This window comes from Draconibacterium sp. IB214405 (assembly GCF_033963885.1).
Lineage (GTDB): Bacteria > Bacteroidota > Bacteroidia > Bacteroidales > Prolixibacteraceae > Draconibacterium.
In genome coordinates this window covers 1-57,671 of sequence record NZ_JAXBMA010000007.1, presented here as the reverse complement: position 1 = coordinate 57,671, position 57,671 = coordinate 1, and the positions used below count along the sequence as shown (strand labels likewise).

Annotated in this window: 51 protein-coding genes (1 of these 51 running past the window's edge); 31 read left to right on the top strand and 20 right to left on the bottom strand. The window is 39.7% G+C overall.

Translation table 11 applies throughout. The annotated features are described in order from the left end of the window. A protein-coding gene (locus SLH46_RS20585) for a peptidylprolyl isomerase (RefSeq protein WP_320283112.1) crosses the window boundary here: on the top strand, positions 1–601 show its 3' portion. The gene continues 209 nt to the left of window position 1, outside the view; 601 of the gene's 810 nt are visible here — the last part of the coding sequence; the start codon falls outside the window, past its left edge; its stop codon occupies positions 599–601. Positions 602–605: 4 nt separating this feature from the next. After that, positions 606–1,943 carry a peptidylprolyl isomerase gene (locus SLH46_RS20580; RefSeq protein WP_320283111.1) on the top strand — a complete coding sequence of 446 codons (1,338 nt, stop codon included), beginning with the start codon at positions 606–608 and terminating at the stop codon, positions 1,941–1,943. On the opposite strand, the gene SLH46_RS20575 is transcribed toward SLH46_RS20580, so the two are convergent. Further along, entirely contained in the window at positions 1,935–2,558 is a 624-nt protein-coding gene (locus tag SLH46_RS20575) for an HAD family hydrolase (RefSeq protein ID WP_320283110.1), read from the bottom strand. The genes SLH46_RS20580 and SLH46_RS20575 overlap by 9 nt on opposite strands. A gap of 91 nt (positions 2,559–2,649) precedes the next feature. Between SLH46_RS20575 and mtnA the strand changes: the two genes are divergently transcribed. Next, positions 2,650–3,756, top strand: coding sequence for an S-methyl-5-thioribose-1-phosphate isomerase (gene mtnA, locus SLH46_RS20570; protein WP_320283109.1), 1,107 nt, complete (start codon positions 2,650–2,652; stop codon positions 3,754–3,756). 4 nt (positions 3,757–3,760) lie between these two features. Beyond that, on the top strand, positions 3,761–4,513 hold the full coding sequence (mtnP, locus tag SLH46_RS20565) for an S-methyl-5'-thioadenosine phosphorylase (RefSeq protein ID WP_320283108.1): 753 nt from the start codon (positions 3,761–3,763) through the stop codon (positions 4,511–4,513). A 240-nt stretch (positions 4,514–4,753) separates the two neighbouring features. Here mtnP and SLH46_RS20560 read toward each other — a convergent pair whose 3' ends face one another. From SLH46_RS20560 to SLH46_RS20550, 3 genes are all read right to left on the bottom strand, one after another. Further along, a complete protein-coding gene (locus SLH46_RS20560) occupies positions 4,754–4,963 on the bottom strand; it encodes a dodecin family protein (protein ID WP_320283107.1) in 210 nt (69 codons plus the stop codon). Between the two features lie 136 nt (positions 4,964–5,099). Next, a complete protein-coding gene (locus tag SLH46_RS20555; protein WP_320283106.1) occupies positions 5,100–5,462 on the bottom strand; it encodes a DoxX family protein in 363 nt (120 codons plus the stop codon). 126 nt (positions 5,463–5,588) lie between these two features. Then, entirely contained in the window at positions 5,589–6,716 is a 1,128-nt protein-coding gene (locus tag SLH46_RS20550) for an SPOR domain-containing protein (protein WP_320283105.1), read from the bottom strand. A 149-nt stretch (positions 6,717–6,865) separates the two neighbouring features. On the opposite strand from SLH46_RS20550, the gene galE reads away from it, so the two are divergent. The 8 genes from galE (at position 6,866) to SLH46_RS20510 (ending at position 13,349) form a co-directional block, all read left to right on the top strand. After that, complete coding sequence (gene galE / locus SLH46_RS20545; RefSeq protein ID WP_320283104.1) at positions 6,866–7,894, top strand: UDP-glucose 4-epimerase GalE; 1,029 nt, start codon at positions 6,866–6,868, stop codon at positions 7,892–7,894. 42 nt (positions 7,895–7,936) lie between these two features. Then, positions 7,937–8,437, top strand: a complete 501-nt coding sequence (locus tag SLH46_RS20540; protein WP_320283103.1) for a hypothetical protein — start codon at positions 7,937–7,939, stop codon at positions 8,435–8,437. A 29-nt stretch (positions 8,438–8,466) separates the two neighbouring features. Then, a complete protein-coding gene (gene rfbB, locus SLH46_RS20535) occupies positions 8,467–9,522 on the top strand; it encodes a dTDP-glucose 4,6-dehydratase (protein ID WP_320283102.1) in 1,056 nt (351 codons plus the stop codon). A gap of 57 nt (positions 9,523–9,579) precedes the next feature. Continuing rightward, positions 9,580–9,987 carry a hypothetical protein gene (locus tag SLH46_RS20530; RefSeq protein WP_320283101.1) on the top strand — a complete coding sequence of 136 codons (408 nt, stop codon included), beginning with the start codon at positions 9,580–9,582 and terminating at the stop codon, positions 9,985–9,987. 154 nt (positions 9,988–10,141) lie between these two features. Beyond that, positions 10,142–10,612, top strand: a complete 471-nt coding sequence (locus tag SLH46_RS20525) for a lipocalin family protein (RefSeq protein WP_320283100.1) — start codon at positions 10,142–10,144, stop codon at positions 10,610–10,612. A gap of 10 nt (positions 10,613–10,622) precedes the next feature. Continuing rightward, entirely contained in the window at positions 10,623–11,309 is a 687-nt protein-coding gene (locus tag SLH46_RS20520; protein WP_320283099.1) for an OmpA family protein, read from the top strand. Between the two features lie 174 nt (positions 11,310–11,483). Further along, entirely contained in the window at positions 11,484–12,101 is a 618-nt protein-coding gene (locus SLH46_RS20515; protein WP_320283098.1) for a 30S ribosomal protein S16, read from the top strand. Positions 12,102–12,821: 720 nt separating this feature from the next. Beyond that, positions 12,822–13,349, top strand: a complete 528-nt coding sequence (locus SLH46_RS20510; protein ID WP_320283097.1) for a ribosome maturation factor RimM — start codon at positions 12,822–12,824, stop codon at positions 13,347–13,349. On the opposite strand, the gene SLH46_RS20505 is transcribed toward SLH46_RS20510, so the two are convergent. Next, positions 13,323–13,757 carry an acyl-CoA thioesterase gene (locus tag SLH46_RS20505; protein ID WP_320283096.1) on the bottom strand — a complete coding sequence of 145 codons (435 nt, stop codon included), beginning with the start codon at positions 13,755–13,757 and terminating at the stop codon, positions 13,323–13,325. The genes SLH46_RS20510 and SLH46_RS20505 overlap by 27 nt on opposite strands. 190 nt (positions 13,758–13,947) lie before the next feature. Here SLH46_RS20505 and SLH46_RS20500 point away from each other — a divergent pair, with 190 nt between their 5' ends. From SLH46_RS20500 to SLH46_RS20490, 3 genes are all read left to right on the top strand, one after another. Continuing rightward, the gene (locus tag SLH46_RS20500) at positions 13,948–14,652 is read left to right on the top strand and encodes a head GIN domain-containing protein (RefSeq protein ID WP_320283095.1); all 705 of its coding nucleotides are present in this window, start codon (positions 13,948–13,950) and stop codon (positions 14,650–14,652) included. Between the two features lie 349 nt (positions 14,653–15,001). Beyond that, on the top strand, positions 15,002–18,028 hold the full coding sequence (locus SLH46_RS20495; RefSeq protein ID WP_320283094.1) for an amidohydrolase family protein: 3,027 nt from the start codon (positions 15,002–15,004) through the stop codon (positions 18,026–18,028). Positions 18,029–18,044: 16 nt separating this feature from the next. Beyond that, the gene (locus SLH46_RS20490; RefSeq protein ID WP_320283093.1) at positions 18,045–19,349 is read left to right on the top strand and encodes an amidohydrolase family protein; all 1,305 of its coding nucleotides are present in this window, start codon (positions 18,045–18,047) and stop codon (positions 19,347–19,349) included. A gap of 56 nt (positions 19,350–19,405) precedes the next feature. On the opposite strand, the gene SLH46_RS20485 is transcribed toward SLH46_RS20490, so the two are convergent. From SLH46_RS20485 to SLH46_RS20470, 4 genes are all read right to left on the bottom strand, one after another. After that, on the bottom strand, positions 19,406–19,969 hold the full coding sequence (locus SLH46_RS20485; RefSeq protein ID WP_320283092.1) for an L-threonylcarbamoyladenylate synthase: 564 nt from the start codon (positions 19,967–19,969) through the stop codon (positions 19,406–19,408). A 107-nt stretch (positions 19,970–20,076) separates the two neighbouring features. Then, entirely contained in the window at positions 20,077–21,186 is a 1,110-nt protein-coding gene (locus SLH46_RS20480; protein ID WP_320283091.1) for a glycosyltransferase family 4 protein, read from the bottom strand. Between the two features lie 88 nt (positions 21,187–21,274). Further along, positions 21,275–22,534: a diaminopimelate decarboxylase family protein gene (locus tag SLH46_RS20475; RefSeq protein ID WP_320283090.1), complete on the bottom strand. Its 1,260-nt coding sequence runs from the start codon at positions 22,532–22,534 to the stop codon at positions 21,275–21,277. A 100-nt stretch (positions 22,535–22,634) separates the two neighbouring features. Further along, complete coding sequence (locus SLH46_RS20470) at positions 22,635–24,170, bottom strand: NAD(P)/FAD-dependent oxidoreductase (protein ID WP_320283089.1); 1,536 nt, start codon at positions 24,168–24,170, stop codon at positions 22,635–22,637. Positions 24,171–24,460: 290 nt separating this feature from the next. Here SLH46_RS20470 and SLH46_RS20465 point away from each other — a divergent pair, with 290 nt between their 5' ends. The 8 genes from SLH46_RS20465 (at position 24,461) to SLH46_RS20430 (ending at position 34,763) form a co-directional block, all read left to right on the top strand. Next, positions 24,461–25,186, top strand: coding sequence for an ABC transporter ATP-binding protein (locus tag SLH46_RS20465; protein ID WP_320283088.1), 726 nt, complete (start codon positions 24,461–24,463; stop codon positions 25,184–25,186). Positions 25,187–25,247: 61 nt separating this feature from the next. Further along, positions 25,248–26,510, top strand: coding sequence for an ABC transporter permease (locus SLH46_RS20460; protein WP_320283087.1), 1,263 nt, complete (start codon positions 25,248–25,250; stop codon positions 26,508–26,510). Between the two features lie 27 nt (positions 26,511–26,537). After that, positions 26,538–27,809, top strand: a complete 1,272-nt coding sequence (locus SLH46_RS20455; protein ID WP_320283086.1) for an ABC transporter permease — start codon at positions 26,538–26,540, stop codon at positions 27,807–27,809. Between the two features lie 159 nt (positions 27,810–27,968). After that, the gene (locus tag SLH46_RS20450) at positions 27,969–29,099 is read left to right on the top strand and encodes an efflux RND transporter periplasmic adaptor subunit (protein ID WP_320283085.1); all 1,131 of its coding nucleotides are present in this window, start codon (positions 27,969–27,971) and stop codon (positions 29,097–29,099) included. A 62-nt stretch (positions 29,100–29,161) separates the two neighbouring features. Continuing rightward, entirely contained in the window at positions 29,162–30,499 is a 1,338-nt protein-coding gene (locus tag SLH46_RS20445; protein ID WP_320283084.1) for a TolC family protein, read from the top strand. A gap of 163 nt (positions 30,500–30,662) precedes the next feature. Then, positions 30,663–32,837 carry a DUF5916 domain-containing protein gene (locus SLH46_RS20440; protein WP_320283083.1) on the top strand — a complete coding sequence of 725 codons (2,175 nt, stop codon included), beginning with the start codon at positions 30,663–30,665 and terminating at the stop codon, positions 32,835–32,837. A gap of 251 nt (positions 32,838–33,088) precedes the next feature. Continuing rightward, complete coding sequence (locus SLH46_RS20435) at positions 33,089–34,009, top strand: malate dehydrogenase (RefSeq protein WP_320283082.1); 921 nt, start codon at positions 33,089–33,091, stop codon at positions 34,007–34,009. A gap of 328 nt (positions 34,010–34,337) precedes the next feature. Continuing rightward, complete coding sequence (locus SLH46_RS20430; RefSeq protein WP_320283081.1) at positions 34,338–34,763, top strand: aspartyl protease family protein; 426 nt, start codon at positions 34,338–34,340, stop codon at positions 34,761–34,763. A gap of 20 nt (positions 34,764–34,783) precedes the next feature. On the opposite strand, the gene SLH46_RS20425 is transcribed toward SLH46_RS20430, so the two are convergent. The 3 genes from SLH46_RS20425 to SLH46_RS20415 form a co-directional block, all read right to left on the bottom strand. Next, positions 34,784–35,554: a DUF6090 family protein gene (locus tag SLH46_RS20425; protein ID WP_320283080.1), complete on the bottom strand. Its 771-nt coding sequence runs from the start codon at positions 35,552–35,554 to the stop codon at positions 34,784–34,786. A gap of 50 nt (positions 35,555–35,604) precedes the next feature. Beyond that, positions 35,605–37,119, bottom strand: coding sequence for a TolB family protein (locus SLH46_RS20420; protein WP_320283079.1), 1,515 nt, complete (start codon positions 37,117–37,119; stop codon positions 35,605–35,607). Positions 37,120–37,227: 108 nt separating this feature from the next. Then, on the bottom strand, positions 37,228–37,647 hold the full coding sequence (locus tag SLH46_RS20415) for a gamma-glutamylcyclotransferase family protein (RefSeq protein ID WP_320283078.1): 420 nt from the start codon (positions 37,645–37,647) through the stop codon (positions 37,228–37,230). 189 nt (positions 37,648–37,836) lie between these two features. On the opposite strand from SLH46_RS20415, the gene SLH46_RS20410 reads away from it, so the two are divergent. From SLH46_RS20410 to SLH46_RS20380, 7 genes are all read left to right on the top strand, one after another. Beyond that, complete coding sequence (locus SLH46_RS20410) at positions 37,837–38,238, top strand: hypothetical protein (RefSeq protein WP_320283077.1); 402 nt, start codon at positions 37,837–37,839, stop codon at positions 38,236–38,238. 104 nt (positions 38,239–38,342) lie between these two features. Continuing rightward, positions 38,343–41,345 (top strand): protein translocase subunit SecDF, encoded by a 3,003-nt coding sequence (secDF, locus tag SLH46_RS20405; protein ID WP_320283076.1) that lies wholly within the window; start codon positions 38,343–38,345, stop codon positions 41,343–41,345. Between the two features lie 212 nt (positions 41,346–41,557). Beyond that, positions 41,558–41,824 (top strand): twin-arginine translocase TatA/TatE family subunit, encoded by a 267-nt coding sequence (locus SLH46_RS20400; protein WP_163325008.1) that lies wholly within the window; start codon positions 41,558–41,560, stop codon positions 41,822–41,824. Positions 41,825–41,844: 20 nt separating this feature from the next. After that, complete coding sequence (locus SLH46_RS20395) at positions 41,845–42,894, top strand: calcium/sodium antiporter (RefSeq protein ID WP_320283075.1); 1,050 nt, start codon at positions 41,845–41,847, stop codon at positions 42,892–42,894. A 9-nt stretch (positions 42,895–42,903) separates the two neighbouring features. Further along, positions 42,904–43,554 (top strand): ABC transporter ATP-binding protein, encoded by a 651-nt coding sequence (locus SLH46_RS20390; RefSeq protein WP_320283074.1) that lies wholly within the window; start codon positions 42,904–42,906, stop codon positions 43,552–43,554. 5 nt (positions 43,555–43,559) lie between these two features. Then, positions 43,560–44,081: a DUF2400 family protein gene (locus tag SLH46_RS20385; RefSeq protein ID WP_320283073.1), complete on the top strand. Its 522-nt coding sequence runs from the start codon at positions 43,560–43,562 to the stop codon at positions 44,079–44,081. 71 nt (positions 44,082–44,152) lie between these two features. Next, positions 44,153–44,914, top strand: a complete 762-nt coding sequence (locus tag SLH46_RS20380) for a TIGR02757 family protein (RefSeq protein WP_320283072.1) — start codon at positions 44,153–44,155, stop codon at positions 44,912–44,914. Positions 44,915–44,997: 83 nt separating this feature from the next. Here SLH46_RS20380 and SLH46_RS20375 read toward each other — a convergent pair whose 3' ends face one another. The 8 genes from SLH46_RS20375 to SLH46_RS20340 all read right to left on the bottom strand — a co-directional run bounded on the left by SLH46_RS20375 (position 44,998) and on the right by SLH46_RS20340 (position 56,690). Further along, a complete protein-coding gene (locus SLH46_RS20375) occupies positions 44,998–46,377 on the bottom strand; it encodes a ThiF family adenylyltransferase (RefSeq protein ID WP_320283071.1) in 1,380 nt (459 codons plus the stop codon). After that, positions 46,364–47,491: a multiubiquitin domain-containing protein gene (locus SLH46_RS20370; protein ID WP_320283070.1), complete on the bottom strand. Its 1,128-nt coding sequence runs from the start codon at positions 47,489–47,491 to the stop codon at positions 46,364–46,366. The genes SLH46_RS20375 and SLH46_RS20370 overlap by 14 nt, the downstream gene beginning before the upstream one ends. Positions 47,492–47,733: 242 nt before the next feature. After that, complete coding sequence (locus SLH46_RS20365) at positions 47,734–48,753, bottom strand: type II toxin-antitoxin system antitoxin SocA domain-containing protein (RefSeq protein ID WP_320283069.1); 1,020 nt, start codon at positions 48,751–48,753, stop codon at positions 47,734–47,736. A gap of 40 nt (positions 48,754–48,793) precedes the next feature. Further along, a complete protein-coding gene (locus tag SLH46_RS20360; RefSeq protein ID WP_320283068.1) occupies positions 48,794–49,108 on the bottom strand; it encodes a hypothetical protein in 315 nt (104 codons plus the stop codon). 117 nt (positions 49,109–49,225) lie between these two features. Beyond that, positions 49,226–50,242: a hypothetical protein gene (locus tag SLH46_RS20355; RefSeq protein WP_320283067.1), complete on the bottom strand. Its 1,017-nt coding sequence runs from the start codon at positions 50,240–50,242 to the stop codon at positions 49,226–49,228. Between the two features lie 51 nt (positions 50,243–50,293). Then, complete coding sequence (locus SLH46_RS20350) at positions 50,294–53,278, bottom strand: DEAD/DEAH box helicase family protein (RefSeq protein ID WP_320283066.1); 2,985 nt, start codon at positions 53,276–53,278, stop codon at positions 50,294–50,296. Between the two features lie 2 nt (positions 53,279–53,280). Beyond that, positions 53,281–54,627 (bottom strand): restriction endonuclease subunit S, encoded by a 1,347-nt coding sequence (locus SLH46_RS20345; protein WP_320283065.1) that lies wholly within the window; start codon positions 54,625–54,627, stop codon positions 53,281–53,283. 2 nt (positions 54,628–54,629) lie between these two features. Continuing rightward, positions 54,630–56,690: a type I restriction-modification system subunit M gene (locus SLH46_RS20340; RefSeq protein ID WP_320283064.1), complete on the bottom strand. Its 2,061-nt coding sequence runs from the start codon at positions 56,688–56,690 to the stop codon at positions 54,630–54,632. A 229-nt stretch (positions 56,691–56,919) separates the two neighbouring features. Here SLH46_RS20340 and SLH46_RS20335 point away from each other — a divergent pair, with 229 nt between their 5' ends. Continuing rightward, complete coding sequence (locus SLH46_RS20335; protein WP_320283063.1) at positions 56,920–57,531, top strand: hypothetical protein; 612 nt, start codon at positions 56,920–56,922, stop codon at positions 57,529–57,531. The last annotated feature ends 140 nt before the right edge of the window (positions 57,532–57,671 follow it).

Genomic DNA, 57,671 nt, shown 5'->3' with positions numbered 1-57,671 from the left:
TCTGATTCAGGGAGGTTCAAAAAGTTCGCGAAATGCGCCTCCGGGAAAAAGAATTGGATATGGCGATCCGGATAAAACAGTCGACGACGAAATTCTGAAACATTATTTTCATAAAAAAGGATCGCTTTGTGCACCGCGTCAACCCGACGAGGTTAATCCTTTCAAACAATCCGATATTTCCCAGTTTTTTATTATCAAGGGGAGCGTTTATACCGAGGGCGCATTGGATACCATGGAAATGGCAGTGAATACTCCAATTCGCAACAAGATCGTTCAGAAATATATGACACCTGAAGTGCGGGCCCAATTGAAACAATTGAAGGAGGAGAAAAAGGTGCAAGAATTCAGGGAGTTGGCTTCCAAAATAAAAGATAATATTGAAACCGATTATAACCTAAACCGCGGTGTCCTTGAGTTTTCCGAAGCTCAGCGAGAAGCATACACTACAGTTGGCGGTTATCCTGAGTTAGACGGGAAATACACCATTTTTGGCGAGTGTATTTCGGGTTTTGATGTGATTGATAAAATTGCCGCTCTGAAAACAGACAGCAACGACAGGCCATTTAACGATGTGAAAATAACAGTGACGGTAATCAAATAGTGTTATGGTGAGACAATTTTCTTTCATATTACTTTTATTAGTTCTTCTAAGTGCCTGCGGAAACAAAGAAAAAAAGGTTGCTGAAGAGAAGATTGCTCCAACCGATAAACAGGAAACAAATGGCGGCGACGATTCGGAATTGTGGAACAAGTTGATGCCATCCATCACAAAAATCGATTCGTATGACGAAGGCCGGATTTTAGAATCGGGGCAGGGATTTTTTGTGGGGGAAGATCTGTTGGTTACAAAATATTCGCTGGTGAATCAGGCTACAGAAGTTGATGTGCAGCCCTTCGGCGAGGATAAAAAATATACGGCACACAGTTTTGTGGCGTTCGATCGTATCAACGATCTGATCATATTAAAAGTCGACAGCATTCGGCGTGAACCCATTGAATTGCAAAAAGACACCTTACCCAATTTTGCCAAATCGATGTACGTGGCACCAAAAACAGGGAAAACCTTGCAACTTTTTACCGGAAAAGTTTTAAATCTTACCAATATCAGGGGAACGAGGTTGTACCGTATTACCAACCTGATTCGGGCATCGCAGTTTGGAGCGCCCATTTTTGTGTCTACCGGGAAAGCAATTGGCGTAGCGTATTCCGGAACGGTTAATTTCGAAACGCAGAGTTTTGCTATTCCGTCGGAATTTATTTTGGATATGCTGCGAAAGAAAACCGAAACACCGGAGCCGCTGGAAATGCTAAAAAATACTTCGAACGAAAAAATAGCTGCCGAAAACCGTAAAATAAAAGGGCTGGTTTTGGAAACCGATTACGGAAACATAACCATAAAACTTTTTAATGAAACACCTGAGTATCGCGACAATTTTATCCGTTTGGCCAAAGAGCATTATTTCGATAGTTTGTTGATCCACCGTGTGATAAAAGATTTTGGGATTCAGAGTGGTGCCGCCGATACGCGATACGCCGTGCCCGGTGCAAACGTAGGTTGGAAAGGCCCGGGATATACGATTCCGGCGCATATTGTTCCCGGTTTGTATCATAAACGTGGTATGATTGGTTCGCCGCGAAAACCGGACACCAAAAATGAGCGGCGCAGATCTGATGGATCGCAGTTCTACATCGTTTCGGGGCGCACGTATTCTGATAAAGGGCTGGACGAATTGGAGGAAACCAACAACTACAAATTTTCGGCTGAACAGCGGCGTGCCTATAAAACAGTGGGCGGCTCACCCCACCTCGATGACAGTTATACCATTTTTGGGCAAGTGACTTCGGGAATGGATGTGGTAGATAAAATTGTTCAGGTAGAAACCGATCGGCGGTGGCGACCGGTAGAAGATATCCGCATAAAACGAGTGCGTATTTTAAAATAATTCAGTCATTTCCATTTCCTCTGTTAACCAGAGAGTTTTTAGTCCTGCTTTTTCGGCTGCAACGATATTTTTCTCCAGATCGTCCACAAAAAGTGTCTCTTCCGGATTAACTCCTGAAAGATTAATTACCTTCTCAAATGAACTAATCTCCGGTTTGCGGTCGTGAATTTCGTGCGAATAATAAACCGCATTAAACAGCGAGGGAAACTCAAATCCATATTGCTTTTTAAATTCAGCAAGTAACCTGTCGATGTGAATTTGATTGGTATTGCTAAATAAATAGATGTTGTAACGCGTGCTGAGTTCCTGTACTTTTTTTACTCTGTATTCCGGGATGTCCAAGATCATGGCGTACCAGGCATCGTCAATCTGTTTGTCGGTGAGCGCTGTGTCTTTTATTAGATTTCTTATTCCTGATCGAAATTCAGGGGGAGTTATTTTTCCAACTTCAAAGTTGTAAAATACCGGGTCGGCATAAGCATTTTTATGATCCAACACCTCGCCCTGACTTCCCAGTTTTTGAAACGCTTTTATTGATGCGTCAAAATCGAGGTTCAACAATACACGTCCCAGGTCGAAAATTATATTTTTTATGTTCGAAAGTTCTGCTTTCATTGCAAAAATTTAATTTCACGAAAATACGCATTTAGGGAAATCTTTTTTTAACTTCATATTAAACTTAAAACATTAGCAAGTTCGTTAGTCAATGAAAATTCAGGGGAAACATTATCATACTATTTGGGTCGATGAGCAGGATTCGACAATTATTCAGGTGATCGATCAGCGGAAATTGCCTTTTGTATTCGAGACCTTTGCACTTCGCACAGCCGATGATGCATATTTTGCTATAAAAGAAATGGTGGTTCGTGGGGCACCATTAATTGGAGTTACCGCAGCTTATGGCATGTACCTGGCACTTTTAATTTTATCGCAGAACAATTGGGAGAACGATTTAAAACAGGTTGCCGAGTATTTAAAATCCTCGAGGCCAACAGCGGTGAACCTGGCTTTTGCAGTGGATGAAATGCTGGATTTTATTTTGGAAAACAAAGAAAATGCGGACCTAAAAGAAAAAGTATTGGCAAAAGCCGCCGAGTTAAAACAGCTGGAAATTGATTACGGGAACAGCATTGGAGAGCACGGTCTGCAATTGATTGAAAAGATTTATGAAAAGAAAGGAGACACTGTGAATATCCTTACGCATTGTAATGCCGGCTGGTTGGCTTGTATCGACTGGGGAACGGCAACTGCACCTGTTTACAAAGCACATCTGAAGGGAATTCCGGTGCATGTTTGGGTAGATGAAACACGTCCGCGAAACCAGGGAGCCAGGCTCACGTCCTACGAACTGGGCGAGCAAGGAGTGCCGCACACTGTTATCCCCGACAATGCCGGTGGCCATTTAATGCAGCACGATATGGTGGATCTGGTAATTGTTGGCAGCGACCGAACGACTGTAACCGGCGATGTGGCCAATAAAATAGGAACCTACCTGAAAGCATTGGCTGCCCACGATAATCGGGTGCCGTTTTATGTAGCACTGCCTTCGAGTACATTTGATTGGGAAATGCACGACGGTGTGAAAGAAATTCCAATAGAGCAACGAAGTGCGGATGAGGTTGCCGAAATTGAAGGTTGGCACAATGATTTGATACAAACGGTTCGCCTTATTCCGAAGAACAGCCCGGTTGCAAATTATGGTTTCGATGTTACTCCGGCTCGTTTGGTGAGCGGTCTGATATCGGAACGTGGCATTTGTAAAGCTGATAAAACGAGTATTTTAAACTTATATCCTGAAAAGATAAACAGATAGAATCATGATAAAAATTGCAATAATAGGAGGCTCCGGCCTTGAAGATCCTGCCATTTTAAAAGAAGCAAAAGAAGTTGCAGTGGACACGCCTTACGGTGCACCTTCGTCAACTTTTAAATGTGGTAAAATTGGCGATGTTGATGTAGCTATTTTGTCACGACATGGTCGCGATCATTCCATTCCACCCACAAAAGTGAATAACCGAGCCAACATTTGGGCAATTCGCGAACTGGGATGTACGCATATTTTTGCCACCACTGCCTGCGGAAGTTTGCGTTTGGAGATCGGTCGCGGAGACATTGTTTTTCCGCATCAGTTTATCGATTTTACGCGTTTCAGGAAGAGTACTTTTGTTGAAGATTTTGAAGACGGGAATCTTGATCATCCCGCAATGCCGGAACCGTTTAGCTGGAACATGAGGCAGATGTTAATTGAACAGGCTAAAGAACTGAATCTGGGATATCATAAAACAGGAACAGTAATTACTATTGAAGGACCGCGCTTTTCGACACGTGCCGAATCGAATATGTTTCGGATTTGGGGAGCTGATATTATAAATATGTCAACTGCGCCTGAGTGTGCACTGGCCAACGAACTGCAAATTCCGTATGCAGCTATTGCTTTGAGTACCGATTACGATAGCTGGAATGTTGATGAAGCACCGGTTACCTGGGAGGAAGTGCTGAAAGTATTTAACGAAAATGTAGAAAATGTGATAAAGCTGTTGGAAAACACCATCGCGGAGTTTAATAAATAGCCAACTTTGAACGATTGAAATTGCTCTTTGGCATAGCATTTGTAAATAGAATTACAACTGCTTCAAAGCCATGAACCGCAGTTTTTTTAACCGTTCAGTAAGTTTAAATAATTCACGCCAACCTGGATGTTGGCTATTCAGTTTCCGGCGGCATCTCTCCACAAGAGACGCCGCTTTTGTTTTTATTCACCCGGAAATTCTTCAGGGGAAGTTCGATCTGTAATTTAAAAAAATGAGTGTCTAATCCTGGTATTTGAACGACACCTTCATTTTAATGCGGTAACATTCAATTTCGCCTTCGGTAATGTGCATATCCATTTGGCACACTTCGGCAATTCTCAGGTCGCGTAACGATTTCGATGCCATGGTTATGGCATTTTGAGCAGCTTTTTCCCACGATACGGGGCTGCTTCCCACGAGTTCAATAACTTTGTACACACTGTTCGGCATAACGTTTCAGTTTTATGGTTATAAAAAATTAGAAGTGTTTTGGTGTACGAAGTTTGCCCGAAATTAGTTCTGAGCTAAAAGGATTTTTCTGCAAAGCAATTAGCTGGGAGGGAGAGTTTTTGCAAGCAAGATCAGCTTACATTATAAACCGGCTTATACTTACCAAAAGTAGAAGAACAAAAAGGATGAGGTTCAGAATCATTTCATTCTGCTCAAACCGTTTGAGATGAACAATTGCAGCAAAAACCATCATTATTGCGAGTCCAAGCGCGGCCAACGGAATTAATATTTCAAAAACACCGTAAACACCCGGCAAGAAGAGACCCAATGCTCCCAGTACTTCAAACGAGCTAATTATTTTTACCTGTTGTTGCGAAAAGTCATCAATCCAGTTAAAAGATGTCGACAGTCTATCTTTGCTTAAGACCAGTTTTAAGGAGCCGGAGGTCAGAAATAAAGTGGCTAAAATAATTTGAATAATCCAGAGCGCGATGTTCATAAAAGCAGTTTTTGTATTAACGTTTCTAAACTGTTTTTGTTATTTCACAAGCGATTTAATTAGCTGTTATTCTTCGGTGTTATGCCGAAATATATTGTTGTTTGGCTTAAGACTGATTTTTGTAAACTATTTTCGGTAGACCCAAACCTCTGAGCCCGGGTTGTCTTCCATGTATTTTGTTTTGGCTGAATCCGCTTCACTAAATGTGTTATAACTTGCTATTCCAACAATAAAGAAGCGGCCTTTTTTACCCACATGAAATGCATCGTATCCTTTCTGCTGAAGTTCCTGCAGGTAAGTATCGGCATTTTCTTTTACCGAAAAACTTCCTCCAACAAGGTAGTATTTTACCGATGGTTCTGCAACTTCTTCTTCCTCTACCGGAATATTTTCAACAGAATCAGTAGCTAAAAGTGTATCAGCAACATTTATTTCCAATGAATCGGTGTTAATTGTATCCGGTATTATCTGCGCCGGTTCTTCAGTGATTTCCTGTTGCGTATATTCGGGTGTTATTAGCTCGGAATCGGCTTTATAATAACCCTTGTAAAAAATAAATCCGGCCACCGCTATCAACGGAATAAGAATAAGCAGCAACAACCAGGCTTTTGATTTCTTTTTCTCTTCTTCCTTAACCGGTGGAGGTGTTGGTTGCGATTCCTCTATTTTTGGTTCTTCGGTGGTTGTTTCCTCTTCCTTTATCTCTTCCTCTACGTGTTTTTCTTCCTCTTGTTGTGTTTCCTGTGGCTCTTCATTTAATTCAGCTGCTTCTGTGATCTCCGGTTCGACAACCGGTGCAGGTGCTTCTTCGGGTATTACTTCAGGCTCCGGTTCAGGTTCCGGCTCGCGCATCGACATGGGTTCAAGACCAAAAGAATCGAGAAGCATATTTTCTTCTTCAGAAGCCTGAAATTCGATTTTGCCCTCTTTATCGTATAAAAACGTACCTACGCCTTCAAATTCAACTTTTTGTCCTTTGTCGAGTTTAAACAAAATATCTTCCCGCTCTTTTTCTATTCGAACCAGGGCTTCAAAATGCGCGATATGGAGCTTTTCGGCAATATGACCAACCAACAATCCGTCGTTGTTCTTCAATTGCGGATTAAAAGAAACAGTTTTTGACGGTGGTTTTATTTCGTCGCTGTTTTCGCTAATTTCTGCAGGTTGGTATTCTGAAACAAAGGCACCCAAACCGGGAATAATTACAATATCGTGTTGTAACAGAAGTGTATATATTTCTTTTCCGAAGCTCACATCAATGAATTTAGATGGTAAAATTACAAAACATAAAGTAAACTGCAACTGCCCTAAAATTAAGTTTTTACAAAAGCCTGGCCGTCAAGTGTAGAAACTGTAGATTTCGACATCTAATTTTCCTACTTTTGCGACTCAAATCAAAAACTATGGCAAAAAAGATTTTAGTTACAGGCGGAACCGGATATATTGGTTCGCATACGGTTGTTGAATTACAGGCTTCGGGTTATGATGTTGTAATAGTAGACGACCTTTCAAATTCAAGTATCGATGTACTTGATAATATTGAGAAAATTTCAGGTAAAAAACCGGCATTCGAACAGTTTGATTTGGCGGATGCAACAAAAACCGACGAGTTTTTTAGCCGAAATTCTGATATTCAAGCAATCATTCATTTTGCAGCTTCGAAAGCGGTTGGCGAATCAGTTGAAAAACCATTGTTGTATTACCGAAACAACCTGGTTTCGCTGATGAATCTGTTGGATTGTCAACTTAAGTATGGGGTGGCGAACATCGTTTTCTCATCTTCGTGTACGGTTTACGGGCAGCCGGAAGTTTTACCGGTAACCGAAGATACACCGCGAAAAGATGCCGAGTCGCCATATGGAAATACCAAACGTGTTAACGAAGATATTTTAAGCGACAGCATTGCTGCTTTTCCTCAATTAAAGGGAATTGCTTTGCGCTATTTTAACCCGATTGGCGCACATCCAACTGCACTTATTGGCGAACTTCCGTTAGGAGTTCCTCAAAACTTGGTGCCGTTTATTACACAAACTGCCGCCGGTTTGCGCGACGAATTAAAAGTGTTTGGCGATGATTACGATACAGTGGATGGATCGGCAGTTCGCGATTATATTAACGTGGTTGATTTGGCGAAAGCGCACGTAGTTGCCATCGAGCGACTGCTGGAAGGCAAAAACAAAAAGAACTACGAAATCTTTAACCTGGGAACAGGAAACGGTTTGTCGGTACTGGAAATTGTAAACGGTTTCGAGAAAGCGACAGGTGTAAAACTGAATTACAAAATTGTTGGTCGTCGTGCCGGCGATATTGAAAAGATTTGGGCCGATACCACTTTTGCCAACGAAGAACTGGGCTGGAAAGCTGAAAAAGGAACAGAAGAAACCTTACTTTCGGCCTGGAACTGGGAGAAAAAGGTGCGTGGAATAAAATAATAATTATGATGGTTTTCTCGTTGTTAGAGAAAACCATCATAAATGTCCCGATTCATAACACTCCTCATTATTGTTCTTCCATTTTTATGCAATTGCCAGGAGAAGAAAAATTATCTTTCCATAGAAGGGGGAGGTGTTGGACTGGTTGCGTCGGCAAACGTTGGAAGAACTATTTTTACCCACGAACGCTTTAAAGTTATTTCGCAAATTGGTTTAGGATGGACCCCAAAAACCGCTCACTCAGACTGGCCTTTTAATGTGCCGTTTCAGCTTACCTGTAATTTTGGTAACCGCGATTTTTTTTTCGAAGCCGGATTTGGCACTACACTGGTTTTTAAATCGATGTTAGATTATCCGAATTCAGAAAATTATTGTACTGGTTTATACGCAAGCCCTGTTTTCGGTTTCAGACACGAGGGTGAAAAAGTTTTTACGAGGTTTTATGGCTGTTTGCCAATCAGTTTAAGCAGTCAGCATTTGAGTGATGATGTTACCGCTGATTTTATTAAATTTGGCATCGCTATAGGAACACGTTTTAAGTAAATAGAAGAAATTCATTGAACAGACACATTATGAACAAAACAATACTGATTACAGGAGGTGCGGGTTTTATCGGATCGCACGTGGTTCGTTTATTTGTAAATAACTACCCCGATTATAAAATTGTAAACCTCGACAAACTGACCTACGCCGGTAATCTCAATAATTTAAAAGATATTGAAGACAAGCCCAATTACGAGTTTGTAAAAGGCGATATTGTTGACAGCGAGTTTATCCAAAAACTGTTTGAAGAACGTCAGTTTGATGGAGTGATCCATTTGGCTGCCGAGTCGCATGTCGATCGTTCAATTTCGAATCCAACAGAGTTTGTGTTTACCAACGTAATTGGTACCGTTAATTTGCTAAACGCTGCAAAACACATCTGGAAAGACAATTTTGAAGGAAAACGTTTCTACCACATTTCAACCGATGAGGTTTATGGTTCGCTGGGCGAAGAGGGAATGTTTACCGAAGAAACTGCTTACGATCCGCACAGTCCGTATTCGGCATCAAAAGCCAGTTCCGATCATTTTGTACGTGCCTACAACGATACTTTTGGTGTGCCAACGGTAATTTCAAACTGCTCGAATAACTATGGTTCGTTCCAGTTTCCGGAGAAGTTAATTCCGTTGTTCATTCATAATATTAAAAACAATAAGCCGCTGCCGGTTTATGGTAAAGGCGAAAACGTTCGCGACTGGCTTTGGGTGGTAGATCATGCCCGTGCTATCGATGTAATTTATCACAAAGGCGAAACTGGCGAAACCTATAATATTGGCGGTTTTAACGAATGGACAAACATTGACCTGATTCGTGTGATGTGCCGTAAAATGGATGAAAAACTTGGACGTTCGGAAGGTGAGTCGGAAAAACTGATCACTTATGTGAAAGACCGTGCCGGTCACGATTTACGTTATGCGATTGATGCTACAAAAATTAAAAACGAACTGGGCTGGGAACCATCGTTGCAGTTTGAGGAAGGTATTGAAAAGACCATCGACTGGTACCTCGAAAATACCGATTGGCTCGAAAATGTAACCTCAGGCGATTACCAAAAATACTACGAACAACAGTACGTAAAAAGATAATTGATAAAAAGCAGATGCTCTTACTGAGAGGGCATCTGTAAATAACATACACACCAAATGAACGACTTGCCTCTGAATGAATTAATCGAACATTTTTTAGATGAAAGGAGAAATGGGAAGGATTACTCCGCTATTAGAAATGAGCTTAATAACAGGGGATTGGAAGAGTCTGTGGTGAAAAATATTTTGCGTGATATTGATCGACAAATTCTTCTGGAAGATCAAATAAAGGTTCAAAGAACGGGAACAAATGAAATGATCTGGATTGGCTTAGTGCTTATCGTAATTGGAATTGTAATAACAATTGGATCATTAGTTGGTATCTTCAATATTGGGAATTCAATTATTGTAAATTATGGGCCGGTTGTTGCCGGTGTCGGAATATTTTTAACGGGTATTAGAAGACGAAAACGGTTGGAGTTAGTGCAAGGTCGTTTCAAAAAGGGCTTATTCAAAAAGAGATAATAATATTTTCAGATAAGAACGAAAATATTCAGAAAAGGAGATACAACATTGTGTCTCCTTTTCTGTTTTAGTGTTTGACTAGAGGATTGATTGTTGTAACTTGTACAGACACAAAAGTTCGTTCTCAAAACATACAAAATTTAAAGGCATAAACATGAAACACAAATTTCTTTTGCTGGCGCTTGTAGCTTTATTTGCCGCGTGCAGCACTACAAAACAAGTGAGAAATTCGCAAAAAGGTTTGAAGGGCAACTGGACATTGTCGTCTATCACAACCGATCAGGGGAACAAGGTGGAAATTAAAGAGTTGTTTAACCAGGCATCGCCCGATTGTTTTCAGGGTAGTGAATGGAGCTTCGTAAGCAACAACAATTCAGGAACCTATTCTTTTATGGATGTGGCTTGCGTAAACTCTACACATTCGATTAAATGGTTTATGGAAGAAGATGGGACAGACATTTATTTCTTATGGAAGTTTATTCCCGATGGCGTGAAGCCAAAAGATGTAACGGCCGGTTATAAGCTGAAATTAATTTCGGAATCGGAAACCGAATTTGTTTTGTCCCAGGATGCCTCGTTCGAGGGGAGTATCATTTCAATTTATTATCAGTTCGTAAAAAATTAAGATCACAGTTATGAAGAATACAACATTAGTGGTTCTTGTCCTTTTTGTGGCAGGATTATTTTTAAATAGTTGCAGCTCGTTGCAAAATGCAAACAGCTCGCAAAAAGGTGCAGGAATTGGTGTAGCGGCGGGGGCGGCCTTGGGTGCGTTAATTGGCGGAAAAGATAACCGTGCAGCAGGCGCATTGGTTGGCGCTGCAGTTGGCGGAGGAGCAGGTGCAATCATCGGAAAACAAATGGATAAACAAGCCGAAGAAATTGAAACGACAATGCCCGGCGCCGAGGTAGTTCGAAGCGAAGAGGGAATACAGTTGATTCTCGATGAAAATGCCGATGTGCGTTTTGGTTTTGATAGTTCGGAGTTGACAGCTGATTCAAAGGCAAACATTGGTAAACTGGTGGAGATATTCAATAAATATCACGATACCGATATTTTGGTAATCGGTCATACCGACAGTGATGGCGCAGAAACGTACAATCAAACCTTATCCGAAAAACGTGCAGCATCGGTTGTTAGTTTCCTGAAATCAAACGGAATTACGGCCTCGCGTTTAAATTCGGTTGGAATGGGTGAAACACAGCCAAGGGCTACAAACGATACCAAAGAAGGTAAAGCTCAAAACCGCAGGGTTGAGTTTACTATTACGGCTAACGAAGACATGGTAAATGCTGCAAAAGTAGAGGCTGGCGAGAATTAATTTTGAAGAAAAAATACAGAGAATACGAAGCTATTTTTTTCGTTTTCTAAGTGATAAGGATGCCATCTTTTTGAAGAGATGGCATCCTTTTTTATAAATAAAGGAGTAAAAGTTTCAGAAACAGAAATTTATACTATCTTTGCGCCACATTTTTCAAAATTAAAAAATAGAATTATGCCAGTAAAAATGAGATTAGCGCGACACGGTCGCAAACGCTACGCATACTACCACATTGTAGTAGCTGATAGCAGGGCGCCACGAGATGGCAGGTACATTGAAAGAATTGGCACGTACAATCCTAACACTGATCCTGCTACTATCGATCTCGATTTTGACAAAGCTTACGACTGGCTTGTTAAAGGCGCACAACCAACCGACACTGTAAGAGCAATTTTGTCTTACAAAGGTGTTATGTACAAAAAACACCTGATGGGTGGAGTTAAAAAAGGAGCTTTCGATGAAGCTGAAGCTGAAAAGCGTTTAGAGAGCTGGATTGCAGAAAAAGAAGCTAAAATTCAGGCAAAAGTGGACCGTTTGGCCGGTGATGCCGCTGCAGAAGTTCAAAAACAACTGGAAGCTGAGAAGAAAATCAACGAAGAAAGAGCTGCCGCTATTGCTGCAAGAGAAGCAGAATTAGCTGCTGAAGCTCAAGCTGCTGTTGCTGAAGAAGAAGCAGAAGCCGCTGAAGAAGCTGCAGAAGAAGTAGCCGCTGAAGTTGAAGAAACTCCGGAAGCTGAAGCACCTACTGTTGAAGAGGAAGCTTCGGAAGAAGAAAAAGGTGCGGAATCTTAAGAAAGAGAACTCATCTTATTATAGAAAACCACTTGCCTTTCGGCAGGTGGTTTTTTTGTGTTTATACACTTCGTTTAACCTCTTTTGAATCACCTGCGAAATTGGTGGGTGACAATTTTGAGACAACAGTGAAACTGCTGTTGTTTTCTGCCTGCCGGCGGCCTTCATTTTTGTCTTGACACAAAAACGAAGCAAAAAGCTCAAGGCAGCTTTTGATCCTTCCCCTCCGTTATCATAAAACCCAAGTTCGGACGGGTGATCTCCTCGATCCCTCGGAGCTTCCCGCTCTCACTAAGGTTTTATTTCAACTTCGGGCAACGACCAAAAGAGGCCGTTCAGTTATGCGATGTCAGCTACATCGTCGCCTGGCCTCGGCCGGTGAACCGGAAAACAAGTGGTGACAGCGTTAAAAAATTACTGCTGCTGAGGAGGTACGACGAGTTCAGGAATTTTAGCTGGCATCGCGTAGCTTTTCAGAGTGAAGTGGGCGCAGCCTTGGGTTTTCTGTCTACTGTTTGGGCTAAGCCAAAGAGTAGAATCTGCCCGATAGGGCAAAAGGATATTTCCCACGTTTGTAGCTTATTTATTATTGAAGTATGGCATATTCTTCTCCTCCGAATTTTACGATTGATCCCTCTTTTCCAAAAAATTATGTTGCAATTTTTTGGAACTTTCTGCTTATAACTACCGTTTCAAGGGAAAATGCTTTACATTTGAAGTATGGAAACGATACCAAAAACCGATTGCCAAAAAGTTGGATTCTTCAGAAAAACGCATGGCGTTCATGGCGAAGTAGTCCTTGAGTTTGACGAACAGTTTGAATATTCGGTGGAAGAATGCGACCGCTTTTTTATTGAACTGGATGGTTTACTCGTTCCGTTTTTTGTAGAAAAGGATGGTTTCCGTTTCCGGTCATCGAAATCAGCCATTGTAAAGTTCGATTGGGTAGATGACGAAAAATACGCCAAGCGCCTGATCGGTGCCGGAGCTTATTTGTTTCACTCCGAAATTATCGACGAGCAGGAAGAGAGCGAATCGACGTTTGAAGGCCTGATGCTAATTGATAGTAAGTTGGGTGAGATTGGTGTTATCGATCAGGTTGATGATTATTCAGGAAATATTGTTTTTACAGTTTCGTATCGGGGCGAGGAGCTGTTAATTCCATTTCACGAAGAGATGCTGGTTTCGTACAGCGAGAACGAAGGCTCGATTACATTAAAACTACCCGACGGAATTATCGACGCTTAATTTAGGCTCAAACTCCATAAATTTCTTCCTCCAAACTTCCGGAATAGGTTCCGAAACTCTTGCTTTCATATCAAAACAAACCATTACCGATTTGCAAATCGCCACCGGCTCCTGACTATTTTGTTTGTATACAGCTTGTGTCATTTCAAGACTTTTATCGCCAAGCGACGAAACCACAGTCTCCACATGAATCTGATCCTCTAAAAAGGTGGGTTGCATGTAATCCACTTTTATCGAAGCAATAATCAATCCCTTGTGCGTCCAGCTAATCAGGTCGCCCAAAACAGTTCCGAAATATTTTAAACGCGCCAGATCAAAAAACTCCTGGTATTTGGCGTTGTACACATGGCCCATCAGGTCGATGTCGTTAAACCGAATCTGTACCGGTACAATATGTTCCTGTTTCATGAAATTCGTTGTTTATTGAAATAAAGGTGCAATTTTTTTTGCCCGGTGTGCAACTTTATGCAGGTTTACCCGTCATTAAAACGTTATAATAATATTGGCAAACCGGTGTTTCTGTAGAGAAGGAATAACGTGGTCGGCTGATATTTTTAAGACTGAAGAATTTAAAATCGAAAATTTAAATAGTAATTACATGAAAACTAGAGTTTTATTTTTGAGCCTGTTCGTTATGGGCTTATTTATTGCCTCAACAGTTCAGGCAGAAGAAGAAACACGCGATGTATCCAGTTTTTCGGAAATCAGTTTGCGCATTCCGGCTACCGTTCATCTCACGCAAGGTAGTCCGCAAAGCATCAGTATCGAAGCAAAACAGTCTACTCTTGAAGATATTATTACCGAAGTAAACGGCAATAAACTGGTGATCCGTTTTCCCGGGAAAAGTATTTTTCAACGCAATTACAATCCCGGCAAAATTGATATTTATATCACAGTGCCTGATGTTAGCGGATTGGGAATTTCAGGATCGGGCGATATTTTAGCCGACGAAATTAATGCACGAATTATTGATCTGGCTGTGAGTGGAAGCGGAAATATTGAAATTGAAAATCTCTCATCAAAGAAAGTAAAAGGTTCGATTTCTGGTTCGGGTAATATCCAAATTGAAGGCGACGGTGTTGCAGATGAACTTTCAGTTTCAATTTCGGGTTCAGGAAACTTTAAAGGTGCCGGATTTGAAGCCGAAGAAGTTACGGTTAACACATCAGGATCGGGTAATTCCGACGTGAAATCAAACGGTTCGGTAAAAGCACGAATCGCCGGTTCAGGAAGTGTTTATTATAAAGGAAATCCAAGTATCGATGCTTCGGTTGCCGGTTCGGGAAGAGTGAAGAGCATGTAAGCAGAATAAAATATTCACTATATCAAAAATACCATCCGTCGGCTGACGGATGGTATTTTTTTATGTATTCACTTCATTTAATGAGAAAAATCATGTTATAGCAAGGGTGTTGTCAAAGTGTTCAGGAATTGTGTGAAATTATTCGTGAAAGTATTGAAATAGATGTCCCCTGGTGTCAATAATTCGTATATTATGATAATTTTGTTTCATAATGTCAGAAGGATGATTGGTCAAGTGTGAAATTATCAACCGTTCTGACGAATCAACTTTATAAACCTAAGACCAAAATACGATTATCATTTCTAATCGAATGTTGTGAATTCTTAAGTTTCAAAAAAACATAATGTCAATGAAAAAAACTGTTAGTTTAATTTTTGCTGTACTCTTTTTTGTCAGCGCTCAGGCCCAGAGTCTATCGCCTGTTTTAGGTGTTGGCGACGAACGGGCAGAGGTTTATGCATTTACCAATGCAACGGTAGTTGCCGATTATCAAACGGTGATAAAAGATGCCGTGATGATTATTAAGAAGGGTAAAATTGTAGATGTTGGGAAGAATGTTTCGGTTCCAAAAGATGCGCTAGTGATCGATCTGGAAGGGAAGTACATTTATCCTTCGTTTATTGATTTGTTTACCGAATATGGAATTAGTAAAAAAGCCCAGTCGGCATCTGGACCGCGTTCCTATTTTATGCGGCCACAAAATTTTGAGTCGCCAAATGGTGGGCCATATTACTGGAACGATGCCATAAAATCTTATGTAAGTGCTGTTGAGTCGTTTCATGTAAACGATAAAGATGCCACCGATTTCCGCAAAGCCGGTTTTGGTACGGTACTTTCTCAAAAGCAGGATGGAATTATGCGGGGAGCTGCCACACTGGTTGCCCTGCTTGAAGGAAAAGAAACGCAGGCCGTTTTAAAAGGTAAAGCAGCCAGTGGTTATTCGTTCGATAAGGGAAGTTCGCAGATGAATTATCCAAGTTCGTTGATGGGATCGTTTGCCCTGTTACGTCAGACCTTTTATGATGCTGAATGGTATGCTTCAAACACCGATAAAAGTATTTATGATGCTTCGCTTGAAGCTGTAAACGAAAACCTCATGCTTCCTTCGGTTTTTCAGGTTCGCGATAAAATTAATTTGTTGGATGTGGCCAAACTCGGGACGGAGTTCGATATCGATTTTTGTATGAAAGGTAATGGCGACGAGTACCAATTGCTAGACGACGTAGCTGCAACCGGAGCATCGGTAATTGTGCCGCTAAATTTCCCGGAAGCACCTGATGTTACTGATCCTTATAAGGCTATTTTGGTTCCGCTGGAAGATTTAAAACACTGGGAACTGGCTCCATACAACGCAGGAAGATTGGCTGAAGCCGATGTAAATATTGCATTTACCACCGATGGCTTAAAGGATAAAAAACAATTCAGAACGAATTTGCTGAAAGCCATTGAATGTGGGTTGTCGAAGGAAGATGCTTTGAAAGCATTGACTGAAGCTCCGGCAAAAATGATCGGTTGCGACGACATGTTGGGATCGCTCGAAAGTGGTAAACTGGCAAATTTCTTGATTACTTCGGATGAAATCTTTTCTTCAGACTGTGTGATTTACGAAAACTGGGTGAAAGGGAAAAAATACATCATCGCAGATAGTAAGTTGCCCGAGTTAATCGGCGATTACACCCTGGCGCTGAGCAACGATGAAAGTTATACCATTTCAATTGAAGGAAAACCAACATCATATTCACTAAAAATAAAAAGCGGTGAAGACAAAAGTCAATCAGGAAAAATCAGTGTTACAGAGAATTTGATTTCATTGTCGTTTCCAAAAGATGAGGAATGGACAAGACTTTCGGGCTGGATAAAAGACGATGTTTTGGCTGGAACAGGAATTCTTCCAAACGGAAAAAACATTACCTGGAAAATGACGCTGGATAAAGCCGGTGAAGAGAACGCGGATAAAAAGAAAGACGAAGAAGTTGCTGTGCCCGGTAAAGTTATTTACCCGTTTGTGGCTTACGGAAACGAGGTGAAACCACAGTACAAGGATTATATAATCAAGAATGCCACTGTTTGGACGATGGAGGATGATGGTATTCTTGAAAATGCCGATGTGTTGGTGAAAGACGGAAAAATTGCCAAGGTTGGAAAAGATTTAAAAGCCGGCAATGTTTGGGAAATTGACGGAACAGGAATGCACGTAACTCCAGGAATTATTGACGAACACTCGCATATGGCGTTGAACGGAACCAACGAAGGATCGAATGCCATTACTTCGGAAGTTCAGATGCGCGATGTATTGAATCCGGAAGACCTGACTATTTATCGTCAGTTGGCAGGTGGAGTAACAACTTCGCATTTGCTGCACGGTTCGGCTAACCCAATCGGTGGACAGTCAGTACTGATCAAATTGCGCTGGGGAGCTACTTCAGATGAAATTGTGGTAAAAGATCAGGTTGGATTTTTGAAGCATGCTTTGGGCGAAAACGTAAAACAATCGCGGATGCCGGTTAGTAGTCGTTTCCCGCTTACCCGAATGGGAGTGGAGCAGTCGATTAAAGATGTTTATACCCGCGCAAAAGAATACCAGCAAAAATGGGATGCATACAACGCGCTTTCAGAAAGTGAAAAAGCATCGGCACAGGCGCCAAGAAAAGATTTACAGCTGGATGCCATTGTTGATGAGTTCACCGGAAAAAGTTTTATGGCTTGCCATACTTACGTGCAGAGCGAAACAAATATGATTATGAAACTGGCACAGGAATTTGGTATAAAACCACATACTTTAATTCACAATACAGAAGGCTATAAAGTGGCCGATAAAATGGCCGAGGCCGGTGCTGCCGGTAGTGTTTTTGCCGATTGGTGGATCTACAAATACGAGGTTTACGATGCCATTACATACAACGCCGCTCTTCAGCATAACGAGGGAGTGTTGGTTTGTATCAACTCCGACGACCAGGAAATGGGACGTCGCCTGAATCAGGAAGCTGCCAAAACGGTAAAATACGGAGGACTGTCTGAAATTGAAGCGATGGAGCTGGTAACAAAAAATCCTGCAAAAATCCTGCATCTCGACGACAGAATGGGAACGCTTAAACCGGGAAAAGATGCGGATATGGTGCTGTGGACGGATCATCCGCTTTCAGTTTATGCCATGCCTTCAAAAACCTTTGTTGACGGCATTCCATACTTCGACGGGGAGAAAGATAAGGAAATGTATCAGTCGATTCAGGAAGAACGTTCGCGTATTGTGAATAAGATATTAGCTAAAGGTGGCGGTACAAAGGGTGGTCCGGGAATGAAACGGGCGCCGATGCATGTTAACGACCAGTACCTGTATGACGATGAAGATATTACCGGTTTTACCATTGATGAATAATCAAAATACGACAAAAATGAAGACGATATTAAAAAATATAACTATCACAATTTTATTTGTGAGTGTGGCATTTGCAGGTTTTGCCCAGGTTCCGGCTCCGGCGCCTGCACAAGAAGAAGCCATTGTGTTGACAGGGGCAACTGCACATCTCGGAACTGGCGAAGTAATTGAAAATGCTGCCATCGCTTTTGATAAAGGCAAGCTGACTTTTGTAGGGAAAGCTTCCGATTTAGGGAGTGATTTTTCAGCCTATAAAACGATTGATGTTGCTGGAAAAGAAGTTTATCCGGGATTAATTTTAATGGCTTCGCAGATAGGTTTAGTCGAGATTGAAGGCGTGAAAGCAACAATGGATAATAACGAAACCGGAGAGCTAAATCCAAGTGTGAGATCGTGTGTTTCGTATAATACCGATTCTGAAGTTATTCCTGTTGTGCGTTCTAACGGAGTGTTGCTGACACAAGTAATTCCACAGGGTGGTATGTTGTGCGGTTTATCATCGGTGATGAATATGGATGCATGGAATTACGAAGATGCTCTGTATTCAGCAGATGAAGGAATGTGGCTTTCGTGGCCATCGTATTACCGCAGAAGAGGTTATGGAGGTAACGCCACCATGGAAGAAAATAAGAACTATGCCGAAAGTGTGGAAAAACTGAAAAGTATTTTCCAGGAAGCAAAAGTCTATACCCGTTCGCCCGTAAATTCGAAACTGGCAGCCATGCAGGGACTTTTCGATGGGTCCACCATTTTATACATTCAGGCCGGTTATGTGAAATCGGTAATCGAGAGTATCACTTTTGCAAAAAAGATGGGTGTTAAAAAGATCGTTTTGGCCGATGCCGATGAGGATGCGTTAATGGTGAAAGATTTTCTGAAAGAAAACGATATTCCGGTTATTTGTGCGCACATTCACCGTTTGCCAAAACGTAAAGATTCGTACACAAAAGCGCCTTATGAAATGGCTGCACGTTTTACCGAAGCAGGTATTTTGGCCGCTCTAACCTACGAAACTGAAGCCTACAGTATGAATCTTCCGTTTGTTGCCGGTCAGGGTGTTGCCTATGGTTTAAGCAAAGAAGAAGCGCTAAAAACCGTTACATTAAATGCCGCAAAGATATTGGGAATCGACGATAAAGCAGGTAGCCTGGAAGTAGGAAAAGATGCGCATATTGTGGTTTCCGACGGCGATTTGCTGGACATGAGAACCAATAAAGTTCGACTGGCCTACATCAATGGTCGCGAGATCAGTCAGGATAACCGTCACAAAAGATTATATAACAAGTTCGCCACGAAATACGGACAGGAAATTGTTGAGTAATTGTAGAAATTATTGTGAGAAATGATAAAAACTGTCTCTTAAGGGGGACAGTTTTTTTATTTTCTGAGAATATCGATTTGCCCGCTCGGTCCGAGTTTTATAACGCTCGACGGTTTCGCTGGTATACGATCATCTTGTCGGTATTCCACAATATAATCAACCCCGTCTTTTATTTCATCCGCAACGTCATCAAAACATGTCGGCGATTTTTCACCACTTATATTTGCTGAGGACGAAACGATGGGCCTGCGAAAACGTTGGAGCAACTTAGTCGTAAACTCTTCTTTTGTGAAACGGATACCGATGCTTCCATCTTCAGCGATTAAATTGGCCGCCAGGTTTTTTGCGCCCGGGTAAATAACCGTTAGCGGTGTTGTACTGATCTCAACCAGATCCCAGGCAACATCAGGAACTTCATCAACATAACGATCGAGCAGCGCAGGATTTTCCATTAAAATCAACATCCTTTTTGAGTCTTTCCGTTTTTTTATCTCGTAAATGCGTTTAACAGCTTCAACGTTTGTGGCATCGCAGCCAATGCCCCAAATGGTATCGGTTGGATAAAGAATAATTCCCCCGCTTTTTAAAACTTCAACTGCCTTTTTTAAATCGTCGTACATGAAATCAACTTTTTATTGTCAATTGCCCCCCTATCTTCGCTTCGTTTCGATTGTCCCCCAATGGGGGACAGGCGCTTTGAAGAAGCGTCAGGGGGGATTTTAATCCATTACTTTATCAAATCTGCGTACAAAGAAATCAATTTTTCAACATATTTTTTGGGTTGAAATTCATTGGCTCTAATTCGTCCTTTCATAATTAATTCTTTGCGGAAGTTCGTATCGTTAAGGATCTGCTCAATTTTGTTGCCCAGCTCTTCAATATTTTGTGGCGAACAGAGCACTGCAGCATCGCCGGCAGTTTCAGGCAAACACGAAGCATTGGATGTAATAACGGGGCAGCCGCAAGCCATCGACTCAATCACCGGTAATCCAAAACCTTCGAACACCGAAATGTAGATAGATAATTGTGCCAGCTGATAAATAGCAGCCAGGTCTTCTTCCGGAATATTTTTCAGGAAAATTACCTTGTTGTGCAATTGTTTTTCAGCAATGTATTTATGGATGTCGTTACAATACGATGTTGAATTTCCAACCAGAACCAGTGGCAAATTGATGTTTTTATCCACCAGTGCTTTAACTATTGAGAGCTGGTTCTTGCGTTCCTCAACCGTTCCAACAGCCAAAATAAATTCGTTGGGTAGTTTGTATTTTTCCTTGATTAATCCGGTGTTGGCATTTTCAAAAAACAGGGGTGAAATTGCCTGGTGGAGAATCTCTATTTTCTCCGGATCAACATCAATAAAATCGATAATATCGTCTTTGGTTTGCTGGCTGATGGCTAAAATTTTGGTAGCCGCGTTGCAGGCGTATTTTGTTTTGCGGAAATAAATGGCGCGGTCGAGTGTCTTGTAAAACTGCGGATAACGAATAAAGATGAGGTCGTGAATAGTCACCAAAGTTGGGATGGAGGTTTTGTGAATTCCTTTGGGAAGTTCGTTGCTCAATCCATGGAAAATATCAACGTTGATAACCTGAATTTCTTCACTCAATTGCATCGATCGCCAGATGGCTTTTTTTAATCCCGACTGCGTATTGTCGGGAGCAATTATCTCAAATTTATCCTGCTCTTCCAACATGGCAGCTTTTATCTCAGGGGTGAAAAGCGTGTAGTGATGATCGGGGTAATATTTCACAAGCGCATTCAAGGTATTCCGGCTGTAGTTGCCTAGTCCGGAGGTGTTGAGAAATGCCCGTTTAGCGTCGTATCCTATCTTCATTGTCTGCAGTTTTGTGTGCTTTTAAAAATACAAAAAAGGCCGGGTTTTGTTGCCCGGCCTCATTATTTTATTGTGAAGTATGTATTTTTTAAAAATCTTTCACACCATCGAAGTCGAGCGTTGCAAAATAATCCTCAAGCGTTTCTGCACGTCGGATTTCTGCCACATCTCCGTTCTCGCGAAGTAACAACTCGGCAGATTTTAGTTTTCCGTTGTAGTTAAATCCCATCGAGTGACCATGCGCTCCGGTGTCGTGGATAACAACAATGTCTTCCGGCTCAATTTCCGGCAACATGCGGTCGATGGCAAACTTATCGTTGTTTTCGCACAACGACCCGGTTACGTCGTATTTAACGTTCGCTTCGTCGTTTTCTTTTCCCATAACGGTAATGTGATGGTAAGCACCGTAAAGCGCAGGGCGCATAAGGTTTGTCATACAGGCATCCAGACCGGCATAGGTTTTATAAGTCTTTTTAATGTGGCGAACTTTGGTAACCAGGTATCCGTAAGGTCCGGTAATGGCACGGCCCGATTCGAAGAATAATTTCAGCGGAGCAAGTCCGGCATTAACGATTAATTCGTCGTAAAGTTTTTTCACTCCTGCACTAACAAATTCCAGGTCAACTGACTTTTCGCCCGGTTTGTAAGGAATTCCAATTCCTCCACCCAGGTTGGCAAATTCAATTTTAACACCTGTTTTTTCGTAAACCTCAACAATAAGTTTGAAAAGCAACTCGGCAGTTTCAACAAAGTAGCTCGGCTCAAGTTCGTTCGAAGCCACCATGGTGTGAACCCCAAAATGTTTAACACCTTTTTCTTTCAGAATACGGTAACCTTCAATCATTTGCTCGTGTGTAAAACCATATTTGGCTTCTTCAGGATGACCAATGATCAGGTTTCCTTCTTTCAGACTACCCGGGTTATAACGCATACAAATCGTTTCGGGCAAGCCAACATTTTTTTCAACGAAATCGATGTGCGAAATGTCGTCGAGGTTGATAACCGCTCCCAAATCTTTTGCCAGCTGAAATTCGTAAGCCGGCGTATCGTTCGATGTCAGCATAATTTCATCGCCACTCATTCCAACACGTTTTGCCAGTTCAAGCTCAGCAATCGAACTACAGTCGATTCCAAATCCTTCTTCGCGAAGAATTTTCATCAGGTAAGGATTTGGAGCTGCTTTAATGGCGTAGTACTCTTTAAATCCTTCGTTCCACGAAAAGGCGTTTTTGAAATAACGTGCATTTTCGCGAATCGCTTTTTCATCGTAAATATGAAATGGTGTGGGGTGGTTTTCAATTATGCTATCAAGCTGTTCTTTACTAAAAGGTAAATCTTTAACTGCCATGTTTTTTCGTATTATTTTAAGGACTACAAAATTAATGTTTTTTTTGATCTTGTAGAATCAATCTAAATAAAGGATATTCTAATTAACCGGAAGTTTACAATTATTGACATTCAATGTAATGCATCGCGGCTTTTATGCCATCGGCGGCACTTGAAATGATTCCGCCGGCATATCCGCTGCCTTCGCCAACAATGTATATATTTTCGAAGCCTTCGCATAAACCGTTCCTGTCGCGAATAACCTGAACGGGTGATGATGTTTTACTTTCGAAACCCAGCAAATTGCCGTTTTCAAAACTGCGCATTTTACGGATAAAATCCTGCAATCCAACCTGCATCGATTCAACAACCGGTTTGGGCAGCAAGTCCCATAGCGGAGCGGGTTTTAATCCCAGTGGGTAACTTGTTTCGAAATTTGTTCCTTTTCCTTTTTGTTTGAAAAAGTCACTAATTGAACAGGCCGGAGCAGCATAACCTTCGGCATATTTGTAAAAGCTTTCCTCCAGTTTTTGCAGGTTGTCAAGGGCTTCAATGGGTGAAATCGTTTTTCCTGCCAGCTCGTCGGGGTGAATGGCAGCCACACACGCAGCGTTGGCAAAATTGCCGTTGCGTTTGTAGTAGCTCATCCCGTTTACGATGTTGGTATTTTCGTAAGCAGCTGCCGGAACAACCATCCCGCCGGGGCACATACAAAACGAAAAAACCGAGTGTTTACCATCGGCTTGCGAAGTGAGGCGGTATTCGGCGGCTTTTACTCCCGGAAGTTGCGGTTTTCCCCATTGTGCACGATTTATCGTTTCCTGTTTGTGCTCCATCCGGCTGCCAATGGCAAAGTTTTTCGTGCGGAAAGGAATGCCTCTTCTGATCAGCATTTTATAGGTCTCGAAAGCAGAGTGGCCTGGTGCTACAAACAAAGCATCAGCAGGCAAGTTACCTTTCGAAGTAACAACTTCTTTCACTTTTGAATTGACGATTACCACATCTTCCAGCATTGTTTCAAAGAGGAATTTACCTCCATTATATTCAAAAGCATCGCGTAGATTTTGTACAATCTTGCGCAGGTTGTCGGTTCCCAAATGCGGGTGAGTCATATATAAAATCTCTTCGGGTGCACCTGCTTCCACGTAACTCGACAGGATAAATTGTTTTTCTTTCGAAATGCGTTTCGAGCGCGAAGTGAGTTTACCGTCGGAGAACGTTCCGGCGCCACCTTCGCCAAAAGCGTAATTGTTTTGAGCGTTAAAAGTTCCGGTTCGCTCAAAGGTGGAAATTGCTTTACCACGTGTTGTAACATCCGATCCGCGTTCGATAAGTGTAACATCGAAACCGGCTTTTTGCAGTACAAAAGCGTTAAAAAAGCCGGCAGGTCCGCTACCCACAACAACAATTTTTTTATCGCTTTTCCTGTACGGGATTTCCAGTTGCTCTTTCTCAACTTGTTCGTCACCTTTCAACTCAGGCGATGTTACAACAGCTTTAACCAACCAGTGAATATTCGACTTGTTTCGGGCATCAAGACTTTTAGTCTCCAGCTCGAAGGAAAAGTTCTTAATCCGCAGTGTTTTGCCGATCATACTCTGCAGCAATTCCTGACTGTAATTGGTGGGGAGTTTTAGTGAAACTGATTTTGTTCCCATGTATTGAAATATTACCGGACAAAAATACGGAAAGATTAAACGTTTCTGAAAAGCATTTCAAAAAAACGAAATTTCGTTGTAACGTATCAAACACTTGTGCGTCACATAAGCGAAAAAACAAGCAAGATTTAAAGTCATAGAAACAAAAAACGGGAGAAAATATTTTTTTACATGCCCAAACAGGGCGTTCGTCGAAAAAAGACCCCGGGTAAGCCTTTTTTTAATCAACTTTAAATCGAAAACAAAAATCAACGGCATTTAAAAGCCATAACAGAAAACAAGTTCAAGCCATGATTAGTCTAAACAATGTTCACAAATCGTATGTAACGGGTACCAACTCGTTGCATGTATTAAAAGGAATCGACCTCGAAATTAATGCAGGAGAGTTCGTCTCAATTATGGGGTCGTCGGGTTCCGGAAAATCAACCTTACTTAACATCCTTGGAATTTTGGATAATTACGATGAAGGATCGTATTATCTGAATGGATCGTTAGTTAAGGATATGTCGGAAAAGAAGGCAGCTAAACTCAGAAACGATTTGGTTGGTTTCGTGTTCCAGTCGTTCAACCTTATTTCGTTTAAAAATGCCATGGAAAATGTGGCGCTTCCACTTTATTACCAGGGAGTAAACCGTAAAAGACGTAACAAAATAGCCTTGGAATACCTGGAGAAAGTTGGATTACTGGATTGGGCAACACACTTGCCAAACGAAATGTCGGGAGGACAAAAACAGCGCGTTGCAATTGCACGTTCGCTTATTTCTCAGCCAAAAATAATTTTTGCCGATGAGCCAACCGGTGCGCTCGATACCAGCACTTCTTACGAGGTAATGGATATTCTGAAGGAAATAAATGATGACGGAATTACCGTTATTCTGGTAACGCACGAGCACGATATTGCCGCGATGACTCAAAAGATTGTGCGATTGAAAGATGGCCGCATTGATGAAATTATCAAAAACGGCGATTTGAAGCACTTTCAGCATCAGTATGCCAAAGAGTTGGAAACTGCCTAGTTCAGTTAACGATCTCAGTAAGCATTTTGCCTTTTACTCTTCACTAAAAACTTAAACTATCATGTTCGATATTGATAAATGGCAGGAGATCTTTGCCACCATCAAAAAAAATAAAATGCGCACTTTCCTGACCGGATTTAGCGTTGCCTGGGGAATTTTTATGTTAATGATCCTTTTGGGTGCCGGTAACGGATTAAGCAACGGTGTGTCGGAAAACTTTATGCGCGACGCCGTTAACGCTATGTGGTTGTGGAGTGGCCGCACCAGCATTCCTTATCAGGGAATGCAGGAAAACAGGGAAATCCGCTTTACCAATGCCGATTACGATATCCTGAAAGATTTGGAAGGAATTGAGCACACTTCAGGCCGTTATTACATTGGCGGAAACTTGTTTTCCTATGGAAGCGAATACGGCGAGTATACGGCAATAACCTGCCATCCCGATTTAAAAGATGTAGAATCGATTGAAATTGTTGACGGTCGTTTTGTGAACCAGGTTGACATTGATCAGACCCGAAAATCGGTGGTGTTGGGAAAAGATATTTACGATGCACTTTTTGATGGTAAAGAAGCCATTGGAGAATATGTTCGTGTAAATAATATTCCGTTTAAAGTGGTTGGAATTTGTAAGGAAGGCGGCGGTACTCGTCACCGAAATGCATATATTCCGGTAACCACAGGACAAAAAGTATTTAACGGATCGAACCGTCTGCACAACTTTGCTTTAACCATTAACGCCGAAACAATAGAAGAAAGTCAGGCCATTGAAAACCGTGTAAGAGAACGACTGGCTCGCAAACATAAATTCGACGCTACAGATGAATCGGCCATGGGATCGTACAGTAAGCTGGAGGATGTAATTCAAACCATGAAAATCTTCCAGGCCATCGATATTTTTATTTGGATTATTGGAATCGGAACTCTTATCGCAGGAGTGGTTGGAGTAAGCAACATCATGCTGATTGTAGTGAAAGAACGTACCAAAGAAATTGGTATCCGAAAAGCCATCGGAGCCAGTCCTTCATCGGTAATCGGATTGATTCTTTTAGAAGCTGTAATGATTACAACCATTGCCGGATACATAGGCCTTGTGCTCGGTACCGGATTGATGGAGGGATTGAATTTTATAGTAGAGAAACAATTTGAAGCTTCGGCGGCAACAAACGGAGGAAACGGAGAAACCTTGTTCCGCAATCCTACTGTTGATCTGGGAATTGCCATGTCGGCAACATTATTACTGGTTGTTGCCGGAGCTATTGCAGGCTATATTCCTGCAAAACGGGCAGCAAAAATTAAACCGATTGAGGCCTTACGCGACGAATAACAGAAACGAAAACAAAAGCAGAAAACAATGTTCGACTTAGACCTTTGGAAAGAAATATTAAGCGCTTTAAAGAAAAACCGGATGCGCAGTTTTATGACCGCTTTCGGTGTGTTCTGGGGAATATTTATGCTGATAGTAATGTCGGGAGCCGGCCGCGCCCTTGAAAACGGGGTGATGGATGGAATCAAGGCTTTTGCGTCAAACTCAGCATTCTTCTGGACCGAGCGCACCGGCAAACCCTATAAAGGATTTCAACGGGGACGACGCTGGAACTATAAAAACACAGATATTGAATACATAAAAGCCAACATCAGCGATATCGAATACCTGTCGCCTCGTTTGTTCGGACCGAGTAGCGGAGGTGGAGATAATGTAGTTCGCGGTAAAAAAACAGGAGCCTTTAATATTTATGGCGACTATCCTGAGTTTTTCAAAATCGATCCGTGGACACCGCTTCAGGGACGTTTGATCAATACGATCGATATTCAGCATTCACGTAAAGTTGTAAATATCGGCGAGCGTGTGGTGGAAGTGATGTTCGACAAGGATGAAGATCCGATTGGGCAGTACCTGAAAATTAATGGTGTTTACTTCCAGGTTGTGGGAGTGGTTAAAGGTGAAACCCGTGTAAATATTGGTGGAGGCCGAAAAAATGAAACCATAATCATGCCATTCACCACCATGCAAAAAACTTTTAACATGGGCGACGATGTTCATTTCTTCTCAGTAACGTCGCAACCCGGGATTCCGGTAAGTAAGGTGGAAGCCCGATTAAAGGAGCTCATGAAAGAACGTCACAGTGTTGCGCCCGACGATCAGCAGGCAGTGGGATCGTTTAATATCGAGGTGGAATGGAAAAAATACATGGGACTTTTCACCGGAATTCAGATTTTAACCTGGATTGTGGGAATTGGAACCTTGCTGGCCGGTGTAATTGGCGTGAGCAATATTATGCTGGTAATTATTAAAGAGCGCACCCAGGAAATTGGTATCCAGCGTGCGATTGGTGCCACACCGGGGAAAGTGATACTTCATATTGTTGCCGAAAGTGTATTCCTCACCGTAATTGCCGGCTACATTGGTTTGGCACTGGGGGTTGGATTGCTGGAGCTGCTGAATATGGTATTGGAAATGAATGCGGGCAGTGCTGACGATATATTCTTCCGTCACCCGGAGATTAGTTTCCGAATGGCCGTTGGAGCACTTTCAGTACTGGTAGTTTCCGGAATTTTTGCCGGGCTAATTCCGGCTCGACGTGCCGTAAGTATTAAACCTATTGATGCTTTGCGCGACGAGTAAATAGCGGGATTGGGAGTTACATCACCCCCTATCTCCACTGCGTTCCGATTGTCCCCCTGCAGGGGGACAGGAGCGACGAAGAAGCGACAGGGGGTAAAAGGGTAGAGTTTAAAAAAGAAAAATATAATTGAAACAAAAAACAATAAAAGCAAATTAGCCATGAAAAAAGTATTTAGAATTTTAGGAGTTGTAATTTTAGTTGCAATATTTGGAGGAACACTATTCTTCCTGTACAACAAATCGAAAAAGAAAACCGATTTTTTTGAGAACAAGAACCCGTTTTATAGCGAAGTAGTTATGAAAACGGTAGCTACCGGTTCGGTGGTGCCGCGTTTTGAAATTGAGATCGTTCCGCAGGTTTCAGGAATTATTGATGAATTATTTGTTGAAGCCGGTGATAAAATTACCAAAGGACAGGTGGTTGCACGTATCAAGATTATTCCTGACATGGTAACGCTGAACTCGGCCGAAACACGTGTAAACCGCGCAAAGATTAGTTATGAAGATGCACAGATTGATTACGATCGTCAACAGAAACTATTCGATAAAGAAGTGATTTCGTATGAAGAGTTTAAATCGGCAAAGGTGTCCTTCGATTCAGCAAAAGAAGAGTTGACTGCCGCCGAAAATAATTTGGAATTAATTAAAAACGGTGTAACAAAAAAGGCTGAAACAGCTACTAATACACTGGTTCGCTCAACCATTGACGGGATGGTGCTGGATGTTCCGGTTGAAGAAGGTAATTCTGTAATTCAGGCAAATACTTTTAATGCAGGAACTACCATCGCATCGGTTGCGGATATGAGCGATATGATCTTTGAAGGAAATGTGGATGAAACCGAGGTTGGAAAAATCCGTGAAGGAATGCCAATTGAGTTGGAAATCGGAGCGATAGAAAAAGAAAAATTCGCTGCTGTTCTCGAGTATATTTCACCAAAAGGAGTTGAGGAAAACGGAGCTATTCAGTTTGAAATAAAAGCCAATGTGCAACTAATGGAGGGCCAGTTTATCCGCGCTGGATACAGTGCAAATGCCAACATCGTTTTAGAACGTAAAGACAATGTGATGGTGATTCCTGAAGGTCTGCTTCAATTTGATAACGATTCATCGTTTGTTGAAGTAAATGTGGGTTCTGCTGAAGAACCAAACTACGAAAAACGTATGGTTAAAACCGGTCTGTCGGATGGTATTAATATTGAAATTACCGAAGGATTGAAAGCAGAGGATAAGGTGAAAGGCGAGAAGATCGATCCGAAGAAAGTTCAGGAAACACAAGCCAATAATGGGTAGAAGTAGGTAATTCACCACGCTTTATGTAAATTAGTAGCAAAACAAAAAACAATTATATCGACATGAAAAGTCTATTAACCTTATTTCTAGGAATATTACTAACCGCCGGTGTGCTGAATGTGCAGGCACAGAACGAATGGGATTTGCAAACCTGTTTCGATTATGCCATCGAGAATAACATTCAGATTAAAAGGCAGGAAGTAACTACACGTTACAACGAAACACTTGTTAAGCAGGCAAAAGATGATAAGCTGCCGAACCTGAATGGCCAGGTAAGCAATGATTTTAGCTTCGGACGCTCGCTTACTTACGACAATACTTACGATAATATAAACTCGGCAAGTGTTGCCGGAGGTTTAAGCACCAGCATGACGCTGTACAACGGTTTAACATTAAGTAATACCGTTAAAATGCGCGAGCTTGATTTGCAGGCTACTATGGCCGATTTGCAAAAAACGAAAGACGATATTATGCTTTCTATTTCGGCAGAATACTTGGAAATTCTTTTTGCCGAAGAGTTGGAATTGGTAGCCGAAGCAACTATTGAAGTTACCAAACAACAAATTGAGCGTACCAAACAATTGGTTGATGCCGGAAGTGAAGCAAGAGGTGCTTTACTCGAAATTGAAGCTCAGCTTGCACGTGAGGAACTTGATCTGGTAAATGCCCAGAACAGGGTTCAGTTGGCATACCTTAATTTGTATCAGTATTTGGAATTGCCGATGGCCGAAAGTTTTAAAATTGAAAAGCCGGTGCTTCCAGAAATTCAGGCAAATCTTACCATGATAAATGCTTACGACGTATTCAGTACTGCAATTAATGTGCGCCCTGAGATTAAGGCAGCACAATTACGTGTTGAAAGCGCATCGAAGCAGCTGGCGATTGCAAAAGGTAATCGTTACCCGAGTTTGAGTTTTGGCGCCAATTATTACAACCAGTACAATAACCAGTATAAAGATATTTATGGCGATAAAATTGATTTGGGAGAACAACTGAAAAACAACAGCCGTTCCAGCCTTGGTTTAACACTGAGTGTTCCAATCTTTAATCGTTTCCAGGCAAAGAACAATATTACCACCTCAGAGTTGCAAATTGCCGATTACGAATATCAATTACAACAATCGCGCAACGTTTTGCGTAGAGACATTGAGCAGGTGTACACCAATGCACTGGCGGCGTTAAATCGTTACCTTTCTTCCGAAAAAGCGGTTGCGTCAATGAAAGAGGCTTTCCGTTACACCGAAGAAAAATTTAATGTGGGTATGATTAATTCGGTAGAATATAACCAGAGTAAAACAAATCTTACCAATGCACAGTCGGATCTTGTGCAGGCAAAATACGAATATATTTTCCGTACGAAAATACTTGATTTCTACAATGGTGTTCCAATCACCTTGTAGCAAATCTTGCTTGAACATTGTTTTTTGTGCCTCCGGCTGAAAAGTCGGAGGCTTTTTGTTGACATAACTTTCCGGAAGATGATATTTCGCACTTTGTAGTTCATACAATTTGATATATTTGCTGGCAGTTTATTTATTTACCTAAATCAATTAAAGCTCTTGTATGAAGTTGTCTTTACTCTCCTTATTATGTTTGTTTTTCTATGCGACAGTTGTTGCCAATGGTCTTGATTTAAAGTCCGATTCTACTGTCAATACCTTTAATAAAGACTATATCTATCACGTAAAAAAACTACAAGCTGAGATAAATATTGATGGTGTAATCGACGAAATCGACTGGGAACGAGCGCAAAAAGCAGATAAATTTTATCGTGTGCTGCCCATCGATACAGGATTTGCAACACAACCATCAACAATGATGATGGCCTACGATGACAAAGCTTTGTACGTTGCACAGATATTTTACGATTATATTCCCGGCGATCGTATAATGGAGTCTTTCCGTCGCGACTTTAGTTTTGGAAACAACGACAACCTGCTTATATTTTTCGATACATTTTTAGACCAGACAAACGGTTTTTCTTTTGGGGTTTCAGCATCGGGAGCCAAGTGGGACGGAACCATGAGCAATGGAAGCAGTATTTCGCTCGATTGGGATTGTAAATGGGAAATGGAAACCAAACATTATGACGACCGCTGGGTAAGCGAAATGCGTATTCCTTTTAAATCGGTTCGTTATCCAAAGGGCAGCGACGAGTGGAACGTAAACTTCAGCCGTCTGGATTTGAAAGCCAATGAAAAGTCGGCGTGGGCACCGGTTCCCCGACAGTTTCCCACAGCATCGCTGGCTTACACAGGTCGTATGAAATTTGAAGAGCCGCTTCCAAAATCGAAAATGCAGTTTTCTGTAATTCCTTATATTTTGGGTAGTGCTGCGAAAGATTTCGAAGCCGGAACAAGTACCGATTATCGTAGCGATGTTGGTTTTGATGCCAAAGTTGGTATTTCTTCTTCAATGACGCTCGACCTTACTTATAATCCCGATTTTGCCCAGGTTGAAGTTGATCAGCAAGTAACAAATATCGATCGTTTTGAACTGTTTTTCCCTGAAAAACGGCAGTTCTTTCTCGAGAACAGCGACCTGTTTTCGAGTTACGGTTACTCACGTACACTGACTCCGTTCTTCTCGCGTAGAATTGGATTGGATGCTCCTGTTTTGGCCGGAGCACGTTTAAGCGGAAAGATTGGAAAAGACTGGCGTGTTGGTTTTATGAATATGGCCACCGAAGAAACCGGCGATCTGCTGGCTCGTAATTTTACGGTGGCGTCTATCCAGAAAAAGGTGTTCACACGATCGAATTTCGGAATAATTGCTGTTAACAAAGAATACCTCGATGTGCCTTCGGACACCAGCATGTACAACCGGGTAATTGGGTTCGATTATAACCTTGCGAGTAAGGACAATGCCTGGGGCGGTAAATTTTTCTATCACCGCTCATTTCAGCCCGACAGTCCCGACAAACAATATGCGCAGGGCGCGATGTTAAAATACAGTACTGCTCATTTTAATATTGGTATTTACGAAACTTCGGTGGGTGAGAATTACCGGGCCGAAGCGGGTTATGTGCGCAGAACCGGTTATAATTTTTTGGGAGGAAATATTGGATACACTTTTGTGCCGAACAAAAAAGTGGTAAATCACGGGCCGAAAATTAAGATTGACAATTATTTTAATCCTGATAACGACCTGATTGAGCATGAGTATGAATTCGAATACGAGCTTACTTTTGAAAACCGGGCAGAACTGAATTTTGGTTATACCGATCAGTTTGTCAAGCTGCGGAACGATTTTAATCCTACACAGGATCCTGAAAATTATTTACCAGAAGGATCGGAGTACGATTTTGGTCTGTTTTCTGTGTCGTATCAATCTACCCGCAAATCGTTGTTTACCTGGGAAGCTGAAGCCGTAAAAGGCAGTTTTTATAGTGGCGATATTCAATACTTTGAAGGAGAGATAGGTTACCGTTTTCAACCTTACGTAAATCTGACCATGAATTTTAACTACACCGATATGGATTTGGGTGGGGCGTTCAATCGCGAAAAATTCTGGTTAGTGGGTCCGAAAATGGACATCACTTTTACGGATAAAATCTTCTGGTCGACTTTTGTACAGTACAACGAGCAAATCGATAACCTGAATATTAACTCACGTTTTCAATGGCGTTACCAACCTGTTTCAGACATATACCTGGTATACACCGACAACTATTTTACCGGAAACTGGAACTCAAGAAACAGGGCGGTGGTTTTAAAAATGACCTATTGGTTTAATTAGGCGAATCAACTGGTTTTTATCAAAGGCCGAACCATTCTAATTCATATTCGTAAAAATCATGAATAAGTGACCAAAATCACTTCTGATTGGGGCGATAAATTGTATGTTTTACCAATTTGTTAAACCGATTTTGGGGACTTCAAATTATTTCGATCATCGCGAAAAAAAATTAACTTTGCGTGCCTTAAAACAATTTGACAGACAATTGTTTAAGATAACACGATTTTATAATAATAAAACTCACTAGTAAAATGAAAGTAACAGTAGTTGGAGCAGGTGCAGTAGGTGCAAGTTGTGCCGAGTATATTGCAATTAAAGATTTTGCAGACGAAATTGTATTGATCGACATCAAAGAAGGTTTTGCTGAAGGTAAAGCAATGGATTTGATGCAAACTGCTTCGTTAAATGGTTTTGACTCAACTATCGTTGGTAGCACTAACGATTACACTAAAACAGCTGGTAGCGATGTTGCAGTAATTACAAGTGGTATTCCACGTAAACCGGGAATGACTCGCGAAGAGTTGATCGGTATTAATGCAGGTATTGTTAAAGACGTTGCTGAGAAATTAATTGCAGAGTCACCAAACGTAATCATTATTGTGGTTAGTAACCCAATGGATACAATGGCTTACCTGGCTCACAAAGCTACAGGTCTTCCAAAAAACAGAATCATCGGTATGGGCGGTGCTTTGGATAGCGCACGTTTCAAATACAGATTGGCCGAAGCTATCGATTGTCCACAGTCAGACATCGACGCAATGGTAATCGGTGGTCACAGCGACACAGGTATGGTTCCATTAATTGGTAAAGCTGTTCGTAACAGTGTTCCTGTTGCTGAGTTCTTAAGCGAAGAAAAACAAGCTGAAGTAGTTGAAGCAACTAAAGTTGGTGGTGCTACTTTAACTAAACTTCTGGGAACAAGTGCTTGGTATGCTCCGGGTGCAGCAGTATCAGAATTGGTACGTGCTATTGCATTGGATTCTAAAAAAATGTTCCCTTGTTCAGCTTTACTTGAAGGTGAGTACGGTTTAAGCGACATTTCAATCGGTGTTCCTTGTATCATCGGTAAAAACGGTATCGAGAAAATCGTAGAAATCGAACTTTCAGATGCAGAAAAAGAAAAACTTACTGCAAGTGCAGAAGGTGTTTCAGCAGTGAACGCTTTACTATAATTCGAAAGAATAATTACAGCATATTAAGGCTCGCATTTTTTGCGGGCCTTTTTTATTTCCATCCTGAAAATTCATTAGCCTAAAACTTAATCTATCCACATATGGAAGCTGTTTTCCCTTTGAAAGGGAAAATGTCGATAGACAAAAGGGTAAGGCAAGCAATGGTTGGTTATATATTCCTTTACCCCTCACCCTGTCGGGAGCTCCCCTCAAGCAGGGAGCCTACATTTGGCTGCTTTTGCATTCCAAAGTTAGTTCTGTTCTATCTCTGTTCTCAATTCTCGGTAATCCAGAATATTTTGTCCTAATTTATTTTAAATTTGAAACCATGCGAACAAAAATACCTATCGACATTATTGAGCTTGAATCCTCGAACTACCACTTAATTCTGCCATCGCAACTTGAAGGCGGCGAAAATGGGTATTGGGTAATTGATACAGGTGCTTCAAAATCAGTATTCGATAAAAACCTGGATAACTTTATTGCAATTGTTGAAGAAGGTACGGACGAACTGCATGCTGCTAATATGAGCGAGGAACCTTTAACAACGTCATTAGGTATTTTAAAACCATTGCTTTTTGGCAAGCTAAAAGTCGACAATATGAAAGTTGCCTTGCTCGATATGAACCATATAAACGAACTGTACCAAAAAGTTACCGACTATAAAATCTGCGGTTTATTGGGAAGCGATTTTCTGCTTGAATACAATGCTGTTATCGATTATAAACGACGGGTGCTTAAATTGTCGGAGTAAGGATCTCGATCAGGAAGAGACTAGTCTTTTGTCTCCATTTCAATTAGATCCAGAATCGCATCTATATTTTCCATAAGCGGCTCGTAATGTGCCGTTTCGGTTGCTTCGCTCGATAAAATAAACAGAAGTAGTTTGTTTTCAAACTCTGTTGAGCTCAATAAGTTAAGATTGCTGACGTTGTTTTTGCGGGGCTCGATATCGAGTCCGCTTTTCGTAACCCCCGACAGATCAAAAATAGTTCTGATACTTTGTTCGTTTCCCTGAAACATATCAACGATCAATTCACGTTGCTCACCCAAATCCTCTTCCTGTTTGGCAATATCATCCAGTGTCGAAATCCAGTTGGTCAGATAAATCCGAAGGTCCGGATTTGAGATGTCTTTCAGACTGCCGGAATTGACCATCTCGTTAAGTAGTGAATTGTTGGGATTAAATGAAATGTCGAAAACAAGGGTTTTATACAGCAATTCGGAAAATTCCTTTTCCCCAGGCTGTATATCGCTGTTTGAAATGTATGCGATTATTTGTCGGGCTCCCTCGTAGTTGTGTTTGTTTACATTGATCAGTTCCTGTAACTTGATTTTGCTGATTTTAAACTCTTCTTTTAATCCGACGAGGTAAGTCTGTTCCTTTTTCTGGATGTTACGCTTAACGTTATTGTTGTTGATGGCAAGAGCAATTAAAATTCCTATTACAACCAGAATGATCTCTCCCAGTGCATAAAACAGGTATTTCTTTACTTTATTTTCACCAATCAGGCGATAGCGTAGTGTTCTAAAAAACTTGATCATAGTTTTTTTGCTGTAAACATTTATGGGCACTCTATTGTTTGGATTGCCTATTAATCGCTGTTCGAAATAAATGCAATTTTCTTGCTATCGGGCGACCAGCTTGGAACATTCATCGATCCTTGTCCGCCGTAAATGTAGGCCAGAATACGCGGTTCGCCACCTTCGTATGGAATTAAACGAATAAGACAATGTTTATAAAACGGATGATCGCCGGGATCAACATCTTCGGGAAATGAAATAAATACGATCCATTTTTTATCCGGACTTACATGAGGAAACCAGTCGTTGTATTTGTCATCAGTCAGCTGAACCGGATTTTTGCCATCGGCATCCATGCGCCACAACTGCATTTTACCACTTCGGGCCGAATTAAAAAATATGTATTTTCCATCGGGACTGAATTCTGATCCGTCATCCAACGTATTAAAATCGGTAAGTTGTGTTTCTTCACCACTTGCCACATCAACACTGTAAATATCGTATTGTCCGTTTCGTTCGCCGGTAAAGAGCATTGTTTTTTTGTCGGGCGACCAACCGTGAAAATACGAAGCGCCAATTCCTGTTTTTGTAACCCGAACCGGTGTAGAATCACCTTTGGCCGGCAGGTAATAGATTGTGGAGCTTCCTCCATTTTCTTCACTGTGGTGCGAAATGCCCAGCAAACTTCCATCGAAACTTAAAACGTGGTCGTTGTTGTTATTGGTTGCAAAACCGGTATTCAGCGGATTGATCTCACCGTCATTTAGGTTGTACGTGAATAAATGTCCTTTTGAGTTGTAGATCAGCTTTTCTCCATCGGGAGTCCAGTTGGGTGCCTGAATGGAATGTGCGGAATGATGGATCACTTCGCGAAGTCCACTTTCAATATCCAGTATCTCAAGATTGCTACCAATGTAATCGCGATATGGAACGTAATCTCCTTTTTCCGGGCGGATTATTCGAACATTCCTATAAATAGCAGTTTCAACAACATCGGGATTGTGAGCACACACATAAATGCCCACATAAACTTCGTTATCAAGTTCCAGGTCGTCGAGTTGTAGAACTTTAAATGGTTCACCAAACTTTGCAGTCGACATTATAAACGTTGAGCCTTTTCTTTCCAGCTGGATTACATCGGGTGCCTGATCTTCCGATTTTACTTCTTCCGTATCTGCTCCTGTAGTTTTTCTGTATTGTAAGGATGTAAGCCCGTCTCCATGGACGGTTGCATTGGCATGCGGCGAGTTGCTGTCGAGATTATTCCGAACTATCCAACCAACTTTGCGGTGTGGATCAACACCGTCGCCAAGAAGTTTTACCTCGGAACTTAAAATAAAATCGCCCTGAAGTGTTGTCCACAGGTAATGAAACTGGTCGTCGCCAAACCACATATTAAATCCCGAACCTCCAATTGTATAGGTTTGATCGGTAGGATTAAATGATGCAAAACCCTGGTTTTTGCAGGCTCCTATATCGGTGTGATTATCAAAAATGCCTAATTTGTTTTGTGCAGAAGAAAAGTTCATACTGATAAATAACACGCAAAGAACAGTGAATAAACGAATGAAAACAGTTTTGATCATGACGTTTTAATTTAGTTGGTTAGCGTTGCAGGATTGTAAAAATAGGGAGTTTTCATTCATTTCAAGGAATGTTGTACCTATTCTAGAACACATTCTGTCAAAGCAATTTCAACCATAAAATTCCCGAAGTGTGGAAGGAACTACTTCATCGCGATAAAACTCCAGCGATTCTTTTCTGAATTGTTCTGCATCCCAGTCAAACGGCTCAAGAAATTCGTTTCCGCCTGTCCAAACATAAACCACTGCATCGATACTTCCGGAGTTAAGTTCTACTTTAACCGGTACAAGTTCGTAATCATTGTCCTCATAAAAAGTCAGTATTTCCATGGCCTTTTCATCGAGGTTTAGCAAGACTTTGCCATTCACTTTCGAATTTTCGCTCCTGATTATTGCCGGATAGTCGGCTCCTTTTATGGCATGGCGTGCAAATCCGAACAAAACAGCATTTTCTGCATGTAGTTTTTGTTGGCACAAACCTTCGGCAATTTCTGCAAAAAGCAGCGATCCGTAAACAAATACATTGATCATAAACAATTGGTGTTAAGCCGAATACTTTAAAATAACAGGCATCGTCTTTGGAAACCTCAAGTATTTCGGTATATTTGCTCCGCTTAAAAATAATGCCTTAAAACAATTGTAAAAAGTTTAAGTGCTGATTATCGGTCAGGTTTTTACTCTAAGTTGTTGTTAAAGCATTAAATAACAGGCGTTACAGGGATGAAAATTAAAATAACTATTACAAGAAAATTGATTGCACAACTGGCAGTTTTTATGGCTGTTATTGCTGCCGCATTTGTTCTTGATGTTTATTTTGGAAATCATCCTGAAGAGCTGGAGAAAATTCAGGCGGAATCGCAGGAGCAGAATAATGAGAAAGGAACAGTTTATCTGATCACTCAAACTGCGCAGAATACCACAAAAACCTTCGAAGACAGGGTTTATGCAAAACATCTGAAAGTCCAGTTACACGACAAATTTTTACGGAATTATCATTCTGTTCGAAATTATCAGGTATTAAAGGCCGAGGTTGCAAAACAAACCAGCCCGCTTATTTCATCTTATCATTACCTGGTTTTTCAAAATCATGTCTTCTCTCCCGATGAAGACTCCATAGGTTGAAATCCATTCTTTTTTCGTTAAAAGAATCTCAGGCAAGTTGTGTCTGAAAAGGTTCGAATTCAATCAAATACAAGAAATTAAATAAACATTTAAATTAAATTCAAATGCAAAACAAAGGTGCAATTTTAACATTTGCAATTCTGTTGTCGGCGGTATGTTTGTACCAGCTTTCTTTTACCTGGAAATCAAACCAGGTGAAAAAAGACGCCATAGAATATGCACAAGGTGATGACTTGAAAGAGTTTCAATACCTTGATTCAATGAAAAGTGAAGTGGTTTACAACTTCCTTGGATTGAAAAAATTTACTTACAAAGATGTTCAGGAACTGGAAATTAACCTGGGACTTGACTTGAAAGGTGGTATGAACGTAACACTTCAGGTGGAAGTTCAGGATATTATCCGTGCGATGTCGAACTACAGCGACGATGAAACATTCAACGCTGCTTTGGCACTGGCAACAAAAAACCAACAAAACAGTACAAAAGACTTCGTAGTTCTGTTTGGTGAAGCTTTCGAGGAAATTGATCCAAATGCGAAACTGGCTTCTATCTTTAACACACTCGAACTACGCGATCAGATTAATTTTAATACTTCCAATGCCGATGTATTAAAAATTATCGACGACCAGACTTCTGCTGCAATTGGTAATGCTTTTAACATTATCAGAACTCGTATCGACCGTTTTGGTGTGGCTCAACCTAATATTCAGAGTCTGCAAACAAAAGGTAGAATTTTGGTTGAACTACCTGGTGTAAAAGATCAGAACCGTGTACGTAACCTGTTGCAGGGAACTGCTAACCTGGAATTCTGGGAAACATACGAAAACCAGGAAGTATACCAGTACATGTTGCAAGCCAACGAAAAAATTAAAGAATTAGAAACGCTTAAAACCGATGCAGGTGTTGAGGCAACTGCCGATGATGCAACTGCTGAAGTGAGCGAAGAAGGTGAAGCTTCGGAAGAAAACTCGTTACTTTCGGAACTGGAAGCTGGAGCTGCAGAAGATACTACTGCATCAATTGATAACTTGGCTGCTTTTAAAGAGCAGTTTCCACTGTTTGCTATTTTAAATCCAAGTACCGATCAAACAGGTCAGCTTTATCCTGGTCCGGTAGTAGGTATGTCAAATGCAAAAGATACTTCAAAAGTAAATTCGTACTTACATAATCCACAAATCAGCAGCTTGTTCCCACGCGATATGCGTTTTGTTTGGACAGCAAAATCAGTAGACGACGCAGGTACTTTCTACCGTTTGATTGCGATAAAAGTTACAACCCGCGATGGAAAAGCACCTCTTGACGGTGGTGTAATTACCGATGCTCGTCAGGATTACGACCAGTTTGGAACTAACCCTGAAGTAGCATTCCAGATGAATGCGGAAGGTGCTAAAATTTGGCAACGTATGACTAAAGAAAACGTTGGTAAATCAATTGCCATTGTTTTAGATGGTTATGCTCGTTCTTTCCCAACTGTAAATGGTGAGATTCCTGGAGGACGTTCTAGTATTACCGGTTTGGAAAGTATTGAAGAGGCACAAGACCTTGCAAACGTGCTAAAGTCGGGTAAAATGCCTGCTCCTGCACGTATTATTCAGGAAGATATTGTAGGTCCTTCACTTGGACAAAAAGCGATTAACAGCGGTTTGATTTCGTTTGTTATTGCATTCGCGCTTGTTCTTATCTACATGTTGTTCTTCTACAGTAAAAATGCTGGTTTGGCTGCAAACATTGCGTTGGTTGCCAACATGTTCTTTATCTTCGGTATTCTTGCTTCAATGGGAGCAGTATTAACACTCCCTGGTATTGCAGGTATCGTACTTACAATTGGTATGTCGGTTGATGCCAACGTACTTATTTACGAACGTGTTCAGGAAGAAATGCGTGCCGGTAAAGGTGTTAAACTAGCGATTACCGATGGTTATAAAAATGCATATTCTGCAATTATCGATGGTCAGGTAACAACATTGTTAACTGGTATTGTTTTGGCACTGTTTGGTTCGGGCCCGATTAAAGGTTTCGCAACTACCTTGATTATTGGTATTCTAACTTCTTTATTCTCTGCAATTTTCTTAACCCGTTTGATTTTCGAATGGCAATTGAAAAAAGGCGGCCGCATTTTGTTTGCTTCTACAGCAACAGAAGGTTGGTTACGTAACATGAAGATTAAATTCCTGGAGAAAAGAAAAACGTTCTACGTGATTTCGGGTGTATTTATTCTTCTTTCAATCGGTTCTTTCTTCGTGCGCGGATTAAATTACGGTATCGACTTTAAAGGTGGTCGTTCGTATATTGTAGAATTCCAGAAAGATGTTGAAGTAGGTCAGGTACGTGCTGCATTGGCCGATGTTTTTGGTGCAGCGCCAGAGGTAAAAACTTCAGGTGACGACATTAAAATTACTACCGACTATAAAATTGATGATCACAGCGAAAATATCGATAACGAAGTTGAAGCTTTGTTAATGCAAGGTTTGAAAGATGCTGATCTTATCGATCAATCAGTAACTCTTGAGGAATTCACTCAGCATTATCAGCAGAGTTCGCAAAAAGTTGGTCCTACTATTTCGGATGATATCCGTAAAGATGCAGGTATTGCAATCGGTTTCTCGCTGGTTATCATTTTCCTTTATATACTGTTGCGTTTCCGCGACTGGCAATATGGTTTGGGTGCTGTTGCCGCATTGGCACACGACTCGTTAATCGTATTGGGTATCTTCTCATTATTATCAGGAGTACTTCCTTTCTCATTAGAGATCGACCAGGCGTTTATCGCAGCTATCCTAACGGTGTTGGGTTACTCGATTAACGATACTGTGGTTGTATTCGACCGTATCAGGGAGTACCTGGGCTTGCACCCAAAACGCGACCGTGAAGAAAATGTTGATGCTGCATTGAACAGCACATTGCGTCGTACATTCAGTACGTCGTTATCAACATTCGTGGTATTGTTAGCTATCTTCTTATTCGGTGGATCTACCATTCGAGGCTTTACGTTTGCATTGTTGGTGGGTGTTGTAGTTGGTACATACTCTTCACTTTTCATTGCAACTCCAATTGCACACGACACTCGTAGCCGTGTTGCCAAAGTAGTAGCAAAACGTAAAAAATAGATAAAAACTGAAGTCGGAAGTCAGAAGACGGAAGACCGAATTTGATACAAAGGATGTCATCGCTTAATCGTGATGACATCCTTTTTTTTGTGCAAAACGTGAACAGGAATTCTTCTTTTAAATTTATGTATTCAACTTTCAAAAACTATCTTCCGACTTGAGTCTTCCAACATCTAACTTTTTATATATTTGTGATCTAAATCAATTTGACGATGCAGTATTTATTATTTATAAGTGGTGGCGAGATAGTTTTGGTGATGCTGTTGGCATTGTTGTTTTTCGGATCGAAAGCGATACCCGATATTGCCAAAACACTGGGGAAAGGAATGCGTGAGTTTAAAAAAGCCACAAACGAAATAAAACGCGAACTCGATAACCATACTTCTGATATTCAAAAAGATATTAAAGATGTTACTTCAACAGTAACAAAAGATACCAACGACATTAAAAAAGGTATCACTGATAAGTTGAAGGATTAAATCCAAAAAAATCATTATTAATGATTATACTTTTCATATTGGCTTTGCTGGCTTGCTTTCTTTTGCTTGCCCGCGTTGTCGATTTGTTTTTCATTTCGTCTCTTGATAAAATTTCGAAAGACCTGCGTTTATCGAACGATGCTGCCGGAGCTACGCTGATGGCGGTAGGATCGAGTGCTCCTGAGTTATTCGTCGCTTTGTTTGCCGTTATAAAACCCGGCGAACATCAGGCAATTGGAATCGGTAGTATTGTTGGTAGTGCTATTTTTAACCTGCTGGTAATTGTTGGTGCTGCAGCCTATATAAAAAAGACAAAGCTCACCTGGCAGCCAGTGGTTCGCGATTTGTTTTTTTATACCATTTCCGTGGCATTATTGCTGTGGTCTATTTGGGATGGCCGTTTAACCGTAAACGAAACTATAATTCTTTTAGGCGTTTACGTTTTATATGTTGTGGCGGTAATTTATTGGAGAAAATGGTTGCCATACGACGATATGGACGCAACAGAACTTGAAGATACGCATGGCGAGCATAGTAAATTCACTAAACCTGTGGATAAGCTTTTGCGTTTTATTTTCCCAGATGAAAAAAATTACTACCGTGTTTTTATTCTTTCAATTGTTTTGATTGCTGCCCTAAGTTATGTGTTAGTGGAAGTTGCAGTTGCTTCGGCACATATTCTGAATATTCCTGAAGCCATTATTGCGTTAACTGTACTTGCTGTCGGAACATCGATTCCTGATTTGTTTTCGTCGGTTATTGTGGCGCGTCAGGGAAGAGGAGACATGGCAGTTAGTAACGCGATCGGATCAAATATCTTTGATATTCTTGTAGGGCTTGGATTGCCATTTTTGCTTGTAATGATTTTTTCAGGAGGGGTAATCGAATCGGGAGGCGATGTATTTAGCTCAACCCTGATTTTGTCGGGATCAGTCCTTTTATTGATTCTGCTTTTATTGGTGATGAAATGGAAAGTTGGGAAGTTTACCGGTATTGTGTTGATCGGTGCTTATGTATTATATGTGCTTAATGAAATACTAAAACTCTACGGATTGGGTTTTATCTTTTAAATAACGGCATTGATTAAAGCTGAAAACATAACAAAATCGTTCGGGGCACTTGAAGTGTTGAAAGGAATTGACTTGGATATTCCCAAAGGAAAACTGTATTCCATTGTTGGAGCCAGCGGAGCAGGGAAGACCACTTTGCTGCAAATTCTTGGTACACTGAGTAAACCCGACAGCGGGGAACTCTTCTTTAACGACACGAATATTTCAAAACTCAACGATAAAAAGCTGGCCGATTTCCGTAACCGCGAAATAGGTTTTGTGTTTCAGTTTCATCATTTGCTGCCGGAATTTACAGCTTTGGAGAATGTTTGTATTCCGGCGTTTATTGCCAAAACACCAAAAGCAAAAGCCGAAGCACGCGCAAAAGAATTAATCGATTATCTGGGGCTGGCCGACCGTATGACACATAAACCATCGGAATTGTCGGGCGGCGAAAAACAACGTGTAGCAATGGCACGTGCATTAATAAATAGCCCGTCAGTTGTTATGGCCGACGAACCATCGGGAAACCTCGATTCGGCCAATCGCGACGAATTGCACGACCTGCTTTTTAAACTGCGCGATGATATGGGACAAACATTTATTATCGTTACCCACGACGATCATTTTGCCGAACAGTCCGACCGGATCATTCACATCAAAGACGGAATTATAGAATAGGAAAAATGTCGGCATCCCTTTCAAAATCTGACTTAAAAGATTTCCTCGACGAAAAAGTTGATCAATACAATCAACCCGAATTTATTGAAACCGATCCGATACAAGTTCCTAAACAATTTACGGAAAAAGAAGATATTGAGATTGCCGGATTTCTGGCAGCAACTATCGCTTGGGGAAATCGGGCGGCCATTATAAAAAACGCCTTGCGTTTAATGGAATTGCTTGATAACCAACCGCACGACTTTGTTTTAAACGCTTCGGAAAAGGAACTCGACCGGCTTCAAAAGTTTGTACACCGTACATTTAATGGCGACGATTGTATTTATTTTCTTCGCTCCCTGCGAAATATCTACAAGAATCACGGCGGCTTGCAAACGGTTTTCGAATGCGGGTATAAAAACGAACAATCAGTAAAGTCGGCTTTGGCGCATTTCTATTCAGTGTTTTACGAAACGGAAGGAGAACGAACACGAAAACACATTTCGAATGTAACGAAAGGAGCTTCGGCCAAACGTTTGAATATATAGGTACGGGTAATTAAGGTAGTCAAATTACAATTCCCCAAATTTCTTATTTTTAGCGCTTTAAATATAGATTTATGGTCATTGATTTGAAAGAATATCTGGAAGAAAAAGTAAAACAATATAACACACCTGAATTTATTGGACTGGATCCGATACAAATACCACATTTATACTCGCTAAAAGAAGACATAGAAATCTCAGGATTCTTGGCTGCAACAATTGCTTGGGGAAATCGAAAAATGATTATTCGCAATGCAAAACGAATGATGGAATTAATGGGGAATTCTCCGTTTGATTTCATTGTAAACCATGAAGAACGACATTTAAAAAAAATTGATGGTTTTGTTCACCGTACTTTTAATAACACCGATTTCTTAACCTACATAGAAGCTCTAAAAAGGTTATACAAAAATATGGATGGATTACAAGGTATTTTCAATAGATGTAAAACTGAAGATTCATTACAACCAGCCATTCACCAGTTTAAAAATGAGTTTTTTAATATCCCTCATTTGCAGCGTACAGAAAAACATCTACCGGATCCATACAAAGGTTCGGCTGCAAAAAAAATCAATATGTTTTTGAGGTGGATGATTCGAAACGATGATGCCGGAGTAGATTTTGGTTTATGGAAAGATATTTCTCCTTCCATCCTCTCTTGTCCATTGGATGTTCACACAGGTCGTGTAGCAAGGAAACTTGGACTACTTAATAGAAAACAGGATGATGCCAAAGCAGTAACAGAACTTGATAAAAATTTACGAATGTTGGATATAGATGATCCGGTTAAATATGATTTTGCATTGTTTGGAATAGGAGTACACGAGGTAATATAAAATAATTTGTAATAATGAAAGAAAGACACCATTCGGTGCCTTTCAATACAATCATTATTTGATAATAGAGTTATACTACTATTCTACAATCCCATTATTCCAATAAAAGGTTTCCGGTCTCCCTTACCAACTGATTTTAGAAGGTATTCATCGGAGTCACCATCTCCTTCAAATAAAAAGAAATTATCAGATATGCTAACACGTACAATGGCATTTAAATCATTATCTACTGATTTAAATGGGTCAATTTTATTTAAAAACTCATTAACCGTCATTGCCGAAAGTTGCATATTAACACTAATTACTGCTGGGCTATCAACATTGCCAGCACCTTTAATGTACTTTTCTTTAACTTGTCGTTCATACATCTCAGGATTCTGTCGCTTCATACTTTCATCTGAAACTTTATCCATTGAAATCGCTTCACGAGAATGTAAAGAAGAACCTTTTGGTTGAATAAAATGAATTGCTCCGTAAACCTTCGATATTCCATTATTACCGTCAGCTTTTAATTCGACACCAACATCAAAATATGGTACAATGTAATAGGTTGAGAGTTGATTCAGTACATACCTCGGTTCCTGCGCATCTAAACAACCAAAGAAAGTATCACAAGTTGCAAGCTCTTTCAATATTGCACGTGATTCGCAGATATTATCGTAGGAAGTAATAAATTTGGTTCCAAATCCTACTTTAGTAAGACGCTCTTTTAATACATCAACTTTTTTTCTTCTGCTAACAGCATCTTCTTCAAAGGTGTTCGGAATGCGATTTAAATTAACTCCTTCGACAGCTTCTGGATCGACCATCACAATTGTCCCAACTCCAAGACGTACCAGTTGCTCTACTACGATACTTCCTGTCCCTGAACAACCAATAACTCCAACTTTCATTGATTTAAGGAGTTGAACGGTTCTCTCTCCGAATGCTTGAAGATTTCTTCTGTCTTGGTCTTTCAATTCACAATCTGAGTTATACCGCCAGATTTTAATTGTGTCTCCAGCAACAATAACCTTATCAATTGCTATGAAATTCAATTCTTCATCAATAAATCGACCAAAAATCTGTCCATCAGGAAGCATTACTGCGCTGGCGTGAAACTTACTTTCTTGAACCCAACCAAAAACGGAACGGAATATTTTTAAATCACATTCGTCATCCGTTTCTGAAAACTGAGAATAACCGTTGGGGTGGGAATGTATTTTTAATATACTCAATCCTTTTTCTTCAGCTTTCAACATTATTGGCTCAAGAAATTCAGGTGGCCAGTTAATATGACCGTTCTCTCTGATCTTGCACAGTTCATGTGGTAAGCAATGTACCTCATGTACAAGAAGACCGTCAAACGAACTTGTTCTGAAATTACCACATAATGCAAATGCTATTGCTTCATTGTCATCTCCCGGATAAAGATGATTCACAAGCTCTGCATAATCTTTACCGGATATTCTAAGCTGCTTCATCTTTCCGGGGTCTTTTTACGAATTCGTTATTCAACCAATTCTTGATTTCCTCAATGTGGGTCACTATTGAATCAATACCAACCCGCCATGCAATTCTATTTCTATGTCGCGACCAGCGTTGGAAAGTTCTCCCCCCAATATTGGTTGATACTTGCGTTTGCGGAATTGGGATACCATCAATCCTTTTAATTGCCGGACTAAAATATGCCATGTCCAATTTTCCCTGCGGATAATTAATAGGAATTTTTATTGCAACATCTGCTGCACGAACATTATACCCATCAGGAATTTGAAAGTTTTTAATTATTAACCAATTACCATTAGAAGTGAGGGTTTCCCATTGGAAACCCCCATTTTTTAGATTCTCGATATCTTCTTCGAAAAGATCAAAGCTACCATCGGTAGCTTCTTTTGGAATAGTTACGAATCTTTCCAAGCCCGGATCACTCATTTGCACCGTCTGGTTAGGTTCAATATTAATTGTCTGTCCCTGTTTCATCTGCTTCAGATAATAATCCCTCACAGAATATCCGGCGGCAATTAAAATTTCACTACCTGTCAAATACTCAGATTCTGTTTCCAGCATCTTTTTATCGACTTTATACTTGTACTTTCTTGGTGTGTTGTCACCATCGGTAGCTTCTTTTGGAATAGTTACGAATCTTTCCAAACCCGGATCACTTATTTGCACCTTTTGGTTCGGTTCAATATTAACTGGCTGTCCTTTTATAATCTGCTTCAGGTAATAGTCCCCCGCAGAATATCCAGCAGCAATTAAAATCTCACTACCTGTTAAATACTCGGATTCAGTTTTAAGCATCATTTTGTCTACTTTAAACTTCCACGAATTGGGTTTGTCATCGCCATCATTTGCTTCTTTTGGTATGGTAACAAACCTTTCCAATCCGGGATCACTCAAACAAACTGTTTGCTCCAAACCAATGTTGGTAGGATGATGACCCTTTAAAATCTGCTTCAAATAATAATCATCAGGATTATAGTTCGCAGCACTTAAAATTTCACGTCCGGTTAGATATTCTGAATCTACCGAGATCAAAGTTTTGTCAACTTTGATTTTGTAAGCACGTGGCTTACCATTTTCTAAATTTGTCATATTACTATAATTTTTTATGACTGACTCTGGATTTGGACGGGTATCCAGAGTGAAAAATGTACCCGGGTAGAGCAAAAAGAGACTATTGTGTATGTTAACAGTATTTATTAACTTTGTAGTCACATTAAAAAATTATGGGAATACCTATCGAGATGATTAGTCTCAGGTATATAAGTCTACCGGCTTAAACCCACATTAAGAATCCGATAAGAAGGTGCAACTTCTCATCGGATTTGTTTTTTTCAATCGGCATTATTTTTAAAATGTTGTAACTTAAAAGCATATCGTTGATAGCTTATTATTTCTTTTCCTTTTTCATTCTCAATCCACGCTTCTTCATCGTGACTAAGTGATACCATCTCTTTCGAAGATTTATCCTTGAAATTTTGAATCACTTTTGTAAGAGTCTCAATTTCTTCTGGTTTAAATAGATCACTACTTAAACTCTCCAGACCAAAAAACTTCTCCCCATAAAATCCATCGGCTGATTCAGTATATTTTTTGTAAATCTTACCTTCTTTTACTAGGTTTCCATAAATTTCATCGTATCCATCTGGAACAGGACCATAGTCAATAGCACTATATTTTAATCCTGTTATAGATTTTCCATATTTTTGATAATGACCAAAGTCAGCATAAAAAAGTAGCTTGTTTAGTTTAGTTTTGAATAAGTTGGTTGATTCACCAAAATAACCAATAATTGCAGCAATTTTATTTTTACATGGTTTGCTATAACCTGTAAATTCGTTAGTTTCTGGGTTTCCATATATAAGGTTATATCTGAAATTTTCAAATTGATGTTTTTTGCGTTCCTTTTCAATTTTTTTTGCAACTTCAATCAAATCCATTTTTTCTTTTTTGGAAATAAATCCAGAACAAGCTTCTACTTGTTCAATAAAATTCTTGGGATGTTTTACCGCTAATATTAACCGACCATTTGCTACTGATGGCATCTCGCCAGCTTCATATTTTCGATAACTATTTGCACCAAAACCAAGAATTTCAGACATTTTTGCTGCAGATACACCATACATATTCCTGATTTTTTGAATTTCTTCAGGAAAAGGGATACCAAATCTCTCCCTGTATTGATTCAGTAACTGTATCTCATCTATTTCATCACATTCGTCATTAGTAACAGTCTCCCCCGATTCTTCATTACGATATCTATGATGAAAAATTGTAAAAGGTACTTTTCGGAAATGAACAGTTTTTAGTTCAACTCCGAGTTTCATAGTATTTCCTTTAATTGATTTTTTCATTTTAACATGATTAGTTATTGTTATGATATCTTTGGGACAGTTAGTTAAATGAAATATAAATCTCACGTTCTGTTTTACAAATTGTGATTTTTATCTTAACCATTATTTCATTAAGTTTTTTACTAAATATCCATACTTTATCGTCTCCATAAGGAGCTTCGTCTATGGTTCCATTGACATAATCATTTGTGTGTAAACTTTCAATTATTTCCCTCCTTTCTTTTATTGTTATATCCAGATCCAATAGTTTTTGAACATTAACCTGACCGTTCTCCAGATAGAAAACATCAAATTTTCTCAACAGCATTCCAAATTCGCTGAGGAATTTTTCTATATCTGATTTAGATATGCTCATAGTACAAAGATACACAAAAAAACTTTAAAGTTTAATTTTGTTGATAAAATCAAGCTAAATGCAACTTTAAATATGTATTGCAATGAAGATATCTGTGTAGTTTGTTATCGAAACGATCTAAGTAAGTTTTGCTTGAATAAAAGCATCTGTTTTTTCGTGTATTGCTTTTTCCGTGTATTTCAATATGTTGAAGTTACCTTGGGTAAGGTACTCCATATATTCCTGAACAATATGTTGGTTCGGAAGCCCACGGAAAATAAAGAGCCATTTAGTTATTAACAAACGGGTAAATTGAAACATTCTTTTTTGAGCCGTTTCCTCATAATGCACTGCCTCTAAAAATTCCTTCCTTTTATCATCACCAACTATCTTAATTTTACAAACTTCATTATTCGTGTTTATAAGCTCATTCAGATCATGGCTTTCATTCAGACCATAAAATTCCAGCTCTTTTACAGAATCCTCATTTTCAAAAAATTGAATTACAAAGTCGTTGAAAAAAATAATGTTTGGATTCCGGTCATTTGTACAACCTACAATATTTTCTGTGAATGATTTTGCATCCCCTAGTGTTTGCAGGTAAGTTATATGAATTGGGAAAATAGGAATATCGTCATTGCCAATAGCTTCATAGTTTAAAATGGACTCTCTAAGTTTTTCCAAGGTATCGGCCTGCAAACCAAATTGAGATTCGCAAATAGCGGTTCTCCATATCTGCAAATAAAAAAACATCTTTGCAATTCTATTTTCTTCCACATCAATGCGATGGATGCCGGATAGGTCTGCTGCTCTGAATTTAGGTAGAACTGTTTCGATAAAAGGTGTTTCGATTTTGGTAAAAATATTTTCGCAATCTGTACAAAAAACATAATCGACTGAGTATGGTATTTCCTTTGCTTTGTTTATTTCCTCCTCGGTAGCTTCTCGTCCAAGTGATTGTTCCAGTTTCTCTATTGACGTTCCTCTTTGGAAATTAAAACTAACGTAGGGATTGTTGGTCGAAATGTCGAAGTAAAATCCTTCTTCTCTATCTCCAGAGCCGTCTTGATTTAAGCATGACCTAATAACTGCATCTGTGAGATAATGAGTATTTTTTTTATTTGCTTCATTCTGTTGGCAAAGGGCACAAACCATAGTTTTTAGTTTTTTGGTTATTACACAGTAAGAATTTACAATCAGATACACTTACGCAGAAGCACCCAAAATCGTCTTAATAATAGTTTTTCCCATTAAACTAATGATACCACCCTTTTGTGTGTAAATCGGGTCTTCCAGTTTTTCCCAAAGGTCACGATTCATATATTCTTCTTTTACCTCGGCTTTCACTCTGGGTACTGCGTTATTCTTCAAATAATGTTCGTTGTTACGGTTTTGGGTGATTTTTTGTCTAATATCATACCGTTTCGATACGTCATCACATATCTCTTTAATAACAATAGCATCCTCTTTACTTATCTGATATTTTTCCTCGATTATGGCCAGAGCTTCTTCAATAGTAGTTCTTGGTGGAGCTTGACCGCCACCAAGAATTTTGACACCTGTTTTTTTAGGTTCTTTTACCTTTCGAATATTTGCTTTGGTTCCATGAAACTTAACAGCACCTTTGGTTAGCTCAATGTTTTTCAACAATTGCTTCAGTTCGCTGTTTTTTCCTTTCTTAATCAGCGTATCTGCCATAACTTCAGCAAATACAATGAAGTTGTTCACTTTCAAATCATGGACAAAGAACTGTGCAACAAAATAAAATAGATTGGTAAACCTTCGTAATAATCCGATGTACGATTTCTGATCCTCTATTGAAGGAAGTTTTGTTTTGAATTTTGTTCGATAATCCTGATTTAAATTACTCAATAATGCATCAGCGGTCGAATTTCTTTTTCTGGCTTCTTCTTCCGCTTCCATGTATGCTTTTATATAGGTTTCAATTTCTTCTTCAGAGAATACTTCTGTTTCAATTATTTGATTGTAAAGTTCAGGCAATACATTTTTATCCGGCTCTTTTTCTTTAAAAGGTGATCCTTTTCTGTGTTTATTGAAAGCTTCAAATATTTGCTTGGAATTATTCGTGAAATCCACTACCAGAATATCTTCTTGTCCTTTATCATCGTGTTTTCGATTTAACCGCGAAACAGTTTGGATGGCATTAACACCATTCACCGCTTTATCTAAAAACATTGCTGATAACAATGGCTGATCGAACCCTGTTTGAAATTTATTGGCAACAACAAGGATTCGATAGTCATCGGTATCAAAAACATCTTCAATAACTTTATTCGAATGCTTTGTGTCGAGTTCATTTACTTTAATTTCTTCAACCTGCTCGTTGGTAACCGGGTCGGTATAATCGCTAAAAGCAAATAAAACTTTATATGTAGCACCTTTTTCTTCTAATATTGTTTTTATCATATTAAAATACTTCAGTCCCGCTGGTCGTGATGAAGCTACAACCATTGCTTTTGCTCTACCCTTTGCAGCATCTTTAACCTTTTCCTCAAATAGTTTTACAATTACCTCGGACTTGTACTGAATCAGGTCGTCATCATTGAAAGCAATTGTTTTTAACGCCTTACTGACAACTCCAGCTGGGAAATCTTTACCATCACTCGTTTTAGGAATATAATCACGATTATATCTCAGGTTATATAATGTTTCGTATGAGATAATATTCTGAGCTACATCTAGAATATAACCTTCTTTTATCGCTTCATCTTCGGTATAACTGTCAAATGGGTCTCCAAAGAACGAAACCGCTTTGGGGGTCGTGGTGGCTGTAAATGCTACAAAAACCTGATTGCTTGTATTTAGATTCTTGATTTTATCTTCAATTTCAGCCTCGGTATCGTCACCATCTTCAAAATCGGGTTCATCACTATTAAAATACTGTCGTTGTTTTAAAGCAAGTTTACCGTCTTGCGAGCGATGCGCTTCATCAATTAAAAAAGCAACTTTTCGGTTTTTTAAGTCATCACCCGATTGCAATTTATCCTGAATATGACCGAACTTATGAATGGTTGTAACAATAATTGCCCGGTTCTTATCCAGAAACTTTGCGAGATCTCCTGACTTCTTGGTGAAATTTATTTTTGTTCCTAAATGTGTAAACTTTTGCAAGTCGTCTTTAACATTCTTATCTAAGCTCCTTCGGTCGGTGAGAATTATAATATTATCGAATATTTTTTCATTTTCATCCGTATACAAGCTATCTAACAAATCAGCCATCCATGCTATTGTCAACGTTTTTCCGGCACCGGCAGAATGGTTAATTAAATACTTTTTACCTAAAGACTTATTTGTGTTTACATGCTCTTTTACATCTTCAGATAACAATTTACTCGCCCGTAATTGATGGTATCTTGGGAAGATTGTGAATGAAGGGGTTTTAATTATTTCACCATCATCAGTTATTTCTTCTTTTGCAGGGACAAATACCAAATAATGCTCTAAATATTTTGCAATATTTTCTTTTGATAATGCATGGCGATATAAATGTTCAACAGGATATTCACCTTCGGTCTCAGCTTTATTTACCAATTGTGCATTAAACCACCTGAAGAAATTTTCTGATCCGGGATTGGTAGCGACCTTCACTTCTGTATTACTCGATGCAACGTACAAAAATGGTAGTTTATATATATTGTTTTCGAGGTCTCTGGTTAAGAAACTTTCAAAGATTGCATCTTCACAAGTTTGTCCTTCATCTTCATGCTTCAGTTCGATAACAATAATTGGCAAGCCATTTAACCAAATAACCAAGTCAATTCGTTCTTTGGTTGCAACATTGTAGTAATACTCTTTGGAATACGAGAAGATGTTTCTTTTATAATTTTCTTCTTGAATTGGACTTGTAGCTGATCGAGGTTTTGGCTTGTATAATTCTACCTGTGTTCCTTTCACATCCAGACCATCACGCATAATAAGCCACAACGTCTTTCTCGTTAATTCTTCTTTTAGTGCTTTTAGTATTTCACGATCCGTATCTGCACCATAGTTTTCCTGTATAAACGTATATTTTTCAGGCTGGGTCTCGGTAATAAATGAAACAAGATGTTTGTCAATAATGTGATATTCCTTGTCGGTAAAATCAGCTTTACTTAACGGAACATATTTATGCTCACTTTCCAGAAAAGCACAAATATGATCTTGAAATAATGTTTCTTTATTACTTGGCATAATTAAATTACATTTTCAATTTCACCTTCCCAAATTTGCTTTTTCCCTGTTACACATTCGTGAATTACACTTTTTCGATAAGCTTGCAGGGTGGTAATTTGGTTGTTAATATTTTCAATTGATTTATCAATTTTTGCTGTTACATTATCTAAATGTTCAGCAATAAGTATTTGCTCATCATAGTCAGGTAAAAGAATCCTTGAACTACCTAATTCTTCCTTATTTAAATGAGGCTGGGCTGCTCTTAAAGAAAGTAGAATTAGTTGGTCTTCAAGAATGTATTTGCTTAGTAATGCATATGCTACAAATTTTGCACATATATTTTTGTTACATCTCAAAACCATATCATAACCTGTAATTGCACCATCAAATTCTTCAGGAATAATTGCACTATCAGCAGTATATGCACCGCTTCGAACTACAATAATATCATCCTTTCTAAGAATAGGATCACGTTCATAAGGTACATCGTCAGGATCTACAAACATAAGATTATTAGTATCTATTTTCCCTCGATAGACATTCGTGGCACGAATTATAGGAAGACCATCAATCATTTCATTTGGTGGTTGACCTAACCCATATTTTATTTTACTAATACTTTTAAATCTATACAATTTCCACCCTGAAGGGATTTTTTCAATTTGGTTAAAACCAAGTTCCTTCCACTCTGAGATCGGTTTTATCCCCTGTGTAACTGCTTGATATATCTTAGCTTTTCTGATTTCTTGTAGATTATTCAACTGCTTTTGTTTAATCGCAATAATATCATCAATTCGCTGACAAGCTTTATCAAGATAGTCGGTAATTGCTTCTTGTTCGGATAATGGGGGAAATGCAACTTTTGAATTTAAATAATAAGTTACATTAAGATTTTGAATTCCTGTTGTTTGCTGTATAAATGGAAAATTAAGATTACTGTCATAAAGCGATGAAAAAAGATAATTGGCAAACTTCAAATCAACAGTCCTATCAAATTCAAGTTTAGCCATGAAATTTGAACAGATGGCATCAAAATCAATTCCTTTTGGATATCCTACTCTACCAACTAATTGTTTTTCTCCACCACCGGACTTTTCTATAACTAAACAACGGTTTGTAATTTTGCGAGATTTGTACGAACTATCCTTTATCTTTCTGATAGTCAAGTCGTCAAATTTAAAATAGATATAATCTAAATCTGCGACACGCAAAACCACAATATTTTCTCCTTCCAAATCACTCTCAGGGTCATTTCCCCAATCACCACCAATTACCGCAGTTGTTTTATCTTTAATTCTATCTACCTTCCAATGAGTAGGTATTTTAGACAGCCAATTAATTTCAGTATTTGAATATTTATATTGCATCTTTACAAATCCCTGATTTCGTTCAACAACTTTTCAGCATCTTCTTCTAGTTCCCAGAACTCTTTAATCAGCACATCACTTGGCGTTGGCTCCTGATATTTGTAGAAGTATTTATTCGGTAATATCTCGTAACCCAACTGATCATATTCTTCACAGCGAATAATTTCGTAATCAATTTCTTTCGCTAAAAATGCATTTATATATGCTTCTTTGTCTTCTTGAGTGCGGTCAAAAGGAATGTATTCATTATCTACAATATAGTGTCGATGGTAGTATGATATTGACTTAGATTGTTGCTCGAACCACTTTTTAATATCTTTTAAAGTGTCTTGTTTCAATTCATTTACCTTTTTCTTTAGGTATTCAGCAACTAAAGTCTCCATTGGTTTTTTGCCATCATATTTAAACTGAATACTAATGCATTCATTTTCCACAAATGGAGATTCAATGTCAATTAACATCTCGTAATCGCCATAGAGTTCAAATCTCTTTTTGGCGTTAGCATTCGAGAGTTTTACATCAAAATCTTCGTTAATCCACATTTGCTTACCGTTTTCATCTTCTTGCCAGAACACCACTTCAACCTTATGGAATGCAAAATCGGTAGTATGGAATAATTTGGAGTGTTCCATGTCTTTTTCTGGTGATTCAACAAGTAATGGCTTACCCCAGTTCTCAAACTGATTGTGAATCCAATTTCTATGACTTTCGATTATTCGATTACGTTTGTTCCCGAATGATTTGGGTTCTTTTTCAGATTGTGACCTCGCATTGATTATCAACACATGGTCTTTTTTAGTATCAGGCTTATTATTATTTAGCAACCATATGTAGGTGTAAATACCCGTATTGTAAAACATTTGGTCTGGAAGCATCACAATAGTATCAAGCAAATCATTTTGAAGAATATGTCTTCTTATTTCACTTTCTCCCTGAGTTGCATCGCCATTACTTAAAGGTGAACCGTTAAAAAGAATAGCAATTTTAGAACCGCCTTGTTCTTTAGGTTTCATTTTCTCAATCATTGAGAGTAAAAAGAGTAATGCTCCATCATTACTTGGCGACATCCCCCATGCATATCGTGAGGTTTTCAATCGTTCAACATCCTTTTTATAATCACTCCAATCAACGCCGAACGGAGGATTTGAAATTAGATAATCAAAAAGTCCACCTGCATGTTGGTCACCATCATCTTCTATACTTTCAATATCAGGTATTAGAGAATTCCCGTGTGTAATATTTATATGGGCTTCACCTTTCAAAATCATATCCGCTTTACAGAGCGCATAATTTTGTGGTAATAATTCCTGTCCATTTAGTAATACAAGGTCTTCGGCATTCTTCAATCCTTGGTCTGTTGTGGCTTTGTCAACAATATGCTCCTTTGCAATGGATAGCATTCCACCAGTTCCGCAAGCGGGGTCATAAATAGATATAGCTTTGGTTGCTGTTTCCGGGTTAAAATCAATCTCCATCAGGTCAACCATTATGCGAATTATTTCTCGCGGTGTAAAATGTTCGCCTGTATCTTTTGCATCGTCTTGCGAAAAAAGCTGCAACAGGTGTTCGTACACATAACCCATTTCAATATTCGACAGACGCTTTGGACTGAAATCTTCTTCCGCAACTAATCGAATAATACTTGAGAGTCGTTTTGCTTTCACCATCTCAGTTACCCAATAGCGATAATTGAATTTATCAATTACGTCATCAATGTTAGAGCTGTAGCTGTTAATATAGTCTCTGAAATTAGTTTCAACCTGAGAAGAACTTTCGTCAAGTATTCCTTTTAGTGTCCAATTGGATTTATTGTAAAATGGTTCGTTCTGCTCCTTAATCTTTATCCTTTTATTTAACGATTCAGAATCAAGGTTCGGTGTTTTTGCAAGAATTTCAACTCTAAATTGCTCACGCTTTTCTTCCAAAACCGATTCTATCCTGCGAATCATTATCATTGGCAGAATAACGGATGGATAATCTTTTGCTTTAAACTTCCCCCTGAGCTTAATTGCTCCTTTCCAAACCTCTTGTGATAGATTTTCTAAACGTTCTTTGTTTATCATTAATCCTACTTGTTATTAATATTAGTGAGAGTCAATGGCACATTAACTCGAAAAATGCATTAGGGTGCAAGATTTCTGGTTATAGTGGTTGTTGACTTATGTAAAACCCAAATGTAGCCAATAATTTTCAAAGAATATGGGAGTATTAAGTACGAATTTTCGGTTAAAATATACACACTCAATGTGTAAGAAATCAGTAATTTAAAGGATAATAATAAAATAGAGCTATATGGAAACGCAAAGAAGGATAAGTACAAAAGATATCATTCTTGATATTGCATCAATGCAAAACTTTGCAAAAAAGTTGATTGGCAAGGGTAGAGATTACGAAGAATTGTTGTTACTGTTGATGGCAGAAGACTACGGAGATCCGGATATTCCGATTCCATCCGTTAGTCAGCTTCAAGACCAACTAAAAGTAAACTATACAACTTTTAGAAAGTTGCTTATGGGTATTTACAATGACCTCTATAACCACGAGCAAATCAATATTGATTTTAATATTGAAAAGGTAGAGTACATTTTTAGTATGTCGTACTTTGATAGGGATGCAGAAGTAACTTTGAACGAATTACCTGTTTTGCCAAGGGTTGGAGAAGAAATAACGCTCCCGTTCTTTAAAGCTAAACTTGATTTTGACTGGTTTCATGTAAGGTCTATTCATCACTACATCAGCGATCGGAAACAAGTTGTATTTATTAGGTTGCATCCATTGAGATACAATCTTTACTGGCATATTCGAAAAGACGAAGCATTGGTAAAAGGGGAAATAAGCTCTGATGATTATTACGACCACATGGATACTAAAAACAAACAAAAGTTAGGTCTTCCTATGTGGTAACTTTATCGGACTTTTTAAAGGTCAACTTCAATTTTTTGGTCGAAAATTTTCTGGAATATTTTTAACGATGGTCAAATTGGAAAAACCGGCCAAACTGACCACCTGATTCCGGGCTAAAGTGACCACCGTTTCCGGAGCAA

Excerpts from the sequence above, each read along its gene's own strand:
- SLH46_RS20515 (WP_320283098.1), top strand. The coding sequence starts at position 11,484 with ATGCCAGTAAAAATGAGATTAGCGCGACACGGTCGCAAACGCTACGCA.
- SLH46_RS20435 (WP_320283082.1), top strand. The coding sequence starts at position 33,089 with ATGAAAGTAACAGTAGTTGGAGCAGGTGCAGTAGGTGCAAGTTGTGCC.
- SLH46_RS20415 (WP_320283078.1), bottom strand. The coding sequence starts at position 37,647 with ATGATCAATGTATTTGTTTACGGATCGCTGCTTTTTGCAGAAATTGCC.
- SLH46_RS20400 (WP_163325008.1), top strand. The coding sequence starts at position 41,558 with ATGCAGTATTTATTATTTATAAGTGGTGGCGAGATAGTTTTGGTGATG.
- SLH46_RS20370 (WP_320283070.1), bottom strand. The coding sequence starts at position 47,491 with ATGACAAATTTAGAAAATGGTAAGCCACGTGCTTACAAAATCAAAGTT.
- SLH46_RS20525 (WP_320283100.1), top strand. The coding sequence starts at position 10,142 with ATGAAACACAAATTTCTTTTGCTGGCGCTTGTAGCTTTATTTGCCGCG.
- SLH46_RS20450 (WP_320283085.1), top strand. The coding sequence starts at position 27,969 with ATGAAAAAAGTATTTAGAATTTTAGGAGTTGTAATTTTAGTTGCAATA.
- rfbB (WP_320283102.1), top strand. The coding sequence starts at position 8,467 with ATGAACAAAACAATACTGATTACAGGAGGTGCGGGTTTTATCGGATCG.
- SLH46_RS20495 (WP_320283094.1), top strand. The coding sequence starts at position 15,002 with ATGAAAAAAACTGTTAGTTTAATTTTTGCTGTACTCTTTTTTGTCAGC.
- SLH46_RS20420 (WP_320283079.1), bottom strand. The coding sequence starts at position 37,119 with ATGATCAAAACTGTTTTCATTCGTTTATTCACTGTTCTTTGCGTGTTA.
- SLH46_RS20440 (WP_320283083.1), top strand. The coding sequence starts at position 30,663 with ATGAAGTTGTCTTTACTCTCCTTATTATGTTTGTTTTTCTATGCGACA.
- SLH46_RS20340 (WP_320283064.1), bottom strand. The coding sequence starts at position 56,690 with ATGATAAACAAAGAACGTTTAGAAAATCTATCACAAGAGGTTTGGAAA.
- SLH46_RS20510 (WP_320283097.1), top strand. The coding sequence starts at position 12,822 with ATGGAAACGATACCAAAAACCGATTGCCAAAAAGTTGGATTCTTCAGA.
- secDF (WP_320283076.1), top strand. The coding sequence starts at position 38,343 with ATGCAAAACAAAGGTGCAATTTTAACATTTGCAATTCTGTTGTCGGCG.
- SLH46_RS20530 (WP_320283101.1), top strand. The coding sequence starts at position 9,580 with ATGAACGACTTGCCTCTGAATGAATTAATCGAACATTTTTTAGATGAA.
- SLH46_RS20555 (WP_320283106.1), bottom strand. The coding sequence starts at position 5,462 with ATGAACATCGCGCTCTGGATTATTCAAATTATTTTAGCCACTTTATTT.
- SLH46_RS20475 (WP_320283090.1), bottom strand. The coding sequence starts at position 22,534 with ATGGCAGTTAAAGATTTACCTTTTAGTAAAGAACAGCTTGATAGCATA.
- SLH46_RS20520 (WP_320283099.1), top strand. The coding sequence starts at position 10,623 with ATGAAGAATACAACATTAGTGGTTCTTGTCCTTTTTGTGGCAGGATTA.
- SLH46_RS20580 (WP_320283111.1), top strand. The coding sequence starts at position 606 with ATGGTGAGACAATTTTCTTTCATATTACTTTTATTAGTTCTTCTAAGT.
- SLH46_RS20560 (WP_320283107.1), bottom strand. The coding sequence starts at position 4,963 with ATGCCGAACAGTGTGTACAAAGTTATTGAACTCGTGGGAAGCAGCCCC.
- SLH46_RS20380 (WP_320283072.1), top strand. The coding sequence starts at position 44,153 with ATGGTCATTGATTTGAAAGAATATCTGGAAGAAAAAGTAAAACAATAT.
- SLH46_RS20365 (WP_320283069.1), bottom strand. The coding sequence starts at position 48,753 with ATGAAAAAATCAATTAAAGGAAATACTATGAAACTCGGAGTTGAACTA.
- SLH46_RS20505 (WP_320283096.1), bottom strand. The coding sequence starts at position 13,757 with ATGAAACAGGAACATATTGTACCGGTACAGATTCGGTTTAACGACATC.
- SLH46_RS20360 (WP_320283068.1), bottom strand. The coding sequence starts at position 49,108 with ATGAGCATATCTAAATCAGATATAGAAAAATTCCTCAGCGAATTTGGA.
- SLH46_RS20455 (WP_320283086.1), top strand. The coding sequence starts at position 26,538 with ATGTTCGACTTAGACCTTTGGAAAGAAATATTAAGCGCTTTAAAGAAA.
- SLH46_RS20460 (WP_320283087.1), top strand. The coding sequence starts at position 25,248 with ATGTTCGATATTGATAAATGGCAGGAGATCTTTGCCACCATCAAAAAA.
- SLH46_RS20490 (WP_320283093.1), top strand. The coding sequence starts at position 18,045 with ATGAAGACGATATTAAAAAATATAACTATCACAATTTTATTTGTGAGT.
- SLH46_RS20430 (WP_320283081.1), top strand. The coding sequence starts at position 34,338 with ATGCGAACAAAAATACCTATCGACATTATTGAGCTTGAATCCTCGAAC.
- SLH46_RS20335 (WP_320283063.1), top strand. The coding sequence starts at position 56,920 with ATGGAAACGCAAAGAAGGATAAGTACAAAAGATATCATTCTTGATATT.
- SLH46_RS20350 (WP_320283066.1), bottom strand. The coding sequence starts at position 53,278 with ATGCCAAGTAATAAAGAAACATTATTTCAAGATCATATTTGTGCTTTT.
- SLH46_RS20395 (WP_320283075.1), top strand. The coding sequence starts at position 41,845 with ATGATTATACTTTTCATATTGGCTTTGCTGGCTTGCTTTCTTTTGCTT.
- SLH46_RS20345 (WP_320283065.1), bottom strand. The coding sequence starts at position 54,627 with ATGCAATATAAATATTCAAATACTGAAATTAATTGGCTGTCTAAAATA.
- mtnP (WP_320283108.1), top strand. The coding sequence starts at position 3,761 with ATGATAAAAATTGCAATAATAGGAGGCTCCGGCCTTGAAGATCCTGCC.
- SLH46_RS20355 (WP_320283067.1), bottom strand. The coding sequence starts at position 50,242 with ATGGTTTGTGCCCTTTGCCAACAGAATGAAGCAAATAAAAAAAATACT.
- SLH46_RS20470 (WP_320283089.1), bottom strand. The coding sequence starts at position 24,170 with ATGGGAACAAAATCAGTTTCACTAAAACTCCCCACCAATTACAGTCAG.
- SLH46_RS20540 (WP_320283103.1), top strand. The coding sequence starts at position 7,937 with ATGTCCCGATTCATAACACTCCTCATTATTGTTCTTCCATTTTTATGC.
- SLH46_RS20480 (WP_320283091.1), bottom strand. The coding sequence starts at position 21,186 with ATGAAGATAGGATACGACGCTAAACGGGCATTTCTCAACACCTCCGGA.
- SLH46_RS20445 (WP_320283084.1), top strand. The coding sequence starts at position 29,162 with ATGAAAAGTCTATTAACCTTATTTCTAGGAATATTACTAACCGCCGGT.
- galE (WP_320283104.1), top strand. The coding sequence starts at position 6,866 with ATGGCAAAAAAGATTTTAGTTACAGGCGGAACCGGATATATTGGTTCG.
- mtnA (WP_320283109.1), top strand. The coding sequence starts at position 2,650 with ATGAAAATTCAGGGGAAACATTATCATACTATTTGGGTCGATGAGCAG.
- SLH46_RS20500 (WP_320283095.1), top strand. The coding sequence starts at position 13,948 with ATGAAAACTAGAGTTTTATTTTTGAGCCTGTTCGTTATGGGCTTATTT.
- SLH46_RS20385 (WP_320283073.1), top strand. The coding sequence starts at position 43,560 with ATGTCGGCATCCCTTTCAAAATCTGACTTAAAAGATTTCCTCGACGAA.
- SLH46_RS20410 (WP_320283077.1), top strand. The coding sequence starts at position 37,837 with ATGAAAATTAAAATAACTATTACAAGAAAATTGATTGCACAACTGGCA.
- SLH46_RS20425 (WP_320283080.1), bottom strand. The coding sequence starts at position 35,554 with ATGATCAAGTTTTTTAGAACACTACGCTATCGCCTGATTGGTGAAAAT.
- SLH46_RS20485 (WP_320283092.1), bottom strand. The coding sequence starts at position 19,969 with ATGTACGACGATTTAAAAAAGGCAGTTGAAGTTTTAAAAAGCGGGGGA.
- SLH46_RS20375 (WP_320283071.1), bottom strand. The coding sequence starts at position 46,377 with ATGAAGCAGCTTAGAATATCCGGTAAAGATTATGCAGAGCTTGTGAAT.
- SLH46_RS20465 (WP_320283088.1), top strand. The coding sequence starts at position 24,461 with ATGATTAGTCTAAACAATGTTCACAAATCGTATGTAACGGGTACCAAC.
- SLH46_RS20575 (WP_320283110.1), bottom strand. The coding sequence starts at position 2,558 with ATGAAAGCAGAACTTTCGAACATAAAAAATATAATTTTCGACCTGGGA.